The following is a 55,827-nucleotide window of genomic DNA, read 5'->3' on the forward strand; positions in this document are numbered from 1 at the left end:
TCCGCCATCGGAGGCCAACCACCCATCACCCGACTGACCAACCTCCCCGAACACCACAGCTAAAACTGGGACCGGCTCAGGATTCCTCGGCGGGCGTTGCGTGGAGGGCGTGGCAGAACGCCTCCGCTGTGAGGGTGATCTGCCACTCGCGGGCGCCCTTGGCGCGCAGCAGGTCCGCGATCGATGCGGTGCTGATCTCCTCCGGCGGCGTCCAGCAGGTGCGCCGGACCAGGTCGGGCAGGAGGAGGTTCTCCACCGGCAGGGAGTGCTCCTCGGCGATCGCGTTCAGCGCGGCCCTGGCGGCCGTGAGCCGAGCCGCCGCTGCGGGATCGCGGTCGGACCACCGATTGGTCGGGGGTGGACCGTCGTTCGGCGTGGACGCGGCGGGCAGCTCCTCGTTGGTGAGGCGGCGCGCCGCGCGCAGCGCCTGCAACCACATCGAGGCGCGCCTGCGCTGCTGGCGACCGCCGAACACCGGCATCGCCACGAGATCGCCCTCGGACTTGGGATTCGACTGCGCGGCGAGCACGATCGAGGAATCCGGGAGCACCCGGCCAGGAGCGATGTCGCGTTCGCGGGCGAATTCGTCGCGGGCCTGCCACAGGGCTCGCACCGCGGCCAGCTGCCGTGGGCTGCGCACCTTGTGGATGCCCGACGTGCGGCGCCACGGTTCGGCGCGCGGGGGCGGGGGTTCAGCTGTCCGGACGGCCTCGAACTCCTCGAAGGCCCAGTCCAGCTTGCCCTGCCGCTCCAGCTCGGCGTGCATCTCGTCGCGCAGCGCGACCAGGAGTTCGACGTCCAGAGCGGCGTAGACCAGCCAGTCCTCGGGCAGCGGCCGCTTCGACCAGTCCGCGGCGCTGTGGCCCTTCTCCAGCTGGTAGCCGAGCATCCGCTCCACCAGAGCGCCCAGCGACACCCGGTCGAACCCGGCGAGTCGCCCGGCCAGCTCGGTGTCGAAGAGCCGTGACGGGTGCAGATCGAGTTCGGCGAGGCACGGCAGGTCCTGGGACGCGGCGTGCAGCACCCACTCGGTGTCGGCCAGCGCCGGCACCAAGGGGTCGAGCTCGCCCTTGAGGGCGATCGGGTCCACCAAGGCGGTGCCCGATCCCTTGCGGCGCAGCTGCACCAGGTAGGCGCGCTGCGAGTAGCGGTAACCCGAGGCGCGCTCGGTGTCCACCGCGACCGGCCCGGTACCTGCGGCCAGCGCTTCAGCGGCCGCGTTCAACGCGGCCGGGGTGTCCACCACCGGCGGCACGCCGTCGACGGGTTCGGTCAACAACACCGGCTCCGGGCGGCCGGATCCGACTGTCTCGGGGCTTGCAGCTTCCACGGCTAACAGACCTTACGTGCTTTGGCCCGTTTCGTGTGGCTGGTCCACCCGACGTCGTCGGTCCGGCCCACCCGGTGCTGGTGTTCGTCAGCGATCCACCTCAGCGGATCACTCCGGCACGCATGGCCAGTGCGACCATCTGCGCTCGGTCGCCGGTGCCCAGCTTGCGCCCGATCCGCGACAGGTGAGACTTCACCGTGAGCGCGGAAAGGTTCAGGGCCTCGCCGATCTCCTTGTTGGAGCGGCCATCGGCCACCAACTGGAGAACTTCGACCTCACGCCCGGACAGCTCGCGAGGTGTGTTGTCCGTTCCCGGCACGCGGGTTCCGGCGGCAAGCACCGGAGCCACGCTGGGATCGGCGTACACGCCGCCGTCGAGCACGCGGCGCACGCCGTCGGTGACCACCATGGGCGAGGCCGACTTCAACAGGTACGCCTGCGCACCTGCCTGGAAGGCGGCTCTGACCGCATAGGGGTCATCGGACGAAGCGAGCACCACGATCCGTGGCCAGCCCTGGCTCCGGAGTTCCGTGACCAGTTCGATGCCGGTCCCATCTGGGAGTCCGAGATCGAGGATTGCGAGGTCGCACGGACCGGTCGCCAGAGCACGAGCCCTGGCTTCGGCCATGGATGCGGCCTCGTGCACCGTGCCGGCTCCCATCTGCAGCAGCCGAGCGGCGATCGCCTCTCGGAGCAGCGGATGGTCATCCACCACGAGCACCGTGAACAGCTCTTCCCGCGGGTGCGGGACCATGTTGGCCGGCAAAGCGCCGGCAGGCGTGGTTCGAGCGGCCTGACCTAAGCCGACGGCAGCCACGTCACTACCTCCCTGGAGTCGGTCGTGCCCCCCGACCGGCACCGGGACTCTCGACCAATCAGCCGCGCCACTGATCGACCGAAAGTGGTGTCGTCGGGGTGAGCGTAACCGCCCAAGCGGGTCAGCGGGACGATCAATCGGGTATGTATCCCGATCGAGTTGTGACGGGACCATGCTTTTGTCGCCCTTTGGGGTGACTGAGAGCGACGACCGTAACGTCGGAGCGTGGCCATGCGACATATTTTGAATGCGTATGGTGAAAATCTTGCACGAGCAAGCATTTCGGCGAGGCCGAACGAACTTCGCGAATGAAAATCGGGCACCGGCGTGTCGCGCTTCGGCGTGTCGCATTCGGGGGGTTCGCGAAGGGGGAGACGGGCCAACGCTACGCGCTGCGCCGACTCGCCGCAGCCGATGATCGGGGGACCCCGATCAGTCCTGTCGCATTGATCCGTTCGGGCGCCTGCCGAGTAGCGCAACGCCTTCCGGCGGAAGCCCGGCAGCGCACGCCATGAGTTCGTGGAAGGCGTCCGCGTGCGGCCTGAGCTCGACCTCGTCGCCGCCGAACACCGAGGGTTTCGCCGTCCACGACCCGCGCAGCTCCAGATCGTGGCTGCGGGACGGTCCCGTGATGTCGCCGAACCTCGCGGAGGACGTCAGGGTCACCGTGCCGCCCAACGAGGTGAACGAGGCGCCCGCGTTCTCCAGGGCGTCGGTCAGCCACGACCAACCGACCGCGGGGAGCAGCGGGTCATCCGCCACCTCGGGGTCGAGCTCGGCCCGCAGGTAGACCACCAGCCGCAGCACGCCGTCCCAGGCGTCCTGCCCCTCCGGGTCGTAGAGCAGCACGAACCGCGCTGTGGCCAGCTCGCCTGCCGGTCCGTTCGCCTCCGCGGCCAGCGCGTGGGCCCAGGGGGCCAGGCGCTTGGGAGGACCGACCTCGCTGAGCTCGATCTCCGCACGCGGCTGAGGCGACGTCAACGCGGCAACCGCCTGCCGGAAAACTTCGGGCGCCGCCGACATCTCCGTCACGGCGACGACTGTAGGGGCCCGCGCGGGCCCGTGGGTGGAGGCGCGCCGTTGCAGGCGCGGGCGCTTCGCGTGGCGGCGCGGGCGCCGTGCGAAGATTGCCGGTGCAAGCCCGGCCGTCCGTCGTGGCAGATCCTCTCCAGGCGCCCGCAGACCGCACCGGGATCCGACGACTCGACGTACGGACAGCGCCTCCCATGACGAACTCCGCTCCGGTCTCCGCTCGCCGGGACCTCACCGACGCACCCCTGCTCGTGGCCGCGCGCGGCGGGAAGCCCCGCCACACGCCGGTGTGGTTCATGCGGCAGGCCGGGCGGTCGCTGCCCGAGTACCGCAAGGTCCGCGAGGGCACCCCGATGCTGCAGGCGTGCCTGACGCCCGAGCTGGTCACCGAGATCACCATGCAGCCGGTCCGCAGGCACGGCGTGGACGCGGCGATCCTGTTCAGCGACATCGTGCTCCCGCTCTACGCGGCCGGTGTCGGACTGGACATCGTGGCCGGGACGGGCCCCGTGGTCTCCAACCCGATCAGCGGGCTCTCCGACGTCACCGCGCTGCCGTCGCTGGCGGCGGAGCAGGTCGCGCCGGTCGCCGACGCGGTGGGCCTGCTGGTGAAGGAGCTCGGGAGCACGCCGCTGATCGGGTTCGCCGGGGCGCCGTTCACGCTGGCCTCCTACCTCGTCGAGGGCGGGCCGAGCCGCAACCACGAGCGCACCAAGGCGCTCATGCACTCCGATCCGCAGACCTGGCACGCGCTGCTGGAGAAGCTCGCCGACACGACGCTGGAGTTCCTGCGGGTGCAGCTGGGAGCCGGTGTCGACGCGATCCAGCTGTTTGACTCCTGGGCGGGCGCGCTCTCGCTGCGCGACTACCGCGAGTTCGTGCTGCCGCACAGCCGCCGGATCTTCGAGGGCGTCGCCGAGATCTCCGACGTGCCCAGGATCCACTTCGGGGTCGGCACCGGAGAGCTGCTGGGCGCGATGCGCAGCGCCGGACCCGACGTGGTCGGCGTGGACTGGCGCATCCCGCTGGACACCGCCGTCGCGCGGCTGGGCGCCGCTGACCCGGAGGCGGCCGCACCGGTCGTGCAGGGCAACCTCGACCCGGCCGTACTGTTCGCCGGTTGGGACGCCGTCGAGCGCGAGGTGCACCGCATCCTCGACGAGGGCCGCGCCGCGGGCGGGCACATCTTCAACCTCGGCCACGGCGTGCTGCCGACCACGGACCCGGAGATCCTGACCCGGGTCGTCGAGCTGGTGCACACCGCGACCGCGCAGCGCTGATGACCGGTCGTCGCGTCGCCGTCGTCGGCGGTGGTGTCGCCGGGCTGGCCGCCGCCCACCGGCTCCGCCGCGAGCTGGGCGCCGACGCCGAGATCGTGCTGGTGGAGCAGACCTCTCGGCTCGGCGGCAAGCTGCGCACGGTCGAGCTCGCAGGTCGTGCCTACGACCTGGGTGCCGAGGCGTTCCTGGCGCGGCGGCCCGAGGTTCTCGACCTGGCCGAGGAGCTGGGCGTGCGCGCCGAGGTCGTCCACCCGGCGGGTGCGGCCGCGACCGTGCGGGCCGGCGGCCGATCCCACCGGCTGCCCGGCGGAACGGTGATGGGCGTTCCCGCCGACGCCGAGTCGGTCGCCGGGGTGCTCTCCGAGACGGGTGTCGCCGCCGTGCGCGCCGAATCCTCGCTGCCGCGGATCGAGTGGGACGGCGCGGACGTCTCGGTCGGCGAGCTGCTGCGGGCCCGCGTCGGCGACGAGGTCGTGGACCGGCTGGTGGAGCCGCTGCTCGGCGGCGTCTACGCGGGCGACGCGAACCGGCTCGGGTTGCGCGCCACCGTTCCCGCGCTGGCCAAGGCGCTCGACGACGGCGCGGGCTGGATCACCGAAGCCGTCCGCGCGTCCCTGCCGACGCCGAAACCCGGTGCGCCGCAACCGGTGTTCGGAGCGTTCCAGGGCGGTTACCGGGAACTGCTGGACCGGCTGCTGATCGCCGCCGACGCCGAGGTGCGGCTGGGCCTGCCGGTCCGGGCGCTGACCCGCACCGAGCGCGGTTGGCGGCTGGAAATCGGTTCCGCACCCGCACCGGAGCACCTCGACGCCGACGCCGTGGTGCTCGCGGTTCCCGCCCCCGCGGCCCGGAAGCTCTTGCAGGGCCCCGTTCCCGGTGCCGCCGCCAAGCTCGTCGACGTCGAGCTGGCGTCGATGGCCGTGGTCGGCCTCGCGCTGCCGCCCGGCACGGAACTGCCCGAGCACGAGGGAACTCCGGCCTCCGGCGCGCTGATCGCCCGAGGCGAGCGGCACGGCAGCGGAACTCCGTTCACCGCCAAGGCGTTCACCTTCTCCAGCACCAAGTGGCCGCATCTGCGCGGCGCCGGGGGAGAGGTGCTGCTGCGCGGCTCGGTCGGCCGATTCGGCGAGACCGAGGACCTGCGCCTGGACGACGAGGAGCTGCTGACCCGCGTCCGCGCGGATCTCGCCGAGCTGACCGGCATCACCGCCGAACCGGTGGATTCCGCGGTGCTGCGCTGGGGCGGTGGCCTGCCGCAGTACGGCGTGGGGCACCCGGAGCTGGTCGCCGAGGTGGAGCGCGAGGTCGCGGGCGTCGCGGGGCTCGCCATCGCGGGCGCCGCGCTGCACGGCGTGGGAGTTCCCGCGTGCGTGGGGACCGGTGAGGCGGCAGCGACCAGCATCACGCGGGACCTCGTGCAGCCCGGGCGCTGAGCAGTGGCACGATGAGGTCATGGCGCGGCTGAATTACGACGAACTCAACGACACCATCCGCTACACGATGTGGTCCGTCTTCCGGATCGAGCAGGGAACCCTGCCCGAGGACCGGGCCAAGGCCGCGCAGGCGACCCAGGAGTACCTGGAGTCGCTGGAGGAGTCCGGTGTCGTGGTCCGCGGTGTCTACGACGTGTCCGGTCTGCGCGCCGACGCGGACTTCATGATCTGGTGGCACGCCCAGGACATCGAGGCCGTGCAGGCCGCCTACACCGGTTTCCGCCGGGAGACCCCGCTCGGGCAGTCCTCCGAGCCGGTCTGGAGCAACGTGGCGCTGCACCGCCCCGCGGAGTTCAACAAGAGCCACATCCCGGCGTTCATGGCCGGTGAGGACCCGAAGCGCTACATCTGCGTGTACCCCTTCGTGCGGTCCTACGAGTGGTACCTGCTGCCCGACGACGAGCGCCGCAAGATGCTGGCCGACCACGGCAAGGAAGCCCGCGACTACCCGGACGTGCGCGCCAACACCGTCGCGTCCTTCGCGCTGGGCGACTACGAGTGGGTGCTCGCCTTCGAGGCCGATGAGCTGCACCGGATCGTCGACCTGATGCGCCACCTGCGCGCCACGGAGGCCCGCCTGCACGTCCGCGAGGAGGTCCCGTTCTACACGGGCCACCGCGTCGACGTCGGCGACCTCGTCACCCGTCTTCCCTGAAGCGCTCGATCACCCGAACCGCGGCCCCACCCCGGCAGTGCCGAGGTGGGGCCGCAGTCGTTCTGGTGGGAGCCGCCGCCCGTCGAGTCAGCTCTCGACCAGGCGGACCGCGATGGAGTTGATGCAGTAGCGCTGGTCGGTGGGCGTCGCGTAGCCCTCGCCCTCGAAGACGTGGCCGAGGTGGCCGTGGCAGGAGGCGCAGAGGACCTCCGTGCGGACCATGCCCATGCTGCGGTCCTTCCGGAGGATGACCGCGTCGGTGTCGCTCGGGTCGTAGAACGACGGCCAGCCGCAGTGCGACTCGAACTTGGTCTCGCTGCGGAACAGCTCGGCACCGCATCCCCGGCACTCGTAGACGCCGGTGGTCTTGGTGTCGACGTACTCGCCCGCCCACGCGGGTTCGGTGGCCGACTGGCGCAGCACCGCGAACTCGTTCGGGGTGAGCTGCTCCCGCCACTCCTGCTCGCTCTTGCTGACCTGGGGAGTGCCTGCAACCGGATCCATGCTTCCACGCTAATGCGATCGAAGATCGATTGCTAAGCGGCCCAGCGGGATCGAGGCCTGGGCCACGCTCAGCCGAAGAACGTGCCGAGCATGTAGGCCACCGCGTTCCAGACCGTGAACAGCACGCCGAAGAGGATCAGGACGACGACCACCACCGCCAGCAGCCTGCGGTGACCTCCGGTGCGGTTGGCGCTCTGGGCGAACTCGTCGACCCCGCGCAGCATCCCCTCGACCGTGGCCTCGGCGTTCGGCCGGTCCATCCGCGCGCGGTGCTCGGCGAACGCACGGACCTCGGGATCGTTCTGGTCGAGGTCGTCCAGGTCGCCGAAGCGGGTCGGCTCGTCCGATTCGCGGCGCTGCATCGGCCCACCGTAACGCCTGCGCACGGCCAGCGGAATCGCCTCGTTCACCGCATGGTGTGGGCCGGAACGGACGAAAGTCCCTCGTGGCGGGCGCTCGATCAAATAGAATTCAGAAAATCCACTGTGGAAATCTGGGGAGGCGGCGTTGAGCGAGTCAGCCGGGACCGAACAGGGACGGTTCCTGCCGGAACTGCAGATCACGCCGCCCGAGCGGCAGCGCCGCTGGACCGTGCTGCTGCGGATGCTGCTGCTCATCCCGCACTTCATCGTGCTGTGGGCGCTGGGCATCGCGGCCGCCGTCGTGGTGATCATGGGGTGGTTCGCCGCGCTGGTCCTCGGGCGGCTGCCCGAGTGGATCTCCGGGTTCCTCGTCCTCTACATCTCCTACAACACGCGCGTGGGCGCCTCGGCGTGGCTGCTGGTCGACCGCTACCCGCCGTTCGTCGTGGGCGATCCGCAGTTCCCGGTGGACATCGAGCTCCGGCCCGGCACCCTCAACCGCTGGGCGGTGCTGTTCCGGCTGATCCTGGTGATCCCGGCCGGGATCGTCTCCGCGATCGTCTCCTACGGCTTCGGCGTCCTGTCCTTCTTCCTGTGGCTGACCATCCTGATCATGGGCCGCAACCCGCGTCCGGTGTTCGACGCGTCGGTGGCCTCGCTGCGCTACACGATGCGCGTCAACGCCTACTTCTACCTGCTCACCGGCGCGTACCCGAAGGGCCTGTTCGGCGACGCCCGCGAAGAGGGCGAAGCGGCGAAGGTGCCCGCCGGCACGCGGCCGCTGGTGATGTCCCAGGGCGGCCGGGTCATGCTGATCGTGTTCATCGTGCTCGGAGTGCTCGCGCTGGTCGGCAACAGCGTCGCGTCGTCCATGCAGCCGGCCTACTCACCCGAGTACCAGCACGCCCTCCACGGATGATCCACCCGGCCGCGACGCCGGTCACCGATCGCAATCGCGGGGTTCCGCTCCTTGGGCGACGTCGGTTCGCTCGTGCAGCGGTAGGCCAGTGCTCGCAGCGGCGAGGACCATCGACAGGTGCTGGTACCCAAACCGATCGGAGGTCGGAGATGGTCGGCACCGAAGCACCGCACCAGGGCGGTTGCAGCTGCTGCGGTAGCTGCAGCGGTCCCTCCTGTGGCTGCTGCTCCAGCTGCGGCTGAAGCGGCGGTGGCTTGCCCGGGGTGTTGCGGGATCACTCCGGGCAAGCCATGCCCTCGGTGGGCACGACCCCCCGGACCAGGAATCGGTTGACCGCGTCGGTGATGCACGTCGAGCGCGTGATCGCTCCGTGCCCGGCACCTTGCCAGCGCATCAGCACCCCGGTCGGCAGCTCGTCGGCCATGTGATCGGTGCCCAGCGCGAGCGTCTTCGGATCGTGAGCCGTGGTGATCACCGGGATCGGCGGCAGGTCCGCGCGGCGAGGTGCGGGCAACGGCTGCTGGGGGACCGGCCACGAACCGCACCACACCACGTGCTGCGCCGCGATCCCGCCGAACAGCGGGAAGCGGCTCGTCCAGTCCTTCGCGATCTCGCTGCTGCGCTGCGGCGGAACGCGCAGAGTCGTGTCGTTGCAGCCGGTGATCAGGTCCCCGTCGAACCACGGCGGGTTGACCCCCTGCGGTGCGACCAGCGGTGCGGTGAACTCGGCGAGCTCGGTGCCGTCGCCCCGGGTGCCCGCCGCCAGCGCTTCGGCGAGGGCCGGCCAGCTGTTGCGGTCGGCGAGGCCCTGCAGCACGCCCCGCGTCACGAGACCGGCCGGGACCTGCGCGCCCGACGACGCGGGCAGCGCGGTGTGCCGGGTGCGCTCGACCAGGTCGCTGACGGTCTGCCGGGGGTTCGGGCCGAGCGGGCAGCGGCGGCTGACGCAGTCCGCGGCGAAGACGTCGAAGGTCTGCTCAGCGGTCTGCGCCTGCTGCTCGGACTGGCCCATCGAATCGCGGGTCGGGTCGGGAGCGCCGTCGATGACGAACCGGCCGACGCCGCCCGGGTAGCGCTCGGCGTAGGTGGTCAGCAGCCGCCCCGCCTCGCCGCGGCCGATCGCGTGGAGCTTTGGCACGCCCAGCTCCAGGCGGAGTTCTTCCAGGTCGGAGGCGGTGCGCCAGGTGTCGTAGGCCTGCAGCCGCTCGTCCAGCTTGAGCAGGCACTCCTGGCTGGCCGCCAGGACCGACTCCAGCAGCCGGTCCAGGTCGGCCCGTTCGGTCGCGCGCGGATCGAAGCCCAGCACCTGCTCGCGCTGCTGAGCCGGGACGCAGTCGGCGGCCTCGGACTCGCCGGTGCCGCGCCGATCCATCCCGATGATGTCGTAGGTGTTGCGGATCTCCTGGGGCAGCTGGGTGGCCAGCCGCGCCGCGAAGGTGGTGCCCGGCTCGCCGTCGACATCACCCACGACCACCAGCGGCACCCGGCCCGAACCCGTGCGGATCAGGGAGTTGCGGGCGGTGCCCCGCTCCGGGGCCTCCGGTGCGTCGAGCGTGGACAGCAGGCGGGAGCAGGAGAAGGTCATCCCGGGCGGCAGGGAACCGACTTCCGAGCGGGTCTGCTCGGTGCAGTCCTGCCAGTTCAGCGAGTCGTTTCCAGCGGTGCCCAGCGGCGGCACCGGCTGCGGCTTCGGTGGCTGCGGCGCAGGCGCCACCTGCTGCTCGCTGTCGTGGTAGGCGACCGCGGGGCGCTGGGACGGCCCGACCGAACAACCGGTGGCCACCAGCAACAGCAACGGCAGCAGCACGGCCCCGGCCCGGTTGATGGTGCGCGGCACGGGAACTCCTAGTCGACAAAGCCCGGCGGTAGGTGTGCAGCATCCCATGATCGGCGTGTGACCTCGGTGAGGGGACGTCGCGTTTCGCCGGAGCGCGGCCTCACCGGTTTTTCCCGGTCGTGTTCGCTCGGCTAGCGTGCCGGTGGTCGTGGTCGGCGGACGATGAGGAGCGTTGTGCAGGTCGCTTGGGGGCCCGGAGACGGACGTCGGTGGAGCGCGAGCCGGGCGTCGGCCGCCGCTCTGGGAGCCGTCCCGCCGCCGATGATGGTGCTGGTCGGCGTGATCAGCGTGCAGGTGGGAGCGGCCTTCGCCAAGCAGCTGTTCAGCGTCGCCGGGGCTTCCGGGGTGGTGCTGCTGCGGCTGGTGTTCGCCGCCGCGATCCTGCTGGCGGTGTTCCGGCCGTCGGTGCGGCTGGGCTGGCCGACGCTGCGCGTCGTCGCCGGGTACGGCCTGGTGCTGGCGGGCATGAACATGTGCATCTACCAGGCGTTCGAGCGGATCCCGCTGGGCGCCGCGGTGACCATCGAATTCCTCGGGCCGTTGACGGTGGCGCTGTTCGGGTCTCGTCGCAAGCTCGACGTGCTGTGGGCGCTGCTGGCCGGAACCGGCGTGTTCCTGCTGTCCCGCGTCGAGGGCGGTCTCGACTGGGTGGGCGTGGCGTTCGCGCTGGCGGCGGGCGCCTGCTGGGCCGGTTACATCCTGCTCGGCGCCAAGCTCGGGAGCCGGACGACCGGGACCTCGGGTCTGGCGCTGGCGATGGCCTTCGGCGCATTGGTGGCGCTGCCGATCGGGGCCTTCGACTCCGGTCCCGCGCTGCTGAGCCCGATGGTGCTGGTCATCGGGCTGCTGGTCGCGCTGATGTCGTCGGTGGTGCCCTACACGCTCGAACTCGAGGCGCTGCGCCGGATGCCGCCTCGCGTGTTCGGGATCCTGATGAGCACCGAGCCGGCCGTCGCCGCTCTCGCCGGGCTCGTGGTCCTCGGCGAACTCCTCACCGGCTGGCAGTGGATGGCGATCTGCTGCGTGGTGATCGCCTCGGTCGGCTCGGTGGCCACCACCCGCACGACTCCGGAATCGAGCGATCCTCCGGCGAACTGACCCGACCGGGTGAACGGGCGCGGTGCGGTCAGGCGTTCGGGAGGGGTTTCGGCTCGATCGCGCGGAGGAGGGTGAGCAGGGTCCGGTTCAGCGGGACCGGGATGCCGTGGCGGTCGGCCGCGCGGACCAGGGTTCCGGTGATGTGCTCGTGCTCCAGCGGAAGACCGGCGAGCCGGTCGTAGAGCATCGAGGTGCCGTTGGTCGCCGGGAACCGGGACGTGTAGTCGCCGAGCACCTTGTCCGCGTCCTGCTGGGTGAGCTCGGCGCCCTCGGCCTGCGCCACGGCGATGGCCTCGGCGAGGACGCCCGCGCAGAGCTCCTGGACGTCGGTTTCGGCGAGCACGTCCAGGCGGCGCAGGGTCAGCGCGGTGATCGGGTTCGGCGCCACGTTGGTGAGCATCTTGCGCCAGGCCGAGGTGTGGAAGTCCGCGGTCTCGCGGAGATCGATCCCCGAACCTTCCAGCAGCGCCACGAAGCGGGACCCGGCGTCACCGGCGGCGACCTGCATGGTGGTCGGCGAGCGTCGGACCACGCGGCCCGGGCTGGTGCGCTCCGCACCGACGTAGATCAGCGCGGGCAGCACCGGCCCCCTCGACCACAGGTCGGCGACCGAATCGCGGTGCGCGACACCGTTCTGCACCACCACCAGCCCCGCGTGCCCGTCGTCGAGCCGGTGCAGCCAGGACGCGGTGCTCGGGACGTCGTGGACCTTGGTGGTCAGCACGACCCAGCCGCACTCGCCGACGTCACCGGGGTCGGTCGCGACCGTCACCGGGATCTCCGCGGTACCGCCGGGCGCGTCCAGCACCAGCCGCTCGAACGGGGTGCGCACGCACATCGTCACCTCGTGACCGGCGGCGTGCGCCGCCTCGGCGATCACCCCGCCGATAGCGCCCGAACCGATCACCGCAATCTTCGCCACCACGGGAGCGGAGATTACCCGTCCGAACGCTCCGTCCGGTGCGCTGCGCCGAACAGCACCGAGTCGAGGTCGTAGCGCATCGGCTCCTCCAGCTGGGCGTAGCCGCAGGATTCCGGATCGCGGTCGGGGCGCCAGCGCACGAACTGCGTGGTGTGCCGGAAACGCGCGGGGTGGCCGCCTTCCGTGTGGTCGTAGGAAACCTCCACGACCCGCTCCGGCCGCAGCGGGACCCACGGCTGCTCGTTGGTGTTCCAGCGGTTCACCGACCCGGGCAGCCGCCTGCCCGTCGCGTTCTCGCCGACCCACGGGTGCTCGCCCTCGGTGATCAGCCCGGAGAGCTCGTCGGCCAGCTCCCGCCGCCGCGCGGCGGTGAACGCACCGACGACGCCGACGTGGTGCAGCACCCCGTCCTCGTCGTGCAGGCCCAGCTGCAACGACCCCACTGCGGTGCCGGGTTCGGTGTTGGCGTGCCAGCGGAGGCCTGCGACCACGCAGTCCACCGTGCGCGAGTGCTTGATCTTGAGCATCGTCCGCTTGCCCGGCACGTACTGGCCGTCGAGCGGTTTGGCGATGACGCCGTCGAGCCCGGCACCCTCGAACAACCGGAACCACTCCTCGGCCAGCTCCGGGTCCTCGGTGGCGGGCGTCGTGCGCAGTCCGGGCCGGTCCAGCCCGAGTTCGGCCAGCAGCGCCCGGCGCTCGGCCTGCGTCGAGGAGGTCAGGTCGTGGTCGTCCAGCGCCAGCAGGTCGAAGGCGATGAAGGTGGCGGGGGTTTGCTCGGCGAGGGCCTTGACCCTGCTGGCGGCGGGGTGGATGCGCTCGCTGAGCTGGTTCCAGTCGAGCCGGTCGCCGTCCTCGTCGTGCTGGATCACGACGAGCTCACCGTCGATCACCGCCGGCCGCTCCAGGTGCTGGGCGAGCGTGGCCCGCACCTCGGGGAAGTAGCGCTCCAGCCCGCGGCCGGTCCGCGACTGCAGCAGCACGGGTTCGCCGGGATCGACGAACGCCAGGCACCGGAAGCCGTCCCACTTGGGCTCGAACAGCAGACCGCCGCGGTGCGGAACGCCGTCGACGGGCTTCGCCAGCATCGGTTTCACCGGGGCTCGCAGCGGCAGCACGACGGCCTCCTACTGGACGCGTTGCTTGGGAGCTCGGTCGAGCTGCAGGCGGATCGCCGTGGGCAGCGTGTCCCGGCCCAGCGACTGCCGGGCCCGGGCGAGGACCTTCTCGTCCAGCTCCTCCCACACGTGCCGGATGTTGGTGCCCTCCTGGAGCGACAACGTCAGGCGCAGCGACGGGGAGCGGTCGCTGCCCGCCATCCGGACCCGTGCGCGCTTGACGCCCGGAACCTGCTCGGCGTCGGCGCGCACGGCGTTGGCCAGCGCCCCGCTGGTCACGTCCAGGTCGCCGGAATCGGACTTCTCGAGGCGGAAGTCCGGGCGAGGTTCGGGCCGCATCGCGCGCACCAGCCACCACAGGCCCAGCGCCAGCAGCACGAGCCCGGCGATGATGCCGATCACCGCGGCGAGCCGGGCGTTGTCCCGCAGCCACTGCACGACGAGGGGATCGGCCACCGGACGCCGCGAGCGGAACGTGCCCAGCACGCCGGAGCCGACGACGATCGCCGCGACGCCCACCAGCAGGGACACCAAGCCCAGCAGGGTCACCGCTGAGCGCTCGAAACCCGCGCCACGACCGATCGGGGTGCTGCTCGGCTTGACGTCGCTCATCGGCGCTCCTTGGGCTGCGCCACCGATACCTGCACCTTCGGCGAGCGGGGCATCGGCAGTTCTCCGACGGTGTGCTCGGCGGTCTCGGTCAGCTTTCCGCGCAGGCCGGCTGAATCCTTGAAACGGGAGGTGGCCTTGACGCGGATCCGCTTGGCGCCGGCGGTGACGGTCGCTCCCGCGACCCCGTCTTGATCGCGGACCTGGTGACCCACCAGCCGTGCGAGCGAACGCCGGTCGGTGGTCACGGTGACCTCCGGGGCCGGATCGTGCAACCGGATCTGCTTGTGCCCCGCGCTCATCGCGGCGATCAGCAGCACCAGGCCGAGCACGATCAGCGCGCAGGCGCCGAACCGCACCGGAAGGTCGGCCCAGGAGAACCCGCTCAGCGCATCGCGAACGGCGGCCGGACCGAGGATCAGACCGCGTGAGTCAGGCCGGATCAGCGACCACGCGGACTCGATCGCCAGCAGCGCCCCCACTGCGGCGATGAGGATCCCGGCCACGGCGGTGATCAGTCGTACGAACAGGCGCATCGCTCACTCCACCCGCGGTGCCGCAGCTGGGGGAACCAGTGCGGAAACGGTCACGTCGACGCTGCGGACCTGGCATCCCGCGATGCGCGACAGTTCCGCGCCGACGCGCTCGCGCACCGAGGCGACGGTGTCGCGCACCGGAGTCGGGTAGCTCAGCGCCACGCTGAGCCGGACGCGCAAAGCGTCGTCCGGGCCGCTGATCTCGGCCTCCGACGCGTGCTTGCGACCGCTGCGCGCGCAGCCGGGGTCGACATCGGCGGCGTGCTGGGCGATCTTGCGCAGCACGGTGCGGTTGACGTGCAGGGTGCCGCGTTCCTCCGCTCCCTCGCCGGTCGCGGACTCGGCGGGCTCGGTCGCGGTGGCCGTCATTGGCGGTCCTTGGCGCGGCCGATCAGGTCGCTGACGTCCAGCTCGCCGTCGAGGATCCGGCCGATGACCAGCCCGACCACACCGATCAGCAGGGCGATCAAGAAACCGATGAAACCGCCGACGGCTGCGGCGGTTCCGAGGATCAGTCCGGAGATCAGTCCGGTCTGCGTCGCATTCATCTCCGATGCCTCCAGTGAAGAAACGGGCTGTTGCACGAACAGGTCATCGAACACGTGGCGGCCCGCGACGGCGCCGCCACCGGCATCGGACGCGGTGCAGCAGACCGCGGACACCGCGAGGCCTGACCTCGACCACGATCGGCGCGTCGAACCGCGGACCGGTGGATCGGCCGCGCAGCCGGGCGAGCCCGGCCTTGAACGTCTCCGGGTCCCCTCCCACGTCCGGGTGGTGCGCCCGGACGAACGCGCGGATCTCGGCGCGCGTCGCCGGATCGTGCTGCACGTCCCCCATTCTGCGCCTCCCGGCGAGAACCGCCGCTCATGCCGATTCCGGCGAGTCTTCGGCGGTTTCCACGTCGGAGACCTGGACGTCGACGCGGATCCCGCCGGCCAGCACCTCGGTCAGCGAGTCGCGCAGCTCGGCGACGGTCGTGCGGACCGGTTGGTCGAGCCGCAGCACCACGCCGATCTCCACGGTCTCGTCGTCCGGCCACCGCACGCCGACGACCCGATGGCCGGGGAAGAGCGAGGTGATCTCCCCGAACGCGCCGCCGTGCAGCCGTACCACCGACGGGTGCGCCAGCACTCGGTCGGCGAGCTCGCTGGCGGATGGCTGCTCCGGCACGTCGGCCTCCTCTGCGGTGGGGAAGGGGCGGTGTCACTCCACGCGCGACTGCGTGGGCTGAGGCGCCTCCTCCTCGTCATCGCTGGGGAGGTGGATGTCGTTGACGACGATGTTGACCTCGATGACGTCGAGTCCGGTCATCCGCTCCACTGCGGTGATCACGTTGCGTCGCACGGCACGTGAGAGCTCCACGATGGACGCTCCGTACTCGACCACGAGGTCCAGGTCCACCGCGGCCTGCTTCTCGCCGACCTCGACCTGAACGCCCGCCGTGGAGGACGTGCCGCTGCCGCCGGGAATCCGGTCGCGCAGAGCGCCGAAGGCGCGCGAGACACCGCCGCCCATCGCGTAGACGCCGGAAACCTCGCGGGCCGCCATGCCGCCGATCTTCTGCACCACCGAGGCGGCGATGGTGGTCTTGCCCTGCGATCCGTCGTCGGAGTGGCGCGCGGGAGAACCGCCGGTGCGCGTATCCGGGATGCGCCGCTCACTGCTCTGAGATCCCGACTGGGTGGTCTGGCCGGTGGGCGCGTCGCTGTTCTGGGCCATGGAAATCCAGCTCCTTCCCGGTGCGCCGAAGCACTTCGGCGTGGTGTGGCGCGAGTTCTACCCGCACCTGGTCCGAGGGTGTCCCAGGTGGGAGCGAAGCACCATTCGGTACTTCGCGGGACGAGGTGCCGTTCTCGGCCACACCCGTCACTCCCGCATTCTTCCGTAACGCGTGAGCAGCAGCGAATCCGCGTGCAGCACCGATTCCAACCGCATGCGGCGCGGCACCTCCGCTCCGGCGCCGTTCGCGATCCGGCCGGCGTTCCCGCTGGTGAGCAAGGGGGAGAGGGTGAGGCAGAGCTCGTCGACCAGGTCGGCGTCGACGAGGCCGCCGAACAGGCGAGGTCCGCCCTCGCAGGCGACCCTGCGGAGCCGGCGCTCCTCCAGCGCGTCGAGCGCGGCGGCGAGGTCCACCTGGTCGGATCCGGCCACCACCACGTCGGCGCCCGCGTCGGTGAGCGCTGCCCGTCGTTCGGCGGGCGCGGATTCGCAGGTGATCACGATCGGCGGCACCAGCGTGTCGGTGAGCAGCGGCGAGTCCAGGGGGAGCGAAGCGCGTGCGGTGACCAGCGCGAGCGGCGGTGCCGGCGACAACCCCAAGCGGCTGCGGCGCTCGGCGCGGGCCGCGTTGGGCTTGATGCCGCGATAGCCCTCGGCGACGGCGGTCCCGGCGCCGACCAGGATCACGTCGGAGAGGTCGCGGATCAAGGTGAGGACCTTCAGGTCGACCGGCGCCGACAGCCCGCGGGAGCTGCCACCGGCCGTGACCGCGCCGTCGAGGCTGGACACGAAGTTCACGCGCACCCACGGCCGGTGCAGCGGTTCGGGGAAGGCGTAGTGGCCCTCCAGTCGTTCGTCCGCTTCCGTCGCGCCGTCCACCGGCCAGAGCTCATCGACCACGGTTCCATCCCACCACGGGTGAGCAGGAGCACGTCGTGCCAGGACCTGGCCCGGCGGCGTCCGGTTATAGAGTCGGCCGCATGAATTCCGCCCGTCTGGTCGACCGACGTCCAGAGATCACCCCGGACGAGCTGGTCCAGGCGATGACGCCGCCGCCGCGCTTCGAGGCGGCGCGTTTCGAGACCTACATCCCCAACCCGGACGAGCCCAGCCAGGCTCAGGCGGTCCGGGACTGCTCGGCGTTCGCCGAGCGGATCAACGCCGGCGCGGGCAGCAGCGGGGGATGGTTCCGGGCGATGCTCGGCAAGAAGAAGCCCGATGGCGAGAAGCGCGGGCTCTACCTCGACGGCGGTTTCGGCGTCGGCAAGACCCACCTGCTGGCCTCGCTCTGGCACGCCGCCGAGGGGACGAAGTCCTACGGGACCTTCGTCGAGATCACCAACCTGGTCGGTGCGCTCGGTTTCGTCGAGACCGTCCAGCGGCTCTCGCAGCACCGGCTGCTGGCCATCGACGAGTTCGAGCTGGACGACCCTGGCGACACCATGCTGGTCACCCAGCTGATCGCGAAGCTGACCGACGCCGGTGTGCACGTGGCGGCCACGTCCAACACGCTGCCGGACAAGCTGGGCGAGGGCCGGTTCGCGGCGGTGGACTTCCTGCGCGAGATCCACGCGATGTCCGCGCGGTTCGGCGTGGTGCGGGTCGACGGTCCCGACTACCGGCACCGCGGGCTGCCCGAGGCGCCGCCGCCGATGCCCGAGGACGAGCTGTCGCGGCTCGCCGAGGCGACCGACGGTTCGACGCTGGACGACTTCGACGGGTTGTGCGGCTTCTTGGCCGGTCTGCACCCCTCCAAGTACGGCAGGCTCGTCGACGGCATCACCGCCGTGCACCTCTCCGGCGTCCACGCGGCCCCCGACCAGGACGTGGCGCTGCGGCTGGTGGCGCTGGCGGACCGGCTCTACGACCGGGCCATCCCGGTCCGCGTCTCCGGGTGCCCGCTGTCGGAGCTGTTCACCGAGGAGATGCTGCAGGGCGGGTACCGCAAGAAGTACCTCCGCGCGATCAGCCGCCTCACAGCCCTCTCCCGCGACCTCACCAAGTCCTGACCCCACCACCCAGCGAACTCGCACCACTTCGGGCGTCGCGCCACTTCGAACTCGCACCACTTCGGGCTTCGCGCCACTTCGGGCTCGCGTCGCACGGTGACAACGGCCGTTGGTATCGCGCAGTTTTAGTCCAAACTGAGCCATGATCATGTCCGAAATGTCGGCTCAGTTTGGACTAAAACTGGGACCAGGTGCGGTGAGGGCTACTGCGCGAGGGCTTCGGCGATGGCGTCGATGCCCGTGTCGAGCTCGTCGCGGGTGATCGTCAGCGGCGGGGCGATGCGCAGCGTCGTGTCCTGAGTTTCCTTGCACAGCACGCCCTTCGCGATCAGCGCCTCGCTGACCTGACGCCCGGTGGGCCCGCCCGGGGCGATCTCCACGCCTGCCCACAGGCCGCGTCCGCGCACCTGCGCGACGCCGTTGCCGACCAGGCCGCCGAGCCGCTCGTGCAGGTGAGCGCCCAGGTCGCGGGAGCGCTCCTGGAACTCCCCGGTGCGCAGCAGGCCGATCACCGCGCGGCCCACGGCGGCCGCGAGCGGGTTGCCGCCGAAGGTCGAGCCGTGCTGGCCGGGCTGCAGGACGCCGATCACGTCGTCGCGTCCCACCACCGCTGAGACCGGCAGGATTCCGCCGCCCAGCGCCTTGCCCAGCGTGTAGAGGTCGGCGCGGACGCCGTCGTGCGCGCTGGCCAGCAGCTCGCCGGTGCGCGCGAGGCCGGACTGGATCTCGTCGGCGATCAGCAGCGCGCCGTGCTCGTCGCACGCGCTGCGCAGCCGGGGCAGGTAGTCGGCAGGCGGTACGACCACGCCCGCCTCGCCCTGGATGGGCTCGACGAGCACGGCCGCGGTCCGCTCGCTGATCGCGGCTTCGACCGCGGCCGCGTCGCCGTAGGCGGTGACGGTGAAGCCGGGCGTGTAGGGGCCGAACTCGGCGCGCGCCTCGGGGTCGGTGGAGAAGGACACGATGGTGGTGGTGCGGCCGTGGAAGTTGGAACCGGCCACGATGATCTCGGCCTGGTTCTCCGCAACGCCCTTGACCTGGTAGGCCCACTTGCGGGCGATCTTGATCGCCGACTCGACGGCTTCGGCGCCGGAGTTCATCGGCAGCACCCGGTCGGTGCCGGTCAGCTCGGCGAGCTCCTGGCAGAACGGTCCGAGCTGGTCGTGGTGGAACGCGCGGCTGGTCAGCGTCAGCTTGCCCAGCTGCTCGGTCGCGGCGGCGATGAGGTCGGGGTGCCGGTGGCCGAAGTTCAGGGCCGAGTAGCCGGCCAGGAAGTCCAGGTAGCGACGTCCGTCCACATCGGTCATCCAGGCGCCGTCGGCCTCGGCGATCACGACCGGGAGCGGGTGGTAGTTGTGCGCGCTGTAGCGCTCGTCGAGCGCCAGGAACTCCGCGGCGCGGGACTGGGTGTCGAGGTGGTGGACGGTAGCCATGGGCACAAGGCTATGTCGGCGGTCCAGTGGATTTCAGTCGCTGAGCCTTGCTTGTTGCGTCGCTTCGTTGCGTTAATTCGAGTGAATCCGAGGATTCGTTGTGCGAACGGCGGCGGCTCTGCGGCGTCCGGGTGTCACAGCATCCGCGAGTCGTAGCGGCCGCGCGCGTACTGGTCCAGCGCCCCGCGCAGGCGGCGCGATTGCTGGCGGCGGGAGAACCAGCCACCGGTCGCGCCGACCGGGTAGATGCGGGCGCCGCCGTGGTAGCGACGTACCCGGTGCCACGGCGTGGAGCGCGGGACCGAGCCGTCGGCCATCCAGACGGCCAGCGACGTCGACTTGCCCCTGCCCACCACGCCGACCCGAGACACCTGGTGCCAAGGGATCTCGCGGGTGAGCCCGAACCGGTGGACGACGACGCCCTCGCCGTTGACCTTCAGGCGCAGGCTGGGCGCGATCATCCGGCAGAACGACCACACCGCGCCGATCAGCAGCAGGAGTGCTCCGATCAGGAACACGGTCTCCAGATCCGGGCTGGCGAGGGAATCGAACACGCGAACGCCGTAGAGCCGGATGTGCCCGCGGTCGGCCAGGTAGGACGCGGCCGTCAGCAGCAGCGCGAAGACCGCGGTCCACATCGCCGCGGCCACGCGTCCGCGCGTGCGGAACTCCGGCCCCGGGCCGTCCCGGCGCACGCGGGGCGAGCGCTGCTCCTGGGATTGCGTCGGTCGCTTCTGCGCGGGTGAGGGAACGATCTTGTCCCGCATCTGCCCCGCCGGAGCGGGCCCCGGCGCCGGCGGAGGCCCGGCCGCGACCGGCGGTGCCTGCGTGTAGGTCTGGGTGACCGGTTTCGGCGCTTGCGCAGGCGCGGCCACGGGTTGCGGCGGGGGAGTGTCGGGGGTCTGGGCGGTGCGCTGCAGCTCCGTCGCGTGCTGGGCGATCACGGCCGTGATCGTCGGCGGCAGCCAGCCGCTGCCCTGGGGGCTCGTCTCGCCGATCCGGTCGAGCATCTGCGCCGGGGTCGGGCGGGCTGCGGGGTCTTTCTGCAGGCACTCGACCAGCAGCGGGCGCAGGCCTTCCGGCGCGTCGTCCAGGTGGGGCTCGCCGTGAGCGACCTTGTACAGCAGCGACGCCGTGCTCTCCTCGCCGAACGGGCCGGACCCGGTGGCGGCGAACGCCAGCACCGCGCCGAGCGAGAACACGTCGCTGGGCGGGCCGACGTCGGTGCCGAGGGTCTGCTCCGGGGAGAAGAACCCGGGGGTGCCCAGGAAGATGCCGGTCGCGGTGAGCGCGTGGCCGGTCATGGCCCGGGAGATGCCGAAGTCGATGACGCGCGGACCGTCCGGACCGAGCAGGACGTTCGCCGGTTTGAGGTCGCGGTGCACCAGTCCGGCGTTGTGGATGGCCACCAGCGCCTCGGCCAGGCCCGCGCCCAGGCTGCGCACGGTCTCCTCCGGCAGCGCGCCGTGGTCGGCGACGGCCTGGTGCAGCGTCGGGCCGGGGACGTACTCGGTGGCCAGCCACGGCTGCTCGGCGTCGGGGTCGGCGTTGACGACCGCGGCCGTCCAGAAGCCGCCGACCGCGTGGGCGGCGTCGGCTTCGCGGCGGAACCGCTCGCGGAACTCCGGGTCCTCGGCGAGGTCGGCGCGAATCACCTTGACGGCGACCACCCGGCCTCCGCGCGAGCGGCCGAGGTAGACCCCGCCCATCGCGCCGCGGCCCAGGCGTGCGAGCAGCCGGTAGTCACCCACCCTGGTCGGGTCGCTGGCCAGCAACGGCTGCACGGCGTCTTCGCCCCCTAGATCATCGGAAGTCGCGTTTGCGCTGTCCCGACCGAGAGCTTACGTACCCTCCGCATCCGTGTCCGGCGGATGCGGAGAAGTCACCTCCGCCGGGTGTCTCGGTAATCGGTTACTTGGCTTCGTTCCGGCCCTTTCACGATGAGCGGAGCTGTGGGTATGATCCGGCGCACCGTGACCTGGAGCACGATCATCGAGGATCGAGGGAGGCTCGCCGTGGAAGCCAGCGGACAACGCCCCGCAGTGGCGCTGCGCGGCGTCGGCAAGCGGTTTCCCGGGGTGGTGGCCGTCGACGGCGTCACGTTGGAGATCGCACCCGGTGAAGTGCACGTCTTCGCAGGTGAGAACGGTGCCGGCAAGTCGACGCTGATGAAGATGATCGCCCAGATCGAGCAGCCGAGCAGCGGTCACATCGAACTGGACGGCGCGCCGGTCACCTTCCAGGGGCCCGGTTCGGCCAGGCGGCTCGGTGTGTCCATGGTGCACCAGGAGTTCGCGCTCGCCCCCGATCTGTCGGTCGCCGAGAACCTCTTCATCGGGCACGAACCCGGTCGGGGCGGCTGGATCTCCCGCGCGGCCGAGCGCCGCGCGGCCCGCGACCTGCTCGCCCGCGTCGGTCTGGACGTCGACCCCGGACGGCGGGTGTCGCTGCTGTCCACAGCGGAGCAGCAGCGCATCGAACTCGCCAAAGCGCTGGCGGTGCAAGCGAAAGTGCTCATCCTCGACGAGCCGACGGCGAGCCTCACCGAGCGGGAGGCGGAGGAGCTGTTCGGCATCGTCCGCGAGCTCACCGCGCAGGGGATCGCGGTCCTCTACATCTCGCACCGGCTGGACGAGATCTTCGAGATCGGCGACCGGGTCACCGTGATGCGCGACGGGACCGTTGTGGACACCAGCCCGGTAGAGGGCATGGACGAGGCGCAGCTGGTGCAGCTGATGGTCGGCCGCGACGTCTCCAACCTGTACCCGCGCACCCACCAGGAACCCGGCGAGGTGCGGCTCAAGGTCGAGGGGATCACCCGCGGCGAGAAGGTCCGCGACGTGTCCTTCGAGGTTCGTGCGGGGGAGATCGTCGGTCTGGCCGGTCTGGTCGGGGCGGGCCGGACGGAGCTGGCGCGCGCGGTGTTCGGAGCCGAACCCGCCGAGCGCGGAACGGTCACGATGGACGGTCGCAAGCTGCGCATCCGCGGACCGGCCGACGCCATCGCCGCCGGGATCGGCTACCTCACCGAGAGCCGCAAGGCCGACGGGCTGGCTCTGCAGCTGGGCGTGGACAAGAACATCACGATGGCCAAGCTGCCGATGCTCAGCTACGGGCTCATCGATCTGAAGGGCGAGCGGCGCATCGCCGAGCGCCAGCGGGAATCGCTGCGGATCCGCGTTCCGCGCGTGGGACGGCAGGCGCAGACGCTCTCCGGCGGCAACCAGCAGAAGGTCGTGCTGGCGCGCTGGCTGGAGACCGGGGCGGACGTCCTTTTCTTCGACGAGCCGGGCCGCGGGATGGACGTCGGAGCCAAGTCCGAGATGTTCGCGCAGATGGATTCCCTGGCCGAGCAGGGGAAAGCGGTCGTGCTGATCTCCAGCTACCTGCCGGAGCTGCTGAACATGTGCGACCGGATCCTGGTGATGCGCGGTGGCCGGATCACCGGCGAGGTTCGGCGCACCGAGTTCTCCGAAGAACGCGTGGTCGCACTCGCGACCGGAGCGAAGGGCAACCATGACTGAGCAGACCAAGGCACCGTCCGATGGGGACCGTGGGCTGCTGGGCGGGCTGAGCGATCGCCTCTCCGGCGCGGTCTCCCAGGTCGCCGCGGCCGGCGCGCTGATCCTCGTGTTCATCGTGCTGTCGATCGTCGCGCCGTCGTTCCTCACGGCGGACAACCTGTTCAACCTGGGGTCGCAGACCTCGGTGAACGCGGTGATGGCGGTGGGCGTGACGCTGGTGATCATCACCGGTGGAATCGACCTGTCGGTGGGATCGGTGGCCGCCCTCTCCGGGGTGATCGGCGTTCTCCTGATGGCCGAGTACGGCTTCAACCCGCTGCTGGGCATCGTCGGCGGGCTCGTCGTCGGAGCGCTGGCCGGGCTCGTCAACGGCCTGCTGGTGTCGGTGGTGGGGCTGCCGCCGTTCATCGCGACGCTGGGCATGCTCAGCGTGGGTCGCGGACTGGTCCTGATCGCCACCGGCGCGGTCGCGGTGTTCGGCGCGCCGGACTCGTTCCGGCTGCTGGGACAGGGCGTTGTCGGGATCATGCCGATCCCGGTGCTGCTGATCATCCTGGTGGCGCTGCTGGGGTACGTGGTGCTCACCCGCACCCGGCTCGGCCGCTACGCGTACGTGATGGGTTCCAACATGGAAGCCGCACGGCTGTCCGGTGTTCCGGTCAAGCGCTACATCACCTCGGTGTACGTGCTCTCCGGTGCGCTGGCCGGCCTGGGCGGCATGATCGCCGCGTCGCGGATCAACTCCGGTCAGCCGAACTTCGGCGAGGGGCTGGAACTGGACGTGATCGCGGCGGTCGTCATCGGCGGCGCCAGCCTCTTCGGCGGCCGCGGTACCGTGCTCGGCTCGCTGATCGGGGCCTTCCTGGTCGCGGTCATCCGCAACGGCGCGGTGCAGCTCAACATCGGCACCTTCTACCAGAACGTGCTGATCGGCGTGATCATCTGGTTGGCCGTCTGGTGGGACTACTACCAGCGCCGGAAGCTCGGCGGCGACGCCGGGTAGCGACATTCGCGATGAGCAAGGGAGCTCGGCGATGAAGAAGGTTCTGACCGCAACCTGCGTGCTGCTGACGCTGGCGGCCACCGGCTGCAGCGTTGGCGTGCGCGAGCAGACCGGCGGTGGGCAGCAGTCCGGCGGCCCGATCAAGATCGCGGTGGTGCCCAAGGCGATCGGGTTCGACTTCTGGGAGAAGGTCCGCGTCGGCGCGCAGTGCGCGGGCGACAAGCAGCAGGACGTCGATCTGCAGTGGGACGGCGTGAGCTCGGAGAGCGATGTCAGCGGCCAGCAGAGCCTGCTGCAGGACATGCTCGCCCAGGGCAACGTGAAGGGTCTCGTCTACGCGGCCACCGACGCCAAGGCGCTGTCGGAGATCACCAAGACCGCGCAGGGGCAGGGCACCACGGTGGTCAACATGGACTCCGGTACCACGCCGCAGCCGCCGGACGTGCCGGTGTTCGCGACCAACAACGTCGCCGCGGCCGAGCAGGGCACCGACGAGCTGGCCAAGCAGCTGGGCGGCAAGGGCAAGGTCGCCTTCATCGAGTTCCAGGCGGGCACCAGCACCAACGAGACCCGCGGTCAGGGCTTCAAGAACGGGTTGGCCAAGCACCCCGGTCTGCAGCTGGTCGCCCAGCAGTCCAGCGACAGCGACTACAACAAGGCGCTGCAGGTCACCCAGGACATCCTGACCGCCAATCCGGACCTCAACGGCATCTACGCGGCCAACGAGCCGAGCGTGCTGGGCGCCGCCGAGGCCGTCCGCCAGTCGGGCAAGGCCGGGCAGGTCAAGATCATCGGCTGGGACACCTCCGAGGGGCAGATCCAGTCGCTCCGCGACGGTGTGATCACGGGCCTCATCGCCCAGAACCCGTTCAAGATGGGATACGCGGCGGTCAACACGGCCGTCGCCAAGATCCGCGGCACCGGGGAGCAGTCGGCGAACACCGACACCGGAGCCACGCTGATCACCAAGGAGAACCTGGATACCCCGGAGATCCAGAAGATCCTCAACCCCTCCTGCGAGAACCCGCCGCAGTGACCCGCGGGTGACGCGGGCAGTCGCCTCACGACGAGAACCCCGGTGTTCGTGCGCGATCACCGGGGTTCTCCCGTGCGCGCGGGAATCGCTGCCGGGAGCGCCGGATCATGTGCAGCAGGCGGATTCCCGGGCCGGGGAATCGGACTTGACCACGTACACCTCCCACGGTTCGTTGCCGGGGCCGTGGACCCAGACCTTGTCCTGGAACGCGTAGCAGCAGTCGGTGTCGTTCTCGACCTCGGTGAACAGGCCGAGTTCGGAGAGCCGGGTGGTGGCCTGCTCCACGGCGACGGTGTCGTCGACCTCGATGCCGAGGTGGTCCATCGCGGTGTCCTGGTCGGCCTGGCCCTCGATCAGCACCAGCTTGAGCGCCGGCTCGGCGATGGCGAAGTTGGCGTAGCCGGGGCGTCGTTTCGCCGGTTCGGCGCCGAGGAGCTTGGTGTAGAAGGAGATCGAGCTCTCCAGGTCGGCGACGCGGAGAGCGAGTTGGACGCGTGACATCTCTGGCTCCTCATCTAGACATCCATCGAAACAGGCACCCCGACATTGCTCCTTGTTTCGAGATGTGTCAACTTAGAGGTATGTCGAATCAAGAGCTCTGCTGTTCGCCGGTCCTGCGCGAACCGCTGAGCGCTGAGCGGTCGGGCGAGCTCGCGCGGGTGTTCAAGGCGATCGGTGAGCCGGTGCGGCTGCGGCTGCTCTCGCTGATCGCCTCGCACGCCGGTGGAGAGGCGTGCGTGTGCGACCTGACCGGGGCCTTCGAGCTGTCCGGCCCGACGATCTCGCACCACCTCAAGGTGCTGCGCGAAGCGGGCGTCATCGAGGGGGAGCGGCGCGGGACCTGGATCTACTACCGGGTGCGGCCGGAAACCCTGCGCGCCGTGTCCTCGGTGCTGATGCCTGCGGAGGTTCCCGCGTGACCCGCGCGGTCGAAGCCGAGAACGACGTCGTCGTCGCGAGGCTGTCCACGCTCGACCGGTTCCTGCCGCTGTGGATCGGTGCCGCGATGGTCCTAGGCGTGATCGCCGGGCGATCGGTTCCCGGGCTCGGCGCGGCGCTCGACGCCGTCCAGCTCGACGGCATCTCGCTGCCGATCGCCCTGGGCCTGCTGGTGATGATGTACCCGGTGCTGGCCAAGGTGCGCTACGACCGGCTGGACACCGTCACCGGCGACAGGCGATTGATGGTCTCGTCGTTGGTGCTGAACTGGGTGCTGGGCCCGGCGCTGATGTTCGCGCTGGCCTGGGTGTTCCTGCCCGACCTGCCGGAGTACCGGACCGGTCTGATCATCGTGGGCCTGGCGCGGTGCATCGCGATGGTCGTCATCTGGAACGACCTGGCCTGCGGGGACCGCGAAGCGGCAGCAGTGCTGGTCGCGCTCAACTCGGTGTTCCAGGTGATCGCGTTCGCCGGCCTCGGCTGGTTCTACCTGTCGGTGCTGCCCGGATGGCTGGGCCTGCCCCAGGCGGGGCTGGAGGTCTCGGCCTGGGAGATCGCCAAGAACGTGCTGATCTTCCTGGGAATCCCGTTGGTGGCAGGGTTTCTCACGCGCCGCATCGGTGAGCGGGCGAGGGGTCGTGACTGGTACGAATCGCGATTCCTGCCCAGGATCGGCCCGATCGCGCTCTACGGCCTGCTCTTCACCATCGTGGTGCTCTTCGCGTTGCAAGGTGATGCGATCACCTCCCGCCCGCTGGACGTCGCGCGCATCGCGCTGCCGCTGCTGGCGTACTTCGCGGTGATGTGGGCCGGATCGTTCGCGCTCGGCAAGGCCATCGGCCTGAGCTACCAGCGCTCCGCGACGCTGTCGTTCACCGCCGCAGGCAACAACTTCGAGCTCGCCATCGCCGTGGCGATCGCGACCTTCGGCGTGACCAGCGGTCAGGCCCTGGCCGGTGTGGTGGGGCCGCTGATCGAGGTCCCGGTCCTGGTCGCGCTCGTCTACGTCTCGCTGGCGCTGCGGCGCCGCTTCACGTCCTGAGGGGGAACCGTGCCCGAGGTCCTGTTCGTCTGCGTGCACAACGCGGGCCGGTCGCAGATGGCCGCGGCGTTGGTGCGGCACCGCTCGCGCGGCCGGGTCGAGGTGCGCTCTGCCGGGTCCGCTCCGGCGGAGTCGATCAACCCCGCGGTGGTCGACGTCATGCGCGAGCTCGGCATCGACCTGTCGGCCGAGGTCCCGAAGAAGCTGACCACCGATGCGGTCGAGGCCTCCGACGTCGTCATCACGATGGGGTGCGGTGACGCGTGCCCGGTCTTCCCGGGCAAGCGGTACCTGGACTGGGAACTCCCGGACCCGGCGGGTCGCGGGGTGGATGCGGTGCGCGAGATTCGCGACGTCATCGACCACCGTGTGCGTGAGCTCCTCGACGAGTTGGTCCCACCGGTGTGACGTCCGGTCATCGGGGCGGTCCCCATCGGGTGGTTTGCGCCCCGGTCGCCACCCGCACGCGGTAGCAGGTGCTCCCACCTGCGATGTTCCCCCGACTGTGCTGTCGTGACCGGACGGCGTCGTTGTGAATCGGCTTCGCGACGCCGACGTGCACGACCACGGCAACCGGGGGGCGGCGTGTTCGGCAGGGAACCGGCTTCTTCGCACTTACCGCGTCAGCGCGCGGGGGCAGCGGTGGCTGCCGTGCTCGCGCTCCTGCTCTCCGCGTGCGCTCCCTCGGCCATCGCCACGCTGCACGGCGAGCCCGTCGAACCGCCCACGGGTGCTCCCGCAGAGGCTGCGGCGGCCGCCGACCAGCAGGCGGCCGAGCAGAACAACCCGCTGGGCATCGCGGTGCTCGACCGCGCCACCGGCGAGTTCGCGGTCGGCGAGCACGGGCAGCAGCCGATGTACTCCGCGTCCTTGTCCAAGGTCGTCGTGGCCGTCGAACTGCTCGAACGCCACCGGGTCACGCCGCAGGACCGGTTCGACCTGCGGCGTGCGCTGGGCCCGAGCGACGACGAGGCAATGAACGCGCTGTGGGAGCGCTACGGCGGGCCGTCGCTGATCACCTCGGCGGCCGCGCGGATGCACCTGCAGCAGACCCGGGCCCCGGGCGATCAGGGGCGCTGGGGCGACACCGTCACCACCGCCCGCGACATGGCGGCCGTCTTCCAGCACCTGCTCAGCGAGATGCCGCCCGAGGATCGCGATTTCGTGCTCGACGCGCTGCACGCGGCGCCGGGTCAGGCCGCGGACGGCGTCAACCAGAAGTTCGGGCTGATGGCCCAGAACGCGCACGCGGTGAAGAACGGCTGGATGTGCTGCCAGCAGGGCAAGGTCTGGGTGCACAGCGCCGGTCTCGTCGATCCCGACCGCCACCGCTACGTCGTCGCCCTGCTCAGCTCGCAGCCGAGCGATGTCGGCTACGGCAAGGCCGTAGCCGACATCACCGAGGTGTCCGGTACGGCGCTCAGCCGTCTGCCTTGACCGGCTTCCGCTGCGCGGCGAGCCCGGCGGCCAGCAGCAGCGCCATCAGCACGCCCAGCAGCAGCACGGTCAGCGAGACGCCGACCGCGGGCGCCAGCAGCGACGTGGCCAGCAGCAGCACCGCACCGGCCGTCGCGATCAGCGCCTGGACGGTGCCCGTCTCGGAGTACCGGGTCTGCAGCAGCACGACCAGGAACAGGTACACCGCCAGCGGCACGGCCAGCGTGAGCGCGGCCGCGACCTCACCGATGTGCGCCTTGTGCGCGTCGGCGTCGATGGCGACCTCCAGCCCGGCGCCGATCGCCGCGACCGAGGCGAAGACGAAGATGTGGCTGTACCCCCAGGCCAACGAGCCGCGCAGGTTGTCGCTGAGGTGCTGAACGGGGGAGTGCTCGAAGTAGATCCACCACATGGCGAAGATCATCAGCAGGCCGCCGATGCCGATCTCCAGCAGTCCCGGCGACCAGCCGCCGTCGGCGACGTTCTCCTGCATCGCGGCGGTCACGCCCAGCACGACCTCGCCGAGGGCGATGATCGTGAACAGGCTGTAGCGCTCGGCGATGTGGTGCGGGTGCCATGCGGTCTGCACCTTCCGCTCGGCGAAGGCGGGGACCGCCAGCTCGGCGGCGACGAGCAGCAGGAAGCCGATCTCGCCGTAGGGGTGCGGCAGCAGCAGGCGCAGCAGCCAGCCGACCTGGACCACCGCGATGCCGCCGGCGTAGCGCAGCGCGCAGGTGCGCCCCTCCGGGTGCTCGGCCGCGGCGCGCAGCCACTGCGCGATCATCGCGACCCGCATCACCACGTAGCCGAAGGTGACGACCTTGAAGTCGTAGTCGTGGAACGTCGCGGGAACCCCGGCGGCCAGCACCAGCACGCCGGCCATCTGCAGCAGCGTCAGCAACCGGTAGGGCACGTCGTCGGTGTCGTAGGCCGAGGCGAACCAGGTGAAGTTCATCCACGCCCACCAGATGGCGAAGAAGACCATCATGAAGCCGGCGATGGTGGGGAAGTAGTGCCCTTCGGCGAGTCCGTGGTGCAGCTGCACAGCGGCCTGGCCCACGGCGGCCACGAAGCACAGGTCGAACAGGAGCTCGAGTGGGGTCGCTGCGCGGTGTTCTTCACCGGGATCGCGAGAGAGCATCCGGCGACGCAGCGGCGTTTGCTTGCTCATGGGGGCGGATTATCGCAATGCGCCGCGCGGCTACTCGTTCATGCTGGTCGGAGTGTTGCCCGAACGAAATGATCATCAGGCGTGCATGTCCGGAGCGCATGCATCTGGACACGGACAGTGGGGTAGCCTCGACAACGCACAGGGGGTCAGGGTCGGACAGTCGGGGGACGACCGGGAGCCGGGTCCGCAACGGGCCCGGCTCCTTGCGCTCCGGCCCGCAACACCGGTTCGCGTCGGCCTGCGATGTGCGGTCGCGCACTGTTGATCGGTCACGTTCGGCGGTCTTTGGCATGATCCGAGCCGGACAACGTCGCGCAGCGGCAATGCGGCCGGGAGCGGAAGGAACTTGTGGTGACCAAGATCGAACGCCTGGGAGTCGTCGGTGGCGGGCAGATGGGCGGGGGCATCGCCGAGGTCGGCGCCCGCGCAGGCCTGGACGTGATCGTCCGCGAGGTCGACGACGATGCCGCCCGGGCTGCTCGCTCTCGGCTCTGGAAGTCGCTGAACCGCGCGGTGCAGAAGGGCAAGCTGACCGAGGCGGAGCGCGATGCCATCCAGGAGCGCCTGCACTTCACCACCACGCTCACCGACCTCGACGACCGCGACATGGTGATCGAGGCGATCGCCGAGGACGAGGGTCTCAAGCTCGGGCTGTTCGAAGAGCTCGACGAGCTGCTCACCAACCCGGAGGCGATCCTGGCCTCCAACACCTCGTCCATCCCGATCGCCAAGCTCGCGGGCGCCACCAAGCGCCCCGACAAGGTCATCGGCGTGCACTTCTTCAACCCGGTCCCGGTGCTGAACCTCGTCGAGTTGGTCCCGTCGCTGCTCACCAGCGAGGAGACCGTCGACCGCGCCCGCAGCTTCGCCTCCGATCAGCTGGGCAAGGAGACCATCCGCGCCGAGGACCGCTCCGGGTTCATCGTCAACGCGCTGCTGGTGCCCTACCTGTTCTCGGCGATCCGCATGTTCGAGGCCGGGCACGCCAGCGCCGAGGACATCGACAACGGCATGGTGCAGGGCTGCGCCCACCCGATGGGCCCGCTGCGGCTGTCGGACATGGTTGGCCTGGACACGCTCAAGGCCATCGGCGACTCGATGTACCAGGAGTACGCCGAGCCGACCTACGCGGCTCCGCCGCTGCTCAAGCGCATGGTCGACGCCGGCATCAAGGGCAAGAAGTCGGGTCAGGGCTTCTACGACTACGAGTAGGTCATCGGTGGTGGGTTCGTCGGGGTGGGGAAGTTTTCATGAAAACTTCCCCACCCCGACGGAACAGCGCCTACCCCTCATCGCCGATGGTGCCGCGGAGAGCGTCGACCGCGTGGTCCCGGTGCTCGGCGAGCAAGCGGATCAGGTCGTCGGCGCGGCGGTCCTCGGCCGCGCTGATGATGGCCTCGTGCTCGCGGCGGACCCGGGCCCGGTTGGTGCCCGAGTTGTAGTAGACCGCTCGGTAGGCGTCGGTCGCGTCCCAGAGCGTGCGCACCACGCGCAGCAACCGCGGCATTCCTGACGGTTCGAGCAGTGCGAAGTGGAAGCGGCGGTTGGCCGCGATCATCGCCACCAGATCGCCGTCCTCGGCCGACTTCTCCACGTCCTGACCCGCGTCTGAGATGCGCGTCAGATCGGTGTCGGTGAGCCGTTCGGTGGCCACCCGCGCCGCCTCCGCTTCCAGCAGCTCCCGCATCCGGTAGACCTCCAGCAGGTCGGCCAGCGACAGCTCGGCCACCGAGTAGCCCCGGTGCGGCTGGTAGATGACCTGCCCCTCGGCTTCGAGCGTCTTCAGCGCTTCGCGCAGCGGCACGCGGCTGACGCCCATCCCCGCCGCGATGGTGTCCTGGCGGATCGGCTGGCCGGGCGAGAGGTCTCCCGCGACGATGGATTTGCGCAGCTCATCGAGCACGTACTCCTGCGTGGTGGGTGGTCTGCGCACGGTGATCTCCAACGTCGGGTGCGGACACGCGGGCGTTCGCTACGGCTTGACCGCGCTTCCATCAACTGTATATTGGATCCAAATTTCCGGTCGCGCAAGCAACCCGCTGCGCGCCGTCGGAAAGGGTGGGTCATGGAAGCGCTGCCGCTGGACGGTGTCGTCGTCGCGGACTTCAGTCGGGTGCTGGCCGGTCCGTACGCCACGATGCTGCTCGCCGACCTCGGCGCCACCGTGATCAAGGTCGAGCGGCCCGGATCCGGCGACGACACGCGCTCGTGGGGCCCGCCCTGGACCGAGAACAGCTCCGCCTACTTCGAATCGGTCAACCGAGGCAAGCGCAGCATCGCGCTCGACCTGTCGGACCCGGGTGACCGCGAGGCCGCGTGTGAACTGGTGCGTCGCGCCGACGTGCTGGTGGAGAACTTCAAGGCCGGTTCGCTGGCGCAGTACGGCCTCGACTTCGAGTCCGCCCACGAGCTCAACCCCGGGCTCATCTACACCTCCATCTCCGGGTTCGGCTCGAAGGAGGGCGCGGACCTCCCGGGGTACGACTTCGTCGTGCAGGCGCTCGGCGGCCTGATGAGCATCACCGGCGAGCCCGAGCGGCCACCGGTGAAGGTCGGCGTCGCCGTGGTCGACGTGCTCACCGGCAAGGACGCCGCGCTGGGCATCATGGCCGCGCTCCGCCACCGCGAGACGACCGGGCGCGGGCAGCACGTCGAGGTCAACCTGATGTCGAGCCTGCTGGGCTCGCTGGCCAACCAGATGGCGAACCTGCAGACCACCGAAAGCGCGCCGCAGCGGATGGGCAACAAGCACCCGAGCATCGCCCCCTACGAGACGTTGCGCTGCGAGGACGCGTTCCTGGCCGTCGCGATCGGCAACGACGCCCAGTTCCGAAAGTTGTGCGAGGCGCTGGGCCTGATGTCGATGGCCGACGACCCGGACTTCGCCACCAACGCCCAGCGGGTCGCGCACCGCGAGGACATGGTGAGCCGGCTGGAAGGCGTGCTGGGCGCGCGTCCTGCCGCCGACTGGCAGCAGCGGCTGCAGGGCGTCGGCGTCGCGTGCGGGCAGGTCAACGACCTGGCAGGGGCCGTCGATCACGCCGAGTCGCTCGGGTTGAGGCCGCTGGTCTACCCGGGCGGAGGCGCCGCGAAGCAGGTGCGGATGCCCATCGACTTCTCCGGGCACGGCAGTGCGGCGGTGACCGCGCCGCCGTTGCTCGGCGAACACGACAAGGAGGTCCTGGCGTGGTTGCAGGACCCCGAGCAGCAACTGCTCCCGATCTCGTCCAGGAGGAACTCGCAATGAGCAACGGTGGGAACCGCCCTAAGTTCGACCCGCGCGACCCGCTCGGGATCGACGCCGAGTTCTCCGCGGAGCAGCTGGCGATCCGCGACAGCGTGCGCGCCCTGTGCCGCGACCACGTGCAGCCGCACGTCGCGGAGTGGTACGAGAACGGTGAGCTCCCGCAGGCGCGTGAGCTGGCGCGGGAGCTGGGCAAGCTCGGCGTGCTGGGCATGCACCTGGAGGGCTACGGCTGCGCCGGACTGTCCGCAGTGGACTACGGAATCGCCTGCGAGGAGCTGGAAGCATGTGACTCCGGCCTGCGCTCGCTGGTGTCGGTGCAGGGCTCGCTGGCCATGTTCGCGATCTGGCGGTGGGGCTCGGAGGAGCACAAGCAGCGGTGGTTGCCGCAGATGGCGGCCGGCGAGGCGATCGGGTGCTTCGGCCTGACCGAGCCCGACCACGGTTCGGACCCCTCGTCGATGCGCACGGCGGCCCGTCGGGATGGTTCCGACTGGGTTCTCAACGGCCGCAAGATGTGGATCACCAACGGCAGCATCGCCTCGGTCGCGGTGGTGTGGGCGCAGACCGACGAGGGCGTGCGCGGTTTCGTGGTTCCCACCGACACGCCCGGGTTCTCGGCTCCCGAGATCAAGCGCAAGCTCTCGCTGCGCGCGTCGGTGACCGCGGAGCTGGTGCTCGACGACGTCCGGTTGCCGGCTGACGCGGTGCTGCCCGAGGTCACCGGGCTGCGCGGTCCGCTGTCCTGCCTGAACGAGGCGCGTTTCGGCATCGTGTGGGGTGCGGTCGGCGCCGGGCGCAGCTGCCTGGAGGCGGCGCTGGAGTACTCGACGAGCCGGGAGCAGTTCGGCCGCCCGATCGCCGGCTTCCAGCTCACCCAGGCCAAGCTCGCGGACATGGCGGTGCGGGTGCAGAACGGGCGGCTGCTCGCGCTGCACCTGGGCAAGCGCAAGGACGCCGGTCAGCTCAGCCCGCAGCAGGTCAGCTTCGGCAAGCTGGACAACGTGCGCGGCGCGCTGGAGGTCGCGCGCACCGCCCGGACGATCATGGGCGCCAACGGGATCTCGCTGGAGTACCCGGTGATCCGGCACATGACCAACCTGGAGTCGGTGCTGACCTACGAGGGCACCAGCGAGATGCACGCGCTGACCATCGGCCAGGCGTTGACCGGGATTCCCGCCTTCAGGGGATGACGAGTTCGTCACCTTAGCCTTGCTAAGGATTGTCCGGCGTCGGAAGCTGGCAGGACCTGGGATGAAGGGGTCTTGATGTCAGCCTTGGCCGTCCAGCAGCGCGGCGTCGGGATAGCGCGAGTTCTCTCGTCGGTGGCCGCGGTGGTGACCGTCGGCGTGTTCCCGGTGTTCCTGGTCGGCGGGCTGGGCGTGCAGCTGCAGGAGGACCTGCGCTTCGGTGCCGCCCTGCTGGGCGTCGGGGCGGCCGGCTTCTTCGGCGTGGCGTCGGTGTCCTCCCGCGGCATGGGATGGCTGGTGGAACGCATCGGTGCGCGGCTCGGCATGCGCATCGGTGTGATCGGCAGCTCGCTGTGCCTGTTCGGGCTCTCGGCCGCGCCGAACGCGGCCTGGCTGATGGGACTGCTGTGGCTGGCCGGGCTGCCCAACTCGTTGGCGCAGCCGGCCTCGAACCTGCTGATCGCGCAAGGCGTTCCGGCTCATCGCCGAGGCATGGGATTCGGCGTCAAGCAGTCCTCGATCCCGGTGGCCACGCTCCTGGCGGGCGTGGCGGTGCCGGGAATCGCGCTCACCATCGGCTGGCGCTGGGTGTTCCTGATCGGCGGAGCGATCGGTCTCGTCGCGGCGGCGACGGTCCCGAAGCTCCCGCAGGCCGAGCGCTCCGAGGCCGCCCGTCCGGGCTCCCGCGGCGCCGACGGGAACTTCACCGCCCTGCTGCTGATCGCGATCGCGGGCGGCCTCGGGTCGGCGGCGGCCAACGCGCTGGGGGCCTTCGTCACGACCACCGCGGTCGAGGTCGGGTTCAGCCCCTGGGCCGCGGGACTGGTGCTCTCGCTAGGTTCGGCGGTCGGGCTGTCGATCCGCCTGCTGGCCGGGGTGGTCGCCGACCGCAAGGACCCGAACCTGATCCGGGTCATCACGGTCATGCTGCTGATCGGTTCGCTCGGCTTCGCCCTCATGGCAGTGGATTCCCCGGCCGTGTTCCTCATCGGTGTGGCGATCGGTTTCGGCGCCGGGTGGGCGTGGCCGGGGCTGCTGAACTTCGCCGTGGCGAAGATCGCGCCGGACCGCGTGGCCAGCGCGACGTCGTTCACCCAGACCGGCATCTACTTCGGCGGCAGCCTAGGCCCGCTGCTGTTCGGACTGCTGGCCGAGCACGCCGGCCTCGCCGGTGCGTGGCTCTCGGCCGGTCTCTGCGCCATCACCGCCGCGGTGCTGCTCGTCTTCGTCCGGCGGTGACCGGGGCGATCACTTCCGGGCGAGACCGCCGCGCAGCAGGCGCAACGACGCCGCGCTCGGTGTGCCGGGCTCCGGACGCCACTCGGCCAGGTAGGTCGTGCCCGGGGGCACGCGCGTGAAGTCGCCGAAGAAGGACTCGATGCGCTCGGCATCGCGCAGGTGCACCGGGTCGGAGGTCTCGGCGTAGAGATCGGCGAGCGTGCGCGCCGCGACCGGGTCGTGGTGGTCGGTCACGTGCGAGATCAGCAGGTGGCTGCCCGGCGCGAGCCGGTCCCGGTACTCCGCCACCAGGTCCCCCGGCCCATCCGAATCCGGGATGAAGTGCAGCACCGACGACATCAGCAGGCCGACCGGTTCGTCAATCCTCAGCATGTTGCGGACCTCGGAGGACTCCAGCACGACCTGCGGATCGCGGATGTCGGCGTTGGTGATGCCGGCGTTGAGGTTGGCGGCGAGCAGGGGTTTGCTGTGCGCGACCGTCAGCGGTTCGTTGTCCACGTAGACCACTCGGAAGTGTCGGGTGCGTCGGCGTGCCACCTCGTGGACGTGGCCGATGGTCGGGATGCCCGAGCCGAGGTCGAGGAACTGGCGGACCCCGCGGGCGAGCAGGTATTCGACCGCGCGTCGCAGGAAGGCGCGGCTTTCCACGTAGGTCCCGGCGATGCCGGGCAGCGCGGTCTCGATGCGCTCCACGATCGCGCGTTCGACTCCGAAGTTGTGACAACCTCCGAGGAACGCGTCGTACATCCGGGCGGCGGCGGGACGACTGATGTCCATTTCCCGGACGGCCGTGTTGCGCGTGTCGACCATTCTCCCTCCTTCCTGCTCCATGTGAAATCATACAGTAATCGTGCGGTCACTCACGGTGGTCGAACCGATCTGGGAAGCAGATCATCGAGCTCTTGTGATGGCAGAGCGCGCATATGACGATGTGGCGGGACGTCCACAGACGATCCAGACGATGCGGTCCGCAGGAGGCAGTTGTGTCCGACGTGCAGGCGGTGGTTTCGGCAGGCAAGGGGAAGCCGGTCGAGGTCGTGACGATCAAGGTCCCGGACCCGGGGCCTGGGGAGGCGGTCGTGCGTGTCCAGGCGTGCGGGGTCTGCCACACCGACCTGCACTACCGCGAGGGCGGGATCAGCGACGACTACCCGTTCCTGCTGGGCCACGAGGCGGCCGGTGTCGTCGAGCAGGTGGGCGAGGGCGTCACCGACGTCGAGCCCGGTGACTTCGTGGTGCTCAACTGGCGCGCGGTGTGCGGGGTCTGCCGGGCCTGCAAGCGCGGCCGCCCGCAGTACTGCTTCGACACCCACAACGCCGCCCAGCCGATGACGCTCGCGGACGGCACTCCGCTGTCCCCGGCGCTGGGAATCGGTGCGTTCGCGGAGAAGACGCTCGTCCACGCCGGGCAGTGCACGAAGGTGGACCCGTCCGCGCGCGCCGCGGTGGCCGGGCTGCTCGGCTGCGGCGTGATGGCGGGCATCGGTGCTGCGGTCAACACCGGTCAGGCCGGTCCCGGTGACACGGTCGCGGTCATCGGCTGCGGCGGTGTGGGCGACGGTGCGGTGGCCGGTGCGGCGATGGCCGGGGCGCGGCGCATCATCGCGGTGGACACCGACCCGAAGAAGCTGAGCTGGGCCGAGGGCTTCGGCGCCACGCACACGATCAACGCCGCCGAGCAGGACAGCGTCGAGGCGATCCGCGAGCTGACCGGTGGTTTCGGCGCGGACGTGGTGATCGACGCCGTCGGCCGGGTCGAGACCTTCAAGCAGGCCTTCTACGCCCGGGATCTCGCGGGGACCGTGGTGCTCGTCGGTGTTCCGACGCCGGAGATGACCGTGGACCTGCCGCTGCTGGACGTCTTCGGCCGTGGTGGCGCCATCAAGTCGTCCTGGTACGGGGATTGCCTGCCGGAGCGCGACTTCCCGATGCTCATCGAGCTCTACCAGCAGGGCAGGCTGCCGCTGGAGAAGTTCGTGACCGAGGAGATCGCGCTGAACCAGGTGGAGCAGGCGTTCGAGAAGATGCACCGCGGCGAGGTCCTGCGCTCCGTCGTGACCTTCTGAGAAAGCGGTCCTCGTCCAGCGGTGCGGGTGGCGCAACCTCGCGCGCCCGCACCCGAACCCGCAATGCTCGAAACCCCGAATCCCGAACACGATCTTGGTGGTGAACATGACCCTGCGCATCGATCACGCGGTCACGTCCGGAACCTTCTCGCTCGACGGCCAGACGTTCGAGGTGGACAACAACGTCTGGGTCGTCGGCGACGATTCCGAATGCGTGGTGCTCGACGCGCCGCACGACGTGGACGCGATCCAGAAGCTGATCGGCGGCCGAAAGGTGCGCGCCCTGCTGTGCACCCACGCCCACGACGACCACGTCCGCTGGGCGCCGGACCTGGCCGACGCGGTCGGCGCACCGATCCACCTGCACCCGGACGACCTGGTGCTGTGGAACATGACCCACCCCGACCGGCAGCCGGACGAGCAGCTGTCGGACGGCCAGGTGTTCGAGATCGCCGGCGGCGAGCTGCGGGTGCTGCACACGCCGGGCCACGCGCCCGGGGCGGTGTGCTTCCACCTGCCCGGAGAGAACGTCGTGTTCACCGGTGACACCTTGTTCTCGGGCGGTCCGGGGGCGACCGGCCGGTCGTACTCGGACTTCGGCGTCATCACCGATTCGATCCGCGACCGGCTGCTGCCGCTGCCGCCGGAGACCGAAGTCCGCCCCGGTCACGGCGATTCGACGACGATCGGCGAGGTCCGCTCGCAGTTCGACGAGTGGGTGGCGAGGGGCCACTGATCAGTCGTCGGTGCGACGCGGAGCGGTCCGCACTCCGACTTTCGACGGATGAGGAGAGGCCGAACGGCGGGCAAGATCTTGGGGCCCGTCGTCCGGCACGCCGGTGTGGGCGGGAGCTGCGCGCTGCGGATGCTGGAACCCCCGACTCCGGTGTCCGCGGCACGCGTTGCCGACGGGGCCGTGCGCGGCTCCGTGAGCCCGCTGCAGACAGGCAGGTGCGATGGATCAGGTCGTCGGCAGGCTGGTGTTCTCCCGTCCCAGATCGGGGCTCTGGCAGTGGGCGTTGACCCATCGCGTGGTGCTCGGCGACATCGGCTTCGTCCTCGCCGCGTCGGTGCTCTACGTCTTCGACGCCGCGTTGGCCGATCACCCGCCGTCGGTTCCCTGGTGGTTGCCGATGGCGATCGGCGGCCCGGTCGGGTTGCTGCTGCCGCTGCGTCGGCGCGCGCCGTGGGCGGTGCTGTTCGTGCTGGTCGCGACCGCGGCGGGGCTGAGCGCCTTCCAGCTGAGCATCGGTGCGCTGAACCTCGTCATACAGGTGGCGCTGTACTCGGTGTGCGTGCGCAGCACGCCTCCGATGATGGTGGTCGCCGCGGCGCTGGCGATGTTCTACCCGGTCGCCGACGCGCTCGGTTACGAGATGGGCCTGCTGATGGGCGGTTTGCGGGTCATCGGCGCGGTGGTGAACCTGGTGATCGTCGTGGGTCTCGCCTACGCGGTGCAGATCGGTCGCAGGCGCGCTGATCAGCTCGAACGCACGCTGGCGCTGCTCGACGACGCGCGAGATCAGCTGGCCGCGGACGCCGCGTCGATCGAGCGCGGCCGCATCGCGCGGGAGTTCCACGACATCGTCTCCCACAACCTGTCGGTGGTGGCGCTGCGCGCCGGTGTGGCGAGGGCGGTGATCGATCGCGATCCCGACCACGCCCGGCAGACCTTGCAGGAGCTGGAGAGCAGTTCGAAGGGCGCGCTGGGAGAGATGCGAGACATGCTCACCGCGCTGCGCGACCGCGACGTCACCGGCAAGGAGACGATCGACTGGCATCCCACGCCGACGCTGGACGGGCTGGACGACCTCGTCGATTCGGTCCGCGGCGGGCAGGTGACCTGGAAGCTGGACCGGCGCGGGTCGGTGCGCTCGCTCGGGCAGGGCGTGGAGATGACGGCGTACCGCATCGCCCAGGAAGCGATGACCAACGTGCTCAAGCACGCCGGTGCGGGTCGTGCGCGGGTGCTGGTGGAGTACGCGCCGACCACGCTGCGGATCGAGGTGACCAACGAGCTCAGCGCGTTGGACGACCAGAAGCAGCGACCTGCGTCCCAACAGTCGGGTCACGGGTTGATCGGCCTGCGGGAACGCGTTGCGCTGCTGGGCGGAACCTTGACAGCACATCCGGTCATGAACGGATTTCGCCTTGAGGCCGTGTTACCGTGCCCGGAAAATTCGGACCTGGCCTGAGCCGGAATGTCAGGCCGCAGGGACCTAGGAGGCTCGGTGGGAACTGCGGAGACGACCGTCCTGGTTGCCGATGACCAAGCGATGATCCGCGCGGGACTGGTCGCGCTGCTGTCCAACGAGCCCGGCCTGCGCGTTCTGGCCGAAGCCTCGGACGGTGACTCGGCGGTGGCCGCGGTGCGCCGGAGACGCCCGGACGTGGTGCTGCTGGACGTGCGGATGCCGGGCAAGGACGGCATCGCCGCGGCGCAGGAGATCCTCGCGGAGACCGACGGCGGCACGTCGGTGATCATGCTGACGGTGCACGACCTGGACGAGTACGTCTACGGCGCGCTTCGCGCCGGTGCCAGCGGCTTCCTGCTCAAGGACGCTAGTCCGGAGGAGCTGGTCAAGGCCGTGCACACGGTCGCGGCCGGGGAGGCGCTGCTGGCGCCCCGGGTGACCAAGCGGCTGCTCCAGCGCTTCGCGGCGCTCGGCGTGCGCGACGCCCGGAGCGAGCTGTCGGTGCTCACCGAGCGCGAGGTGGACGTGCTGCTGGAGGTCGCGCGCGGCGGATCCAACGCCGAGATCGCCCGCAACCTCGGTCTCGCCGAGCTGACCGTGAAATCGCACCTGTACCACGTGATGCAGAAGCTCCAGATCTCCTCGCGCACGCAGCTGGTGATCCTCGCCTACGAGACGGGCCTGGTCTGCCCCGGCCAGGACAACGCGCGCCCACCTCGCCAGGTCTCGGCCTGACGCCCCTGCTGAACCGATTCCCCGACACCATGTCTAATGGGGGAATGCACGGCTCGGAACAGGACGAATTGAAGGTCGGTCTCGTGGGCTACGGCTCGGGCGGGGCCATCTTCCACGCGCCGCTGATCGCCGCGCACCCGCGGTTGCGGCTCGACGCGGTGGTCACCTCCAACCCGGATCGGCAAGCGCAGGTGCGCGCCGACCTGCCGGGCAGCGAACCGGTGGCCGACCTGGACGCGCTGTTCGCCCGCGAACCCGACCTGGTGGTCATCACGACCCCGAACCGCACGCACGTCGAGCTGGCGAAGGCCGCGCTGGACGCGGGTGTGCCGGTGGTGGTGGACAAGCCGTTCACGCCGACCGCTCAGGAAGGCCGCGAGCTCGTCGAGCACGCGCGCGACAGGGGACTGCTGCTCACGGTCTTCCAGAACCGGCGCTGGGACAGCGACATCCGCACCGTTCGCAAAGTGCTCGCCGGCGGTGAGCTCGGCCGGGTGCACCGCTTCGAATCCCGCTTCGACCGCTGGTCGCCGGAACCGAAACCGACCTGGCGCGATTCCGGAGGAGCCGAGGACGTGGCGGGTCTGCTCTACGACCTGGGCAGCCACCTCATCGACCAGGCGCTGCAGCTGTTCGGCCCGGTCGCCTCGGTCTACGCCGAGATCGACCGCCGCCGGCCGGGCGTGCGCGCCGACGATGACTCCTTCGTCTCGCTGACGCACGCCAACGGCGTCCGCTCCCACCTGTGGATGAGCAAGCTCGCGGCGGCGCCCGGCCCGCGCCTGCGCGTGCTCGGCGACCAGGGCACGTTCACCAAGGACGGCACCGATCCGCAGGAGGCCGACCTCCGCGCGGGCAAGCGTCCCGTCGACGACAGCTGGGGTCGCGAGAGCGAGGTCGTCTGGGGCGAACTGGGCGACGGCGAGAGCACGCGCAAGATCCCCAGCGAACCGGGTGCCTACCAAGCCTTCTACGACGGCGTGGTCGAGGCGATCACGGCACGCGGCCCGGCCCCGGTGGACCCGGCCGACGCGGTGGCGGGCCTCGACATCATCGCCGCGGCTCAGCGCTCCTCGGAGAACCAGACCGTCGAACGCCTCCTCTGACCGCCCCGACGACCAGCAGCGCCCCTTCGCCGAGCGGCGGAGGGGCGCCTGTCGTCATCGGGGTTCAGAGGTCGTAGCGCCCGGACTTGACGCCGTCCAGGAACGCCGACCACTGGGCGGGGTTGGCGGTCAGATGCTCCGCGCGCGGGTTCTTGCTGTCGCGGATGCCGATGGCACCAGGCGTTCTCGCGACCTCGACGCATCGGCCGGCGTCCGCGCTGCGAGAGCTCTTTCTCCACGTCATGTCGGGCAGATCGCTCATCTCGCGCCTCCGTGCTGATAGCGGCGTTCATTCCACGGCCATCGTACGCACGAGCGAAAACACCTCCTGCGCTGGCGATGCGGCGGACCGAACCTCGGCGCACCGGTTCGTGCGGTGCGGTGACGTCGTCGGCGTCCTCGATCACGTGGCCGTCCGAGGGACCTTCCACCTCCCCCGCGTCCACGGGCTTCGAGTTGCGCATCGGCCGTCACCTACCACGCTGAGTGGCGTGGATTCGAGCGTTGGGGAGCCGGGGATGAGCAGTGATGCGGAGGTCACCGAGGCGGGTTGGGCGATGACACCGGCCGTGAGCGAGCACTTGGATCCGCAGGAGCTCGACGGCGTTCATCTGTGGTGGCGTGCCGCGAACTTCCTGTCGGCGGGCCAGATCTACCTCATGGACAACCCGCTGCTGCGCGAACCGCTGCGCCCCGAGCACATCAAGCCCCGGCTGCTAGGGCACTGGGGGACCACGCCGGGCCTGAACTTCGTCTACGCGCATCTCAACCGCGCGATCCGGACCCGCGACATCCCGATGATGTACGTGATCGGCCCGGGCCACGGAGGCCCCGGCCTGGTCGCGGCGGCGTGGCTGGAGGGGACCTACGGCGAGATCTACCCCGACGTCGCCCACGACCACGACGGCGTGAAGCGCCTGGTCACCCAGTTCTCCTTCCCCGGAGGCGTTCCCAGCCACGTCGCGCCCGAGACGCCGGGGTCGATCCACGAGGGCGGCGAGCTCGGTTACGCGCTGTCGCACGCGTTCGGCGCGGCGTTCGACAACCCGGACCTGGTCGTGCCCTGCATCATCGGTGACGGTGAGGCGGAGACCGGCCCGCTGGCGACCAGCTGGCACTCCAACAAGTTCGTCAACCCGGCCCACGACGGCGCCGTGCTGCCGATCCTGCACCTCAACGGCTACAAGATCGCCAGCCCGGCCGTGCTCGCCCGCATCCCGGAGGAAGAACTGCTCAGCATGCTGCGCGGTTTCGGCTACGAGCCCTACCTCGTCACGGGTGACGAACCGGCGCCGATGCACCACCTGTTCGCCGCGACCCTGGACCGCTGCCTCGACGAGATCGGGGCGATCCAGCGCAAGGCCCGGCGCGAGGGAGTCCGGCAGCGCCCCAGGTGGCCGATGATCGTGCTGCGCACGCCGAAGGGCTGGACAGGACCCGACACCGTCGACGGCAAGTACGTCGCGGGGACCTGGCGGGCGCACCAGGTGCCGCTCCCCGACCCCCGGCGCAACCCGGAGCACCTGGCGCAGCTGGAGTCGTGGATGCGCAGCTACGGGCCCGGCGAGCTGTTCGACGAGTGGGGCGCTCCGGTCCGCAAGATCCGCGATCACAACCCGTCGGGCGACCGGCGGATGAGCGCCAGCCCGCACGCCAACGGCGGGCACCTGCTGCGCGCCCTGAGGCTGCCGATGTTCCGCGAGTACGGGGTCGAGGTGGACCGGCCGGGGGCGACCAGCGGTGAGGCGACGCGGGTGCTGGGCAAGTTCCTGCGGGACGTGATGCGGCTGAACGAGGCGGAGCGCAACTTCCGGGTGTTCTCCCCGGACGAGAACAACTCGAACCGGCTGGGGGCGATCCTGGCGGCGAGCCCGCGCACATGGGCGGCCGAGACGAGGTCCGGTGACGAGTCGCTGGGCCTCGACGGCCGCGTGATGGAGGTGCTCTCCGAGCACACCTGCCAGGGCTGGCTGGAGGGCTACCTGCTCACCGGCAGGCACGGGTTCTTCTCCTGCTACGAGGCCTTCGCGCACATCGTCGACTCGATGGTCAACCAGCACGCCAAGTGGCTGAAGGTCTCCGGGCGGCTGGCCTGGCGTCAGCCGATCGCTTCGCTGAACTACCTGCTGACCTCGCACGTGTGGCGGCAGGACCACAACGGCTTCTCCCACCAGGACCCGGGTTTCATCGACCACGTGGTGAACAAGAAGGCGGAGGTGGTGCGGGTCTACCTGCCGCCGGACGCCAACACGCTGCTGTCGGTGGTCGACCACTGCCTGCGCAGCCGCGATTACATCAACGTCGTGGTGGCGGGCAAGCAGCCCGCGCCGCAGTACCTGGACATGGAATCGGCGGTGGTGCACTGCACCAAGGGGATCGGCATCTGGGACTGGGCCTCCAGCGACGCCGACGGCGATCCCGACGTGGTGATGGGCTGCGCGGGAGACGTCCCCACCATGGAAACCCTGGCCGCGGTCGACCTGCTGCTCCGCGAGTTCCCGGACCTGCGCATCCGCGTGGTCAACGTGGTGGACCTGATGCGGCTGCAGGACGAGCGCGAGCACCCGCACGGGCTGTCCGACGCCGAGTTCGACAGCCTGTTCACCCGCGATCGCCCGGTGATCTTCAACTACCACGGCTACCCCTGGCTGATCCACCGGCTGACCTACCGCCGGACCAACCACGAGAACCTGCACGTGCGCGGGTACAAGGAAGAAGGCACCACCACCACGCCGTTCGACATGTGCGTGCTCAACCAGATCGACCGGTTCAACCTGGCCATCGACGTCATCGACCGGGTTTTCCGGCTCGGCCCGCGCGCCGCGTACGCGCGGGAGGCGTTGAAGACCAAGCTGATCGAGCACCGGCACTACGTCTCCGCGCACGGCGAGGACATGCCGGAGATCCAGGAGTGGACTTGGCCGGGCCGGTGAGGGTGCTGACGGTCAACGCGGGCTCCAGCAGCCTCAAGCTCGCCCTGCTCGACGGCGACGAACTCGCTGGTGAGCAGTACGTGGAGAGCTGGGGCGGGGAACCGGAGCCGATCGAGGAATTCCTGGACGAGCACGGGGCGGAGGTCATCGGGCACCGGGTCGTGCACGGCGGCGACCGGATCACCGAAGCGGCGGTCGTCGACGACGAGGTCCAGGCATACCTGGAGTCGATCGCCGATCTCGCACCGCTGCACCAGCCGCGGGCGATCGACGGGATCCGGGTGGCCAGGCGGGTCGCGCCCGAGGTGCCGTCGGTCGTGTGCGTGGACACCGCTTTCCACGCGCGGTTGCCCGCGGCTGCCGCGACCTACGCGCTGCCGCGTGAGTGGAACGAGCGGTACGGGTTGCGGCGCTACGGGTTTCACGGTCTGTCGCACTCCTACGCGGTGCGGCGCGGGGCGGAGCTGACCGGGATGGAGCCGGGGCGGGGGAAGGTGCTGAGCTGCCACCTGGGAGCGGGTGCGTCGATGGCCGCGGTGCTCAACGGCCGCTGCGTGGACACCACGATGGGCTTCACGCCGGAGGAGGGACTGGTGATGAACACCCGCAGCGGCAGCGTCGACCCCGGTCTCATCGGATGGTTGATCGATGCCAAAGGCGTTGCCGCGCACGAGGTGTTCGAGACGCTGGCGCGAAGGTCGGGCATCGCCGGGCTGGCGGGCGGATCCGGGGACCTGCGCCAGGTGATGGACGCTCGCGAGAACGGGGATCACGACGCCGCAACGGCTTTCGACGTCTACCGGCACAGCTTGGTGCGTCACGCCGGGGCGATGCTCGCGGTGCTCGGAGGTGTGGATCTGCTGGTGTTCACGGGAGGGATCGGCGAGCACCAGCCGCCGGTGCGCGCGGCGGTGGGGTCGGCGCTGGTGTTCGCCGGCGCGGCCATCGATCCCGCGCGCAACATCCGCGCCGGCGAGGGCGAGATCAGCGCGGCGGGAGCCGCAGCGCGCAGCGTCGTCGTCCACGCCCGGGAGGACCTGGAGATCGCCCGCCAATCCCGAGTAGCGGTCGCACTCCGACACTGACTCACAGTTTCACCCGTCCGTGTTCAATTGTGATTCGAACGGATTCCGTCCGGTTTTTCAGGTGATCATGGAAAGTCTCGCTGTTTGCGCTGGAAACTCCGCCACGGCAGGCGATCCGGCGCAAATGTCGGAAACCTGGCGGTCACGCGCTGCGACCAGTTTTCGCGTTGACACCGCCACACCGCAGACCTAGCGTCTCTGCCCAACAACTGCATCACTCTAATGGGCGATGCATCAGGGAGGTTGGGCCGATAAGCACGACCGAAATGTCCCGGCGGCAGCTGATCCGCGCAGGCGGAGCGGCGGCGCTCGCCCTGCCGATCACCGGATTCCTCGCCGGGTGCAGCTTCACCCAGCCCGGCACCGGGCAACCGACCGGATCCACGCTGGACAGGCTCAAGCAGCAGGGATACGCGCGGATCGCGATCGCCAACGAGCCTCCCTACACCCAGATCAACCCGGACGGCAGTGTCACGGGTGCGGAACCCGACGTGGTCGCCGCAGTGCTCAAGCGAATGGGCGTTCCCCGGATCGAAGGCATCGTCACTCCCTACGAATCGATGATTCCTGGGCTCAACGCGAGCCGGTGGGACATCATCGCCGCCGGATTGTTCATGAAGCAGTCGCGCTGTGGCCAGATCCGCTACTCCGAACCGGAAATCGTGTCCACGGAATCGTTCGCCGTTCCCGCCGGAAATCCCAAGAAGCTCACCGGGATAGCGGCGGTGAAAGCGGATCCCTCCTTGAAGATCGCGGTCCTGCCGGGCGGTTTCGAGGACGGTGCGCTGAAGACCGCCGGAGTTCCGGCCTCGCAGGTCGTCAACATCCCGGACGGGCGCAGCGGGATCGAGGCGGTCCAAGCGGGTCGGGCCGACGCCTTCTTCCTGCCGACCCTGTCGCTCAACGCGCTCAAGACCGAGGGCATCGAGATCACCGGTGCGATCACCGACGTGCAGCAGACCGGCTCGGGCGCCGGCTTCCGGCAGGCCGATGGCGACCTGGTAGCCGCCTACGACGAACAGCTCAAGGCGCTCAAGGCCACGCCCGAGTTCGACCAGATCCTCGACAAGTGGGGCTTCTCCGGGGAAGCCGCCAGATCCGTGACCCGCGAACAGCTCTGCTCCGTACCGGGCTGAGCCGCGCATGTCGCAGATCGTGGCCTACCTCCCGCTGCTCGGCGAAGGACTGCTGATCACCATCGCGCTCACCATCGCGGGCATGGTGGTCGCCTTCGTCGCCGGCATCGCCCGGATGTCGCACCGGCGCTGGCTGCGGTGGCCCGCCGGGGTGTTCATCGAGGTCTTCCGCGGAACGTCGATGCTGGTGCAGCTGTTCTGGCTGTTCTTCGCGCTGCCGTTCTTCGGGGTCCAGCTGGTGCCCTTCGCCGCGGCGATCCTGGCGCTCGGGCTCAACGAAGGCGCTTACGGGGCTGAGATCGTGCGCGGCGCGATCACCGCGCTGCCGCGAGGCCAGCGGGAAGGGGCGATCGCGCTGAGCCTGACCCCCTACCAGCGGATGCGGTTCGTCATCCTGCCGCAGGCGGTTCCGGCGATGATCCCGCCGTTCGGCAACGTGATGGTCGACCTGCTCAAGAACACCTCGCTGGTGTCGCTGGTGACCGTGGCCGACCTGACCTTCACAGCGCAGATGGTGCGCAACACGACGGGCGCGACGGCAGCTGTCTTCGGCACGATCCTGGTGGCCTACTTCGTCGTCGCCTACGTGCTCTCGCTGGGTTCGTCGTGGCTGGAGCGGCGGGTCGACCCGACCCGGCCGGCGCGCGCCCAGAGCTTCTGGCAGCGCGTGCTGCCCGATCGGCGGGTGACGTCGTGATCTGGGATTGGTCGTTCGCCGCGCAGATCGTGCCCTTCCTGCTGCAAGGGCTCTGGATCACCGTCCAGATCACGCTGATCGGCATGGTGATCGCGCTGGCCGTCGGGCTGTTCGTCGCCGTGGTGCGCTATTCCGAAGTACCGGTGATCAGCAAGATGTTCACCTTCTACGTGCTGTTCGTCCGGGGAACACCGCTGCTGGTGCAGGCCTACTTCGCGTTCTTCGTGCTGCCCGGTTTCGGGGTGCAGTTCCCGGCGATGGCCACCGGCATCGTGGTCATCGGGCTCAACTACAGCGCCTACACCGCGGAGGTGTACCGCGCCGGCATCCAGAGCGTCGCCGCCGGGCAGTGGGAGGCGTGCACCGCGCTGAGCCTGTCGAACTGGCAGCGCTGGCGGTTCGTCGTCCTGCCGCAAGCGATCCGGGACGTCATCCCGGCGCTGGGAAACTACCTGGTGCAGATGTTCAAGGACTCCGCCATCCTGCACGCCATCACGGTGTTCGAACTGCTCGGGCACGCGACGGCGGTCGGGTCCAGCAGTTACCGCTACCTGGAACCGATGACCATCGCCGCCCTGCTGTTCTTGGCGGTCAGCCTGCCCGCCGCGCGGCTGATCACACGATTGGAGCTGAGTCTTGCCCACCCCAGATGAGGCGATGATCTCCTTCTCCGACGTGGGGAAGTCCTTCGGGGACAACCACGTGCTGCGCGCGCTCGACCTGACCGTGGCAGCGGGGGAGAGGGTGTCGATCATCGGGCCCAGCGGTTCCGGCAAGACCACCATCCTGCGGCTGCTGATGACCTTGGAGAGTCCGGACACCGGGCTGATCGAGGTCGGCGGGAAGTCGTTGTGGGACTGCCGCGAAGGCGCCCGGTTCGACGCGAAGCAGCAGGCCGAGGTGCGCCGCAGGATCGGCATGGTCTTCCAGCACTTCAACCTCTTCCCACACATGACGGTGCTGGACAACGTGATGCTCTCACCGGTGCAGGTGCTGGGCATGAGCCGCGATGACGCCGAGCAGCGGGCCGTCGAGCTGCTGCAGCTGGTCGGTCTCGACAGGCACATGTCGCACAAGCCGGGCCAACTCTCGGGAGGTCAGCAGCAGCGCGTGGCCATCGCCCGGGCGCTGGCGATGCGGCCCGACGTGATGCTCTTCGACGAGGTCACCTCGGCGCTGGATCCGGAGCTGATCGGCGAGGTGCTCGCCGTCATCCGCGACCTCGCGCACTCGACGGCCATGACGATGCTGCTGGTCACCCACGAGATGCGCTTCGCCGAGGAGATCTCCGACCGGGTCCTGATGTTCGACTCCGGATCGGTGATCGAGTCCGGACCCCCGTCCCAGCTCCTCCAGGACCCCCAGCACGAGCGAACCCAGCGATTCCTCAAAGCAGTCCTCGAACGCAAGTAGCCCCTCTGGCGGATCCGAAGACCTCCGCATCCCCCAGTTTTAGTCCAAACCGAGCCATGATCATGTCCGAAATGTCGGCTCAGTTAGGACTAAAACTGGGACCGGGTGACCCCGAACCCCCGGTCGCCGGGGAGGTCCGGTCAGAGGGGGAGTGCGGCGAGGAGGCGGTAGGAGGTGCTGCGGGCTTCGGGGGAGTGGGACGTGGTGGTGATGAGGAGTTCGTCGGCGCCGGTGCTGGCGATCAGGTCCTTGACCTCGACCGCCACTTCGTCCGGAGTGCCGTAGGTGTGCCCCTGCATCGCCCGGGCGAACTGGGTGCGCTCGCGGTCGGTCATGTCGCGGGCGAGGATGCGGTCCGGGTCGTCGAGGGGAGGGAACTCGCCCCGGGTGCGCGACCACACCCCGGCCCAGGCTTCCGGGATCAGCAAGCGGCGGGCGCCCTCGGTGGTGGCGGCGACGGCCACGGAGCGGGCGACGACCACGTAGGGCTCGGCCGCGCGCCGTGACGGGCGGAAGCGCTGCCGGTACTCCTCGATCGTGCGCAGCATCTGCTGCTCGCCCAGGGGTGATGCGACGACCAGCGGCAGACCCAGTTCGGCGGCGCTGGTGGCGTTGCGGGTCGCCAGCACGAACACCGGCAGGTCGAGTCCCTCGGCGGGCACCGCGTGCACACCGGAGATGCCGCCGTCGAGGTAGGCGATCAGGTCGGCCAGCCGACCGGTGAAGTCGTCGGCCTTCTCGGCGCCGAGCGCCTCGCGGATCCCGCTGGTGAACCCCAGAGACCTGCCGAGCCCGACGTCGATCCGGTCGCCGAACAGCGACCCGAGCACGCCGAACTGCTCGGCGACCACCAGCGGCCGGTGGTTGGGCAGCATGACACCGCCGGTTCCCACCCGGATGCGGCTCGTGGAGGCGGCGACGGCGGAGGCCAGCACGGTCGGGGCGGCTCCGGCGACACCGGGCACGCCGTGGTGCTCGGCGACCCAGAACCGGTGGTAGCCGAGCCGTTCGACCTCCTGAGCGAACCGCACCGTCTCCCGCAGCGCTTCCTCGGCGCTGCCGCCGGCGGGGATGTGCGAGCGGTCCAGCACGGACAGACGTGGACTCACACCTGGTTCAACGCCTGCCGGAACCAGAGATTCCGGCAGGCGTTGTGACCTCTACCGTGCCTTCGGCAGAAGGATCCACAGCAGGATGTAGAGCACGAACTGCGGGCCGGGCAGGATGCACGAGACCACGAAGGCCACCCGCACCAGGAACACGGGCAGGCCGAACCGGTGGGCCAGACCCGCGCACACGCCGGCGATCATCTTTCCGTTGCGAGGACGCTCCAATGCCGTCATTCCTCAAGCCTGCCCGCGCGCCGACGATCTCGCCAACGGGCACCTCGCGCACCAGCCCTCGGAGTGGCACGTTGGTGGCGTGGACCTGCGGGAAGTGGCACGCGAGCTGAGCACCGGCGACCCGGTGTGTTTCATCACCGCCCGCGATTCGGCCGCGGCGCGGGCGCGCGAAGCCGGTGACACCGAGCTGGCCGAGCGGATCAAGAAGCTGCGCAAGCCCACCACGGCGGCGTGGGCGGTGAACCTGCTCGCCGATCGCGAACCGGGTGAGCTGCGGGACCTGCTCGACCTCGGCGAGCGCCTCCGCAGCGCTCAGCGGGAGCTGCGCGGCGACGAACTGCGCGAGCTGGCCGCCGAACGCACCCGCCTGCTCGACCGCCTCACGGGGCGCGCGGCGGACCTGACCGCCGAACGCGGGCACGAACTCGCCGAGGCGGGACGCGAGCAGGTCTCACAAACCTTGATGGCCGCGCTCTCCGACCCCGAGGCCGCGACCGAGGTCCAGGAGGCGACGCTGACCAAGCCCCTGGAGTACAGCGGCTTCGGCCTCGACGACCTAGCCGCAGCGGCCATCCGCAGGCAGACGGCAGGGCGCGAACCCCGCCGGAAGAAGCGCGCGGCGGACACCCGCGACACGGACGAGGCGGCACTGCTCGAACTCCGGAACAGGTTGCAGCAGAAGGAGCACGACCTCGCCTCGGCCGGGGACGCCCTCCACCGCGCCGAACGAGCGGAGCAGGAAGCCCACGACCGCTGCGAACGCCTCCGAGAAGAACTCGCCGAAGCCGAGACCGACCTCCGAACCCGCCATCGCCAGGTGAAAACCGCCCGCCGCGAACGGGACAAGGCCGATGCGGCCAAGAACGAGGTCTCCCAAGACGTGGAGAACCAGGAGTAGTCCTGCACGGGGTCCCGCTCGCCCCGACAGCGCCGGTGCCGGGTTCGTGGTGGCGGGGGAAGAGTCGGGGGTTTGCGACGAAATCATCACGTTTCGTCGACGTTGTCGTTCGGGCGCTTACCTTGGCTCTTCTTCCTGGACATGCACATCCACGAGCAAGGGTGCCGACGATGGCAGATCGCAACGAAGCGAGCCCGCAGAGCCCGGCGAAGGCGTTCCCCGACAGATACATCCCGCAACCGCAGGTGCGCGACCTGCCGGAGCCGCCGCGGAACCAGTGGCGGCTGATCGGCCCGGGCATCGTCGCGGCGGGCGTCGGCCTGGCCAGCGGTGAGTTCATCCTCTTCCCCTACATCACCTCGCAGGTCGGGCTCGCGTTCGTGTGGGCCGCGCTGCTCGGTCTGGTCACGCAGTACTTCCTGAACATGGAGATCGAGCGCTACACGCTGGCGACCGGTGAGACCGCGGTGACCGGGTTCAGCCGGCTGTGGAAGCACTGGGGTCTGGTCTTCGCGATCATGGCCTACTTCGCGAACCTGTGGCCCGCGTGGGCGACGAGCTCGGCCACGCTGATCACCTACGCGGTCGGTGGTGACAAATCGCTGGTCGCGGTGGGGATCCTGGTGCTGGTGGCGCTGATCCTCACGCTGGCCCCGACGGTCTACACCGCGCTGGAGCGCGCGGAGATGCTCAAGGTCGCCGCGATCGTGCTGCTCATCGTGATCGGCGCGCTGTTCGTGATCGGGGCCGAGACCTGGCAGGCGCTCCCGACCGTCGTCACCGAAGCCGGATTCCCCGCCGCTGAGCTCGGATTCGCCGTGCTGATGGGCGCACTGGCGTTCGCCGGAGCCGGTGGCGGTCAGAACTTGGTGCAGAGCAACTGGATTCGCGACAAGGGATTCGGGATGGGGCATTACGTCCCGAAGATCGTGTCGCCGCTGACGGGTCAGACCGAGGCGCGCGGGCAGGCCGGGTTCATCTTCCCCGCCACCGACGAGAACCTGGACCGCTGGAAGGCGTGGTGGCGGTTCGCCAACAAGGAGCAGCTGATGACCTTCGTGGCCATCACGTTCCTGTCCATCATGTTCATGTCCCTGCTCGCCTACGGCACCGTGTTCGGCCACCCGGGCCTGGAGAACGACGTGTCGTTCCTGCGCGTCGAGGGTGAGAAGATGTCGGCCGTCGCGGGCGGCTGGTTCGGCTACTTCTTCTGGGTCGTGGGCGCTTTCTCGCTGTTCGCAGCAGCTCTGGGCATCGTCGACTACACCAGCCGACTCGCCGCCGACGTCCTCAAGACCAGCTACTTCCCGAACGCCTCGGAGAGCAAGATCTACGCGGCCCTGGTGTGGGGGCTGGTGATCATCGGAACCGTGGTGATCGTCGCGGGCATGGGCCAACCGCTGCTGCTGGCCACGATCTCGGCCTGCACCGGAGGCGTCATGATGTTCATCTACTCCGGGCTGCTGATCGCCATCAACCGCAAGATGCTGCCCGCCCCGATCCGCGTGTCCGGCGTGCGCCTGGCCGCGCTGATCTGGTCGATCATCCTGTTCGGCGTGCTGGCGGTGCTGACCGTGCACCAGCAGCTCGGCGAACTCCTGGGAGGCTGAACCCGAGGGGTGGGAGCCGCAGCGCTCCCACCCCTCGCGCGATCACATCTTGGCGGCGTTCGCCTTGATGGCCTCGCGGATCCGGAAGTAGGTGCCGCAGCGGCAGATGTTGCGGATCGAGTCCAGGTCGGCCTCGGTGATCTGGCGGCCTCCGGCCGCGGCGCGGCGGACGAGCGCCACCGCCGCCATGATCTGACCCGGCTGGCAGTAGCCGCACTGCGCGACGTCCTGCTCCAGCCACGCCTCCTGCATCGGGTGCAGCTCGGCGTCGGCCGTGGCGGGCAGGCCCTCGATCGTGGTGATCTCGTCCTTGGCCGAGATCTCGCCGATCGGGACCGAGCACGGGTTGAACGCCTTGCCGTTGATGTGGCTCGTGCAGGCCTTGCAGACGTTGATGCCGCAGCCGTACTTCGGTCCGGTCACGCCCAGCAGGTCGCGCAACACCCACAGCACCCGCACGTCGTCGGCGACGTCGACGGTGACCTCTTCGCCGTTGAGTTGAAAAGTGTGCTCAGGCACGAGAATTCCTCCAGGTCCTCACTGCGCGTGGCGCAGGCCGTCGGTGGGCGACTGCGGGATCGGCGGCACGTTCGGCTTCGGTTCGAACGAGAGCTCGCCGTGGTTGATCGGGAAGCTCGTCGGCACCGACCCGGTCGCGCGCGCGTAGGCGCAGGCCACCGCGGCCTGTGCCGAGGCGACTCCGAGCTCGCCGGCGCCGCCGGGATTGCCGGTCGTCGGCGGCATGATGATGATCTCCAGCTCCGGCGGGGAGTTCCACTGCCGGGTGTAGAAGTAGTTGTCCCAGCTGGCTTCCAGGAAGTACCCGTCGGTCAGGTGCAGGCTGGAGGTCAGGGTGTTGGCGATGCCGTCGTTGATACCGCCCATGATCTGGGCCTCCAGGCCGCGCGGGTTGACCGCGAGCCCGATGTCCACGGCGCAGACGGCCTTGGTGATCCGCGGTCCCGTGACGCCCTCGCGGATCGGCCGGTTCACCGTCTCCGGGGTGCAGTCGATCTCCACCAGCGTCGCGATCGCCGCCCGGTACTCGGTGTGCACGGCGATGCCCTGGGCGGTGTTCGCCGGCATCGACCGGCCCCAGTCGCCTGCCCGGGCCACCTCGTCGAGGACCGCGCGGAGCCGCTCCTCCTGCACGAAGCGTCGGCGGAACCCGTAGGGGTCCTCGCCGAACTTCGCGGCCAACTGGTCGACGATCAGCTCTCGCGCGGTGGCGACGTCGGGGGAGTAGATGTTGCGCATGCTGCCGGTGTTGAAGCCGCGATCAGCCTCGTTGAGCAGCTGCGTGGTCGCGCCGAATCCGTAGGGCATGGTCTGGGTGAAGTGGAAGATGGTCTGCGAGAACGTGGCGTCCGCGATCGGCAGCTTCGCGGCGCTGGCTGTGATGATCTCGCCGAAGCCGTGGCTGAAATCGGTGAAGACGCTGGTGTGCCGCTGCTCGTAGCTGAGCACCCCGTCCCCGGCGACGCCGACGCGCACGCGCGAGGTCGCCATCGGGTGCGTGCGCCCCTGCCGGGAGTCGTCGGCGCGGTGCCACATCAGCTTGACCGGCTTGCCGATCTTGCGGGAGATCTCGGCGGCTTCCATCGCGCCGTCGTTGAACAGCTTGCGGCCGAACGATCCGCCGCCCTCGGTGACGTGCACCTTCACCGCGTTGAGCGGGATGCCGTACTGCGCGGCGATGGTCTCCTTGGTGACGATCGGGTTCTTCTGCGCGGACCAGATCTCCGCGCGCCCGCTGCGCATGTCGGCGACCGCGCAGTTGGTCTCCAGCGCGCTGTTGCTGCGGAAATGGAAGGTGAAGTCGCCCTCGACGCTCGACTCGCCCTTCGGGACGACCAGCGGGATCTCGGCCGCCCGCAACTCCTTCAGCACCGACTCGTCCGACTTGCCCTCGGCCGTGCCGGGTTTCCAGTCGACGTCCAGCGCGCGCACCGCGTCGATGCACTGGCCGAAGGTCTCCGCCCGCACCGCGACGCCCGTCGAGATTGCCACGACATCGGTGACGCCCGGCATGCTCGCCACGTCGCCGAGGTTGCGCACCGAACCGACCTCGCCGTTGATCGTCGGCGGCCGGCACACCATGGTCGGCAGCGCGCCCGGGATCTTGAGGTCCATCGCGAACTTCTTCGCACCCGTCACCGCCGCGCGGGCGTCCACTCGGTTGTGCGGGGTGCCGATGACCGAGAAGTCGCGATTCTCCTTGAGCTGCACCGGAACTTCCTCGGTGCGCACGGCGGCGGCCTTCGTCGCGAGCTGGCCGATGCCGAGCGCGTTGCCCAGCAGGTCGGTGATCACGCCCTGCTTGAGGCGCAGCGTCGCGACGGCCTGCTCCAGCTCGATCGCCGCGGCCTGCAGCAGACGTCCGCGAGCGACCGCGGCGGCGACGCGGATCGGCGTGTAGGTGGACAGCGTGGTTCCGGAACCGCCGGTGATCTGGTTGAACACCAGCTCCGGGCGGGCGTCGGCGAGGGTGACGTGGACGCGCTCGACCGGCACGTCCATCTCCTCGGCGATGATCATCGCGGTGGACGTGGTGATGCCCTGCCCCACTTCGGCGCGCGGGAGCTCGAAGGACACGGTGCCGTCGGTGTTCACCGCGACCGTGATGAGGTTCGCGGTCGGTGCGGCCGAGTACTCCAGCAGGTCGCTGAGATCGACGATCTCGGCCAGCTGCGGCGACGGGGCCGACGGCAGCCCTTGCGCTTCCGCTGAGGGAGCGCGGAGGTTGAGGTCCGCGGCGGCGACCAGCGTCGGCGCGGCCAGCACGTAACCGAGGAACCCGCGACGCCCGACGGCAGCGGACTCGGTTCGCCGGGAGTCGGGCGGGGAGGGTCGGTCTGCGGTGGTCACTTAGGGGCCCCTTCCGCCGGAGCGAGGTGTGGAATCCGGCAGCCGCTGATGGCTCTGACCTGGAAAAAGAGGATCTCAGGTCGTTGGAACAGCGGAACTGTAACGTTCATCCACGAAGGGGTCAACGAATCGCGCCCGACACAAGATCACGATCGCGTCAAGCCCTCAAAGTGCGCAATCTCCCGTCCGTTTCGCGGTTCGGCGAGGCGCCGAGCCACGTTGCGCTCATCCCGCGACCCGC

General features: G+C 70.0%; 57 protein-coding genes. 30 read left to right on the forward strand and 27 right to left on the reverse strand.

The window, feature by feature from the left end; translation table 11 throughout:
- Positions 1-76 precede the first annotated feature (76 nt).
- The 3 genes from ACYVF3_RS31890 to ACYVF3_RS31900 form a co-directional block, all read right to left on the reverse strand.
- The gene (locus ACYVF3_RS31890) at positions 77-1,330 is read right to left on the reverse strand and encodes an HRDC domain-containing protein (RefSeq protein ID WP_461157997.1); all 1,254 of its coding nucleotides are present in this window, start codon (positions 1,328-1,330) and stop codon (positions 77-79) included.
- Between the two features lie 100 nt (positions 1,331-1,430).
- Complete coding sequence (locus ACYVF3_RS31895) at positions 1,431-2,147, reverse strand: response regulator (RefSeq protein WP_093264979.1); 717 nt, start codon at positions 2,145-2,147, stop codon at positions 1,431-1,433.
- A gap of 432 nt (positions 2,148-2,579) precedes the next feature.
- Positions 2,580-3,179 (reverse strand): DUF3000 domain-containing protein, encoded by a 600-nt coding sequence (locus ACYVF3_RS31900; protein WP_461157998.1) that lies wholly within the window; start codon positions 3,177-3,179, stop codon positions 2,580-2,582.
- A gap of 194 nt (positions 3,180-3,373) precedes the next feature.
- Between ACYVF3_RS31900 and hemE the strand changes: the two genes are divergently transcribed.
- The 3 genes from hemE to hemQ are packed head-to-tail and all read left to right on the forward strand — an operon-like array spanning position 3,374 to position 6,607.
- Positions 3,374-4,459, forward strand: coding sequence for a uroporphyrinogen decarboxylase (gene hemE / locus ACYVF3_RS31905; protein ID WP_461157999.1), 1,086 nt, complete (start codon positions 3,374-3,376; stop codon positions 4,457-4,459).
- Entirely contained in the window at positions 4,459-5,892 is a 1,434-nt protein-coding gene (gene hemG, locus ACYVF3_RS31910; protein ID WP_461158000.1) for a protoporphyrinogen oxidase, read from the forward strand. Before hemE ends, hemG begins: the two co-directional genes overlap by 1 nt.
- Before the next feature lie 19 nt (positions 5,893-5,911).
- Positions 5,912-6,607 carry a hydrogen peroxide-dependent heme synthase gene (gene hemQ / locus ACYVF3_RS31915; protein WP_461158001.1) on the forward strand — a complete coding sequence of 232 codons (696 nt, stop codon included), beginning with the start codon at positions 5,912-5,914 and terminating at the stop codon, positions 6,605-6,607.
- Positions 6,608-6,694: 87 nt separating this feature from the next.
- Here the strand turns inward: hemQ and msrB are convergent, their stop codons facing one another.
- Positions 6,695-7,111: a peptide-methionine (R)-S-oxide reductase MsrB gene (gene msrB / locus ACYVF3_RS31920; protein WP_461158002.1), complete on the reverse strand. Its 417-nt coding sequence runs from the start codon at positions 7,109-7,111 to the stop codon at positions 6,695-6,697.
- A gap of 68 nt (positions 7,112-7,179) precedes the next feature.
- Positions 7,180-7,521, reverse strand: a complete 342-nt coding sequence (locus tag ACYVF3_RS31925) for a hypothetical protein (RefSeq protein ID WP_461158003.1) — start codon at positions 7,519-7,521, stop codon at positions 7,180-7,182.
- Positions 7,522-7,618: 97 nt separating this feature from the next.
- Here ACYVF3_RS31925 and ACYVF3_RS31930 point away from each other — a divergent pair, with 97 nt between their 5' ends.
- On the forward strand, positions 7,619-8,392 hold the full coding sequence (locus ACYVF3_RS31930) for a DUF4389 domain-containing protein (RefSeq protein ID WP_461158004.1): 774 nt from the start codon (positions 7,619-7,621) through the stop codon (positions 8,390-8,392).
- Between the two features lie 274 nt (positions 8,393-8,666).
- Here the strand turns inward: ACYVF3_RS31930 and ACYVF3_RS31935 are convergent, their stop codons facing one another.
- Positions 8,667-10,229, reverse strand: coding sequence for an alpha/beta hydrolase (locus ACYVF3_RS31935; protein WP_461158005.1), 1,563 nt, complete (start codon positions 10,227-10,229; stop codon positions 8,667-8,669).
- A gap of 162 nt (positions 10,230-10,391) precedes the next feature.
- On the opposite strand from ACYVF3_RS31935, the gene ACYVF3_RS31940 reads away from it, so the two are divergent.
- Complete coding sequence (locus tag ACYVF3_RS31940) at positions 10,392-11,327, forward strand: EamA family transporter (protein ID WP_461158006.1); 936 nt, start codon at positions 10,392-10,394, stop codon at positions 11,325-11,327.
- 28 nt (positions 11,328-11,355) lie between these two features.
- Here the strand turns inward: ACYVF3_RS31940 and ACYVF3_RS31945 are convergent, their stop codons facing one another.
- The 10 genes from ACYVF3_RS31945 to ACYVF3_RS31990 all read right to left on the reverse strand — a co-directional run bounded on the left by ACYVF3_RS31945 (position 11,356) and on the right by ACYVF3_RS31990 (position 17,134).
- Positions 11,356-12,252 carry a 2-dehydropantoate 2-reductase gene (locus ACYVF3_RS31945; RefSeq protein WP_461158007.1) on the reverse strand — a complete coding sequence of 299 codons (897 nt, stop codon included), beginning with the start codon at positions 12,250-12,252 and terminating at the stop codon, positions 11,356-11,358.
- 11 nt (positions 12,253-12,263) lie between these two features.
- A complete protein-coding gene (locus ACYVF3_RS31950; protein WP_461158008.1) occupies positions 12,264-13,367 on the reverse strand; it encodes an ATP-dependent DNA ligase in 1,104 nt (367 codons plus the stop codon).
- A 9-nt stretch (positions 13,368-13,376) separates the two neighbouring features.
- Positions 13,377-13,979 carry an alkaline shock response membrane anchor protein AmaP gene (gene amaP / locus ACYVF3_RS31955; RefSeq protein WP_461158009.1) on the reverse strand — a complete coding sequence of 201 codons (603 nt, stop codon included), beginning with the start codon at positions 13,977-13,979 and terminating at the stop codon, positions 13,377-13,379.
- Positions 13,976-14,512 carry a DUF6286 domain-containing protein gene (locus tag ACYVF3_RS31960; protein WP_461158010.1) on the reverse strand — a complete coding sequence of 179 codons (537 nt, stop codon included), beginning with the start codon at positions 14,510-14,512 and terminating at the stop codon, positions 13,976-13,978. The genes amaP and ACYVF3_RS31960 overlap by 4 nt, the downstream gene beginning before the upstream one ends.
- Positions 14,513-14,515: 3 nt before the next feature.
- Positions 14,516-14,881, reverse strand: coding sequence for an Asp23/Gls24 family envelope stress response protein (locus tag ACYVF3_RS31965; RefSeq protein ID WP_461158011.1), 366 nt, complete (start codon positions 14,879-14,881; stop codon positions 14,516-14,518).
- On the reverse strand, positions 14,878-15,060 hold the full coding sequence (locus tag ACYVF3_RS31970; protein WP_461158012.1) for a hypothetical protein: 183 nt from the start codon (positions 15,058-15,060) through the stop codon (positions 14,878-14,880). Before ACYVF3_RS31970 ends, ACYVF3_RS31965 begins: the two co-directional genes overlap by 4 nt.
- Positions 15,061-15,103: 43 nt before the next feature.
- Positions 15,104-15,352, reverse strand: coding sequence for a hypothetical protein (locus ACYVF3_RS31975; protein ID WP_461158013.1), 249 nt, complete (start codon positions 15,350-15,352; stop codon positions 15,104-15,106).
- 27 nt (positions 15,353-15,379) lie between these two features.
- Positions 15,380-15,685 carry a hypothetical protein gene (locus tag ACYVF3_RS31980; protein WP_461158014.1) on the reverse strand — a complete coding sequence of 102 codons (306 nt, stop codon included), beginning with the start codon at positions 15,683-15,685 and terminating at the stop codon, positions 15,380-15,382.
- A 33-nt stretch (positions 15,686-15,718) separates the two neighbouring features.
- Complete coding sequence (locus tag ACYVF3_RS31985; protein WP_461158015.1) at positions 15,719-16,234, reverse strand: Asp23/Gls24 family envelope stress response protein; 516 nt, start codon at positions 16,232-16,234, stop codon at positions 15,719-15,721.
- Between the two features lie 147 nt (positions 16,235-16,381).
- Entirely contained in the window at positions 16,382-17,134 is a 753-nt protein-coding gene (locus ACYVF3_RS31990; protein ID WP_461158016.1) for a pyrimidine reductase family protein, read from the reverse strand.
- Between the two features lie 80 nt (positions 17,135-17,214).
- Here ACYVF3_RS31990 and zapE point away from each other — a divergent pair, with 80 nt between their 5' ends.
- Positions 17,215-18,243: a cell division protein ZapE gene (gene zapE / locus ACYVF3_RS31995; RefSeq protein WP_461158017.1), complete on the forward strand. Its 1,029-nt coding sequence runs from the start codon at positions 17,215-17,217 to the stop codon at positions 18,241-18,243.
- A gap of 203 nt (positions 18,244-18,446) precedes the next feature.
- Here the strand turns inward: zapE and rocD are convergent, their stop codons facing one another.
- A complete protein-coding gene (rocD, locus tag ACYVF3_RS32000; RefSeq protein WP_461158018.1) occupies positions 18,447-19,676 on the reverse strand; it encodes an ornithine--oxo-acid transaminase in 1,230 nt (409 codons plus the stop codon).
- 134 nt (positions 19,677-19,810) lie between these two features.
- Complete coding sequence (locus ACYVF3_RS32005) at positions 19,811-21,460, reverse strand: serine/threonine-protein kinase (protein WP_461158019.1); 1,650 nt, start codon at positions 21,458-21,460, stop codon at positions 19,811-19,813.
- A gap of 174 nt (positions 21,461-21,634) precedes the next feature.
- Between ACYVF3_RS32005 and ACYVF3_RS32010 the strand changes: the two genes are divergently transcribed.
- Genes ACYVF3_RS32010 through ACYVF3_RS32020 form a run of 3 tightly spaced genes read left to right on the forward strand, consistent with a single transcriptional unit; the run spans position 21,635 to position 25,239 of the window.
- A complete protein-coding gene (locus ACYVF3_RS32010) occupies positions 21,635-23,200 on the forward strand; it encodes a sugar ABC transporter ATP-binding protein (RefSeq protein WP_461158020.1) in 1,566 nt (521 codons plus the stop codon).
- Entirely contained in the window at positions 23,193-24,203 is a 1,011-nt protein-coding gene (locus tag ACYVF3_RS32015) for an ABC transporter permease (protein WP_461158021.1), read from the forward strand. Before ACYVF3_RS32010 ends, ACYVF3_RS32015 begins: the two co-directional genes overlap by 8 nt.
- A 31-nt stretch (positions 24,204-24,234) precedes the next feature.
- The gene (locus tag ACYVF3_RS32020; RefSeq protein ID WP_461158022.1) at positions 24,235-25,239 is read left to right on the forward strand and encodes a substrate-binding domain-containing protein; all 1,005 of its coding nucleotides are present in this window, start codon (positions 24,235-24,237) and stop codon (positions 25,237-25,239) included.
- Positions 25,240-25,344: 105 nt separating this feature from the next.
- Here ACYVF3_RS32020 and ACYVF3_RS32025 read toward each other — a convergent pair whose 3' ends face one another.
- Positions 25,345-25,740 carry an ArsI/CadI family heavy metal resistance metalloenzyme gene (locus tag ACYVF3_RS32025; protein WP_461158023.1) on the reverse strand — a complete coding sequence of 132 codons (396 nt, stop codon included), beginning with the start codon at positions 25,738-25,740 and terminating at the stop codon, positions 25,345-25,347.
- An 80-nt stretch (positions 25,741-25,820) separates the two neighbouring features.
- Here ACYVF3_RS32025 and ACYVF3_RS32030 point away from each other — a divergent pair, with 80 nt between their 5' ends.
- The 4 genes from ACYVF3_RS32030 (at position 25,821) to ACYVF3_RS32045 (ending at position 28,657) form a co-directional block, all read left to right on the forward strand.
- A complete protein-coding gene (locus tag ACYVF3_RS32030) occupies positions 25,821-26,159 on the forward strand; it encodes an ArsR/SmtB family transcription factor (protein WP_461158024.1) in 339 nt (112 codons plus the stop codon).
- Complete coding sequence (gene arsB, locus ACYVF3_RS32035; protein WP_461158025.1) at positions 26,156-27,220, forward strand: ACR3 family arsenite efflux transporter; 1,065 nt, start codon at positions 26,156-26,158, stop codon at positions 27,218-27,220. The genes ACYVF3_RS32030 and arsB overlap by 4 nt, the downstream gene beginning before the upstream one ends.
- A gap of 9 nt (positions 27,221-27,229) precedes the next feature.
- Positions 27,230-27,628, forward strand: a complete 399-nt coding sequence (locus ACYVF3_RS32040; RefSeq protein WP_461158026.1) for an arsenate reductase ArsC — start codon at positions 27,230-27,232, stop codon at positions 27,626-27,628.
- 234 nt (positions 27,629-27,862) lie between these two features.
- Positions 27,863-28,657, forward strand: coding sequence for a serine hydrolase (locus ACYVF3_RS32045; RefSeq protein ID WP_461158027.1), 795 nt, complete (start codon positions 27,863-27,865; stop codon positions 28,655-28,657).
- On the opposite strand, the gene ACYVF3_RS32050 is transcribed toward ACYVF3_RS32045, so the two are convergent.
- On the reverse strand, positions 28,641-29,828 hold the full coding sequence (locus ACYVF3_RS32050; RefSeq protein ID WP_461158028.1) for a low temperature requirement protein A: 1,188 nt from the start codon (positions 29,826-29,828) through the stop codon (positions 28,641-28,643). The genes ACYVF3_RS32045 and ACYVF3_RS32050 overlap by 17 nt on opposite strands.
- A 351-nt stretch (positions 29,829-30,179) precedes the next feature.
- Between ACYVF3_RS32050 and ACYVF3_RS32055 the strand changes: the two genes are divergently transcribed.
- The gene (locus ACYVF3_RS32055) at positions 30,180-31,040 is read left to right on the forward strand and encodes a 3-hydroxybutyryl-CoA dehydrogenase (protein WP_461158029.1); all 861 of its coding nucleotides are present in this window, start codon (positions 30,180-30,182) and stop codon (positions 31,038-31,040) included.
- 70 nt (positions 31,041-31,110) lie between these two features.
- Here the strand turns inward: ACYVF3_RS32055 and ACYVF3_RS32060 are convergent, their stop codons facing one another.
- Entirely contained in the window at positions 31,111-31,761 is a 651-nt protein-coding gene (locus tag ACYVF3_RS32060; protein WP_461158030.1) for a GntR family transcriptional regulator, read from the reverse strand.
- 132 nt (positions 31,762-31,893) lie between these two features.
- Here ACYVF3_RS32060 and ACYVF3_RS32065 point away from each other — a divergent pair, with 132 nt between their 5' ends.
- The 3 genes from ACYVF3_RS32065 to ACYVF3_RS32075 all read left to right on the forward strand — a co-directional run bounded on the left by ACYVF3_RS32065 (position 31,894) and on the right by ACYVF3_RS32075 (position 35,501).
- Positions 31,894-33,075, forward strand: coding sequence for a CaiB/BaiF CoA transferase family protein (locus tag ACYVF3_RS32065; RefSeq protein ID WP_461158031.1), 1,182 nt, complete (start codon positions 31,894-31,896; stop codon positions 33,073-33,075).
- Complete coding sequence (locus tag ACYVF3_RS32070) at positions 33,072-34,265, forward strand: acyl-CoA dehydrogenase family protein (RefSeq protein WP_461158032.1); 1,194 nt, start codon at positions 33,072-33,074, stop codon at positions 34,263-34,265. The genes ACYVF3_RS32065 and ACYVF3_RS32070 overlap by 4 nt, the downstream gene beginning before the upstream one ends.
- 75 nt (positions 34,266-34,340) lie before the next feature.
- Positions 34,341-35,501, forward strand: coding sequence for an MFS transporter (locus tag ACYVF3_RS32075; RefSeq protein WP_461158033.1), 1,161 nt, complete (start codon positions 34,341-34,343; stop codon positions 35,499-35,501).
- A 9-nt stretch (positions 35,502-35,510) separates the two neighbouring features.
- Here the strand turns inward: ACYVF3_RS32075 and ACYVF3_RS32080 are convergent, their stop codons facing one another.
- On the reverse strand, positions 35,511-36,311 hold the full coding sequence (locus ACYVF3_RS32080; RefSeq protein WP_461158034.1) for an SAM-dependent methyltransferase: 801 nt from the start codon (positions 36,309-36,311) through the stop codon (positions 35,511-35,513).
- Between the two features lie 173 nt (positions 36,312-36,484).
- On the opposite strand from ACYVF3_RS32080, the gene ACYVF3_RS32085 reads away from it, so the two are divergent.
- From ACYVF3_RS32085 to ACYVF3_RS32105, 5 genes are all read left to right on the forward strand, one after another.
- Entirely contained in the window at positions 36,485-37,567 is a 1,083-nt protein-coding gene (locus tag ACYVF3_RS32085) for an S-(hydroxymethyl)mycothiol dehydrogenase (RefSeq protein ID WP_461158035.1), read from the forward strand.
- A gap of 106 nt (positions 37,568-37,673) precedes the next feature.
- Entirely contained in the window at positions 37,674-38,303 is a 630-nt protein-coding gene (locus ACYVF3_RS32090) for an MBL fold metallo-hydrolase (RefSeq protein ID WP_461158065.1), read from the forward strand.
- A gap of 220 nt (positions 38,304-38,523) precedes the next feature.
- Positions 38,524-39,762 carry a sensor histidine kinase gene (locus ACYVF3_RS32095; protein ID WP_461158036.1) on the forward strand — a complete coding sequence of 413 codons (1,239 nt, stop codon included), beginning with the start codon at positions 38,524-38,526 and terminating at the stop codon, positions 39,760-39,762.
- Positions 39,763-39,768: 6 nt separating this feature from the next.
- On the forward strand, positions 39,769-40,497 hold the full coding sequence (locus ACYVF3_RS32100; protein WP_461158037.1) for a response regulator: 729 nt from the start codon (positions 39,769-39,771) through the stop codon (positions 40,495-40,497).
- Between the two features lie 44 nt (positions 40,498-40,541).
- Entirely contained in the window at positions 40,542-41,603 is a 1,062-nt protein-coding gene (locus ACYVF3_RS32105; RefSeq protein WP_461158038.1) for a Gfo/Idh/MocA family protein, read from the forward strand.
- A 64-nt stretch (positions 41,604-41,667) separates the two neighbouring features.
- Here ACYVF3_RS32105 and ACYVF3_RS32110 read toward each other — a convergent pair whose 3' ends face one another.
- On the reverse strand, positions 41,668-41,865 hold the full coding sequence (locus tag ACYVF3_RS32110) for a DUF397 domain-containing protein (RefSeq protein ID WP_461158039.1): 198 nt from the start codon (positions 41,863-41,865) through the stop codon (positions 41,668-41,670).
- A 295-nt stretch (positions 41,866-42,160) separates the two neighbouring features.
- On the opposite strand from ACYVF3_RS32110, the gene ACYVF3_RS32115 reads away from it, so the two are divergent.
- The 6 genes from ACYVF3_RS32115 to ehuA all read left to right on the forward strand — a co-directional run bounded on the left by ACYVF3_RS32115 (position 42,161) and on the right by ehuA (position 48,867).
- Positions 42,161-44,536 carry a phosphoketolase family protein gene (locus ACYVF3_RS32115; RefSeq protein ID WP_461158066.1) on the forward strand — a complete coding sequence of 792 codons (2,376 nt, stop codon included), beginning with the start codon at positions 42,161-42,163 and terminating at the stop codon, positions 44,534-44,536.
- Positions 44,521-45,621, forward strand: a complete 1,101-nt coding sequence (locus ACYVF3_RS32120; protein WP_461158040.1) for an acetate/propionate family kinase — start codon at positions 44,521-44,523, stop codon at positions 45,619-45,621. Before ACYVF3_RS32115 ends, ACYVF3_RS32120 begins: the two co-directional genes overlap by 16 nt.
- Positions 45,622-45,887: 266 nt before the next feature.
- Positions 45,888-46,757: an ectoine/hydroxyectoine ABC transporter substrate-binding protein EhuB gene (ehuB, locus tag ACYVF3_RS32125; protein WP_461158041.1), complete on the forward strand. Its 870-nt coding sequence runs from the start codon at positions 45,888-45,890 to the stop codon at positions 46,755-46,757.
- 7 nt (positions 46,758-46,764) lie between these two features.
- Positions 46,765-47,454, forward strand: a complete 690-nt coding sequence (gene ehuC, locus ACYVF3_RS32130) for an ectoine/hydroxyectoine ABC transporter permease subunit EhuC (protein ID WP_461158042.1) — start codon at positions 46,765-46,767, stop codon at positions 47,452-47,454.
- Positions 47,451-48,107 carry an ectoine/hydroxyectoine ABC transporter permease subunit EhuD gene (gene ehuD, locus ACYVF3_RS32135; RefSeq protein WP_461158043.1) on the forward strand — a complete coding sequence of 219 codons (657 nt, stop codon included), beginning with the start codon at positions 47,451-47,453 and terminating at the stop codon, positions 48,105-48,107. Before ehuC ends, ehuD begins: the two co-directional genes overlap by 4 nt.
- A gap of 4 nt (positions 48,108-48,111) precedes the next feature.
- Positions 48,112-48,867 carry an ectoine/hydroxyectoine ABC transporter ATP-binding protein EhuA gene (gene ehuA, locus ACYVF3_RS32140; protein WP_461158067.1) on the forward strand — a complete coding sequence of 252 codons (756 nt, stop codon included), beginning with the start codon at positions 48,112-48,114 and terminating at the stop codon, positions 48,865-48,867.
- Between the two features lie 140 nt (positions 48,868-49,007).
- On the opposite strand, the gene ACYVF3_RS32145 is transcribed toward ehuA, so the two are convergent.
- Both ACYVF3_RS32145 and ACYVF3_RS32150 read right to left on the reverse strand, forming a co-directional pair.
- Positions 49,008-49,976, reverse strand: a complete 969-nt coding sequence (locus tag ACYVF3_RS32145; protein ID WP_461158044.1) for an MsnO8 family LLM class oxidoreductase — start codon at positions 49,974-49,976, stop codon at positions 49,008-49,010.
- A gap of 51 nt (positions 49,977-50,027) precedes the next feature.
- Positions 50,028-50,210 (reverse strand): PspC domain-containing protein, encoded by a 183-nt coding sequence (locus tag ACYVF3_RS32150; RefSeq protein ID WP_145742023.1) that lies wholly within the window; start codon positions 50,208-50,210, stop codon positions 50,028-50,030.
- Positions 50,211-50,289: 79 nt separating this feature from the next.
- Between ACYVF3_RS32150 and ACYVF3_RS32155 the strand changes: the two genes are divergently transcribed.
- Both ACYVF3_RS32155 and ACYVF3_RS32160 read left to right on the forward strand, forming a co-directional pair.
- Positions 50,290-51,108 carry a hypothetical protein gene (locus ACYVF3_RS32155; protein WP_461158045.1) on the forward strand — a complete coding sequence of 273 codons (819 nt, stop codon included), beginning with the start codon at positions 50,290-50,292 and terminating at the stop codon, positions 51,106-51,108.
- 170 nt (positions 51,109-51,278) lie between these two features.
- Entirely contained in the window at positions 51,279-52,718 is a 1,440-nt protein-coding gene (locus ACYVF3_RS32160) for an Nramp family divalent metal transporter (RefSeq protein ID WP_461158046.1), read from the forward strand.
- Positions 52,719-52,760: 42 nt separating this feature from the next.
- On the opposite strand, the gene ACYVF3_RS32165 is transcribed toward ACYVF3_RS32160, so the two are convergent.
- Positions 52,761-53,237 carry a (2Fe-2S)-binding protein gene (locus tag ACYVF3_RS32165; protein ID WP_461158047.1) on the reverse strand — a complete coding sequence of 159 codons (477 nt, stop codon included), beginning with the start codon at positions 53,235-53,237 and terminating at the stop codon, positions 52,761-52,763.
- Positions 53,238-53,255: 18 nt separating this feature from the next.
- Positions 53,256-55,586, reverse strand: coding sequence for a molybdopterin cofactor-binding domain-containing protein (locus ACYVF3_RS32170; RefSeq protein ID WP_461158048.1), 2,331 nt, complete (start codon positions 55,584-55,586; stop codon positions 53,256-53,258).
- Between the last annotated feature and the right edge of the window lie 241 nt (positions 55,587-55,827).

This window comes from Saccharopolyspora tripterygii (assembly GCF_054778355.1).

Coding starts and splice junctions, on each gene's coding strand:
- ACYVF3_RS31970 (WP_461158012.1), bottom strand. CDS start 15,060: ATGAATGCGACGCAGACCGGACTGATCTCCGGACTGATCCTCGGAACC.
- ACYVF3_RS32015 (WP_461158021.1), top strand. CDS start 23,193: ATGACTGAGCAGACCAAGGCACCGTCCGATGGGGACCGTGGGCTGCTG.
- ACYVF3_RS32080 (WP_461158034.1), bottom strand. CDS start 36,311: ATGGTCGACACGCGCAACACGGCCGTCCGGGAAATGGACATCAGTCGT.
- ACYVF3_RS32025 (WP_461158023.1), bottom strand. CDS start 25,740: ATGTCACGCGTCCAACTCGCTCTCCGCGTCGCCGACCTGGAGAGCTCG.
- ACYVF3_RS31975 (WP_461158013.1), bottom strand. CDS start 15,352: ATGGGGGACGTGCAGCACGATCCGGCGACGCGCGCCGAGATCCGCGCG.
- ACYVF3_RS31965 (WP_461158011.1), bottom strand. CDS start 14,881: ATGACGGCCACCGCGACCGAGCCCGCCGAGTCCGCGACCGGCGAGGGA.
- ACYVF3_RS32115 (WP_461158066.1), top strand. CDS start 42,161: ATGACACCGGCCGTGAGCGAGCACTTGGATCCGCAGGAGCTCGACGGC.
- ACYVF3_RS32090 (WP_461158065.1), top strand. CDS start 37,674: ATGACCCTGCGCATCGATCACGCGGTCACGTCCGGAACCTTCTCGCTC.
- ACYVF3_RS32070 (WP_461158032.1), top strand. CDS start 33,072: ATGAGCAACGGTGGGAACCGCCCTAAGTTCGACCCGCGCGACCCGCTC.
- ACYVF3_RS32100 (WP_461158037.1), top strand. CDS start 39,769: ATGTCAGGCCGCAGGGACCTAGGAGGCTCGGTGGGAACTGCGGAGACG.
- ACYVF3_RS31985 (WP_461158015.1), bottom strand. CDS start 16,234: ATGGCCCAGAACAGCGACGCGCCCACCGGCCAGACCACCCAGTCGGGA.
- ACYVF3_RS32050 (WP_461158028.1), bottom strand. CDS start 29,828: ATGAGCAAGCAAACGCCGCTGCGTCGCCGGATGCTCTCTCGCGATCCC.
- zapE (WP_461158017.1), top strand. CDS start 17,215: ATGAATTCCGCCCGTCTGGTCGACCGACGTCCAGAGATCACCCCGGAC.
- ACYVF3_RS31940 (WP_461158006.1), top strand. CDS start 10,392: ATGAGGAGCGTTGTGCAGGTCGCTTGGGGGCCCGGAGACGGACGTCGG.
- hemQ (WP_461158001.1), top strand. CDS start 5,912: ATGGCGCGGCTGAATTACGACGAACTCAACGACACCATCCGCTACACG.
- ehuC (WP_461158042.1), top strand. CDS start 46,765: ATGTCGCAGATCGTGGCCTACCTCCCGCTGCTCGGCGAAGGACTGCTG.
- hemE (WP_461157999.1), top strand. CDS start 3,374: ATGACGAACTCCGCTCCGGTCTCCGCTCGCCGGGACCTCACCGACGCA.
- ehuA (WP_461158067.1), top strand. CDS start 48,112: ATGATCTCCTTCTCCGACGTGGGGAAGTCCTTCGGGGACAACCACGTG.
- msrB (WP_461158002.1), bottom strand. CDS start 7,111: ATGGATCCGGTTGCAGGCACTCCCCAGGTCAGCAAGAGCGAGCAGGAG.
- ACYVF3_RS32020 (WP_461158022.1), top strand. CDS start 24,235: ATGAAGAAGGTTCTGACCGCAACCTGCGTGCTGCTGACGCTGGCGGCC.
- ehuB (WP_461158041.1), top strand. CDS start 45,888: ATGTCCCGGCGGCAGCTGATCCGCGCAGGCGGAGCGGCGGCGCTCGCC.
- ACYVF3_RS32150 (WP_145742023.1), bottom strand. CDS start 50,210: ATGACGGCATTGGAGCGTCCTCGCAACGGAAAGATGATCGCCGGCGTG.
- ACYVF3_RS32065 (WP_461158031.1), top strand. CDS start 31,894: ATGGAAGCGCTGCCGCTGGACGGTGTCGTCGTCGCGGACTTCAGTCGG.
- ACYVF3_RS32075 (WP_461158033.1), top strand. CDS start 34,341: ATGTCAGCCTTGGCCGTCCAGCAGCGCGGCGTCGGGATAGCGCGAGTT.
- rocD (WP_461158018.1), bottom strand. CDS start 19,676: ATGGCTACCGTCCACCACCTCGACACCCAGTCCCGCGCCGCGGAGTTC.
- ACYVF3_RS31960 (WP_461158010.1), bottom strand. CDS start 14,512: ATGCGCCTGTTCGTACGACTGATCACCGCCGTGGCCGGGATCCTCATC.
- ACYVF3_RS32010 (WP_461158020.1), top strand. CDS start 21,635: ATGATCCGGCGCACCGTGACCTGGAGCACGATCATCGAGGATCGAGGG.
- amaP (WP_461158009.1), bottom strand. CDS start 13,979: ATGAGCGACGTCAAGCCGAGCAGCACCCCGATCGGTCGTGGCGCGGGT.
- ACYVF3_RS32110 (WP_461158039.1), bottom strand. CDS start 41,865: ATGAGCGATCTGCCCGACATGACGTGGAGAAAGAGCTCTCGCAGCGCG.
- ACYVF3_RS32160 (WP_461158046.1), top strand. CDS start 51,279: ATGGCAGATCGCAACGAAGCGAGCCCGCAGAGCCCGGCGAAGGCGTTC.
- hemG (WP_461158000.1), top strand. CDS start 4,459: ATGACCGGTCGTCGCGTCGCCGTCGTCGGCGGTGGTGTCGCCGGGCTG.
- ACYVF3_RS32105 (WP_461158038.1), top strand. CDS start 40,542: ATGCACGGCTCGGAACAGGACGAATTGAAGGTCGGTCTCGTGGGCTAC.
- ACYVF3_RS32095 (WP_461158036.1), top strand. CDS start 38,524: ATGGATCAGGTCGTCGGCAGGCTGGTGTTCTCCCGTCCCAGATCGGGG.
- ACYVF3_RS32030 (WP_461158024.1), top strand. CDS start 25,821: ATGTCGAATCAAGAGCTCTGCTGTTCGCCGGTCCTGCGCGAACCGCTG.